We start from the raw sequence: 57,671 nt of genomic DNA, 5'->3' as shown, positions 1-57,671 counted from the left end.
CGCTCACAAAATATTTCAATAGCAAAGTGAAGAGTGCCTGCGGCGCTTCGCTGTGCATGCAGCGACTATACACCAAGCGTGGAAAGCCGTTGCGGACGGCCCCTGCCAGGGTCCGAACCGGCCGGCATTCTACACCAGCACGCACATTTCCATCCGCGCGCACGCGTGCGGCACAACAATTGGCCCTGAAAGGTATCAATGACGAGGCCGGATGGCCCAAGTCCGATAGACGAGAAACCACTTTAATGTTATTGTTTATCCTCAGGAAAATATTGCCACATTGCCAGAAATGTTGTGCGACGCGCCGCAGCCTGCGGTCCGATAGACTTCCCTTTCCTTCTGAAACCACATGCTCAAGAAAATAGTTGCTGTAGTACTGAGTTCGTTCGCTGTCGCTGCATGCGCAGTACCACTCGGTTCGCAGTCCGTGCTGGTGGTCGAAAACGACACCGGTAAAGTACTGCTCGAAAAAAATGCCAACGTTCAAGTCCCCATTGCCTCGCTGACCAAGCTCATGACGGCAATGGTGGTGCTGGATTCCAAACCTGACATGGACGCCATGATCAGCATCGACAAGACGGACGTCGACACCCTCAAGCACAGCACCTCGCGCGTGCCGGTCGGTGCCGAGATCGCCCGCCGCGACGTGTTGCAACTGGCCCTGATGTCGTCCGACAACCGTGCCGCCGCCTCGCTGGCCCGCACCTACCCGGGCGGCCCGACCGCGTTCGCCGCCGCCGTCAAGGCCAAGATCCGTGCGCTGGGCATGACCCAGACCGTGATCGAGGAACCGACCGGCCTGTCGCCCAACAACCGTTCGACGGCAGCCGACCTGGTCAAGATGGCCTCGGCCGCCGCCAACTACCCGGAAATCCGCCGCATCACCACCGATGCCAAGGACGTCATCAACATCAAGGGCCGCAAGGTCGAGTACCACAACACCAACCGCCTGGTGGGCGCCAAGGGCTGGGATATCGGCATGTCCAAGACCGGCTACACGGAAGAAGCGGGCCGCTGCCTGATCATGCGCATCAAGTCGGCCGGCAAGAACGCCACCTTGGTATTGCTGAACGCCAAGGCCAGTTCCGCCCGCCTGATGGACGCCCTCAACATCCGCCGCTTCATCGCCGGATCGGAAGAAGACGAGCCCAAAGTCATGCGTGTGTCGAGCACCCACCACAAGAAACACGGCCATACCAGTAGCCACCGCCGCCGCGCCTGAAGCACGCGAACCCAACCGCATCTGACCAGAACCGGGCCCCATGGCCCGGTTTTTTATTGCCCGAGCGGCAAGCATGCTCCACCTCCCGCCCCCGGTAGTAAGTTTCTCGCAAACCAACACCGCGCACCACTGCGTACCTGCGGCATCCCAGCTTGCCTACGGCCCCGCACACCCCTCTTATGCCAGAAACTGGTCGCTTTACGCCAATAGTTGGCACGATCCGGCCGCCATGCACGGGGAGACGGCAAAAAAAACCCGCGTCACTTGCCGTGCACGCGGGTGGACCGTGGCCGCCTGTGGCGGGCGGCAAGGTTGGGCTTGCGCGCTCAGTTGTCTAGAAGACCTCGCAACCCGGAAGCGCGCTGGGTGCGCTGGCTGATCGCTTCCTGCAACAGCGCCGGATTCGGCGACACCAGCGTGAAGTAGTTGCGCGCGCGCGTGATGCCGGTGTAGACCAGTTCGCGCGCGAGCGCGCCGCCGCCCTCGCGCGGCAAAGCCAGCACCGTGTGGTTGAATTCGGAACCTTGCGATTTATGTACCGTCATCGCGAACGCCGTTTCCACGTTGCGCAGGCGGGTGGCCAGCACGCTGCGGATGTTCTCGCCTTCCAGGAAGTACACGCGCAAGGCGCCGGGACGGGCGGGGTCCGCCAGCGTCAGGCCGATGTCGCCGTTGAACACGCCGGTGCCGTAATCGTTGCGCGTGACCATGACGGGACGGCCCACATACCATTCGCCGCGACGCCGGATCAAACCGGCCGCTTCCAGCTTGTGCTCGATCACCTCATTCAATCCCGCCACGCCCCACTCCCCTTCGCGCACGGCGCACAGGATGCGGAACGCTTCGAATTCCTTGAGCACGGACACCACCCAGCCATCATGCGCCGCACCTTCGGGCGGGCCGGACCGTATCATCCGCAGATAGCCCTGGTAGCCGCCGCCCACACCGGCCCGGCCCGCCAGCGCAAGGTGCACCACGTCCGACTGCTGGGCCGGCGCAATCCACGCCACCGTACCGTCCGTCGTGCCACGCAGCACTTCCTGCGCCTTGACGCTGTCGCCCGCGTTGACGGCGAGCGCCAGCGCACCGATGGGGCCGCCGAAACGCCGGCTCTGCCGTAACATCACAGTTTGTTGTGCGATCGGGCCACCGTGGCCATGGTAGGCGGCGGGCAGCTCCTGCCCGGTGGCGGCCGCCACATAGGCCAGCGTGGCCGCGTCGTAGGCGCCCGCCTCGGCCTGGTGGCACAAGTCGCCCAGCACGGCGCCCGCTTCGACCGAGGCCAGCTGGTCCTTGTCGCCGAGCAGGATCAGGCGCGCGTGGGGCGGCAAGGCGGCCAGCAGCGAGGCCATCATTTCCAGGTGGATCATCGACGCTTCGTCCACGATCAGCACATCCACTTCCAGCGGATTGCCCGCATGATGCTGGAACGCGCGCGTGTCGGGCCGCGCGCCGAGCAGGCTGTGCAGGGTGCGTGCGGCCCCCATCCGGGCCGCCAGCTCGTGCAGCGGCAGGGCCGGACCGACCTTGGCGGCCAGCACGTCCAGCGCCTGGTCGATCGATTGCTTGAGGCGGGCCGCCGCCTTGCCGGTGGGCGCGGCCATGGCGATGCGCATGCCGGCCTGGCGCTGGCCTTCGGTGGCGAACAGCAGCGCCAGCAGACGCGCCACCGTGTAGGTCTTGCCCGTGCCGGGGCCGCCCGTGATGATGCCGAGCTGGCCACGCAAGGCGACGGCACAGGCGATCTTCTGCCAGTCCGCCCCGCCCTCGCGTGGCGCGTGGTCGAACAGCACATCCAGCCAGCGCCGCACGTTGGCCACATCGGCAACGTCAGGCGCACGGACGGCCAGCGCGCGGCTGCGCACGGCGTGGGCGACCTGGGTTTCGTCGCGCCAATAGCGGCGCAGGTAGAGCCGTTCGCCGTCGAGCACCAGCGGCTGCCCGGCATCGGCATCGCCTACCGACCATACCTGCGCGGCACCGGCCAGCAACGCACGCCAGCCCGCCGCTCTCGCCGGCCAGTCGCCCACGGCTTCCCGCATGGGCTGCCACTGCTCGTCCGTCCAGCCCATCAGGGTAGCCGGCGCGGCGGCCAGATCGGCCAGCAGCAGACAACTGTGGCCGCGCCCCTCCAGTTCCGACAACAAGGCGCAAGCGGCCATCAACTGCGGCGTATTGCCGCCAACGGAGCCGATAAAGCGCGCAAAAGCGCCGCTCAGGCGCCGCAGTTGGCCCGCTTCCGTCAGCCCGTCGAGTGCGGCGAACAACGCCGGTTCATGCATCATGGTCATATTCCAGCTCATTCGTTTCGTTCAGCAACTGATCCAGTCCATCGAGCAAGGCCAGATCCGGCGCCAGTACATGGCAGCCGTGGGTTTGCGGATGCGCAATACCGCGCAGGAACAGGAAGATGGCCCCGCCCAGATGTTGCGCCGGATCGTAGGCCGCGCCCAGGCGGCTGCGCAACAGCCGGTGCAGGGCCAGCATGTAGATCGCGCCCTGGATGTCGTAGCGGTGTTCCGCCATGCCGGCCGCCAATGCTGGGCGATGGTAGGCCGCGTCGCCGACGCCCAACGCATTGGACTTGTAGTCCATCACCCAGTAGCGGTTTTCATGCTCAAACACCAGATCGGTAAAACCTTTCAACATGCCGTGCAACTGGCGCTCGGGCAAGGCCGGGCGCGGCATACCGTCCAGCAGATGCGCGCGGCACAGCCGGTCCAGCGCGCCGGAACTGAGGCGCTCGCTGGGGAACCAGAACTCCATTTCCGGCAACGCCGTGGCGATGCGGCACAGCGGTGCGTCCAGCACCGGCAAGGGCGTGCCGGCGATGGCGCGCAGCCATGCATTGGTATCGTCGAGCCGGTGACTCCAGCCGGCCCGCTCGACGCGCCGCGCCAGCGCCGTGTCGAAATAGTCGCGCTCAACCACGTCGAAGCCCTCCTGCCCCATCCACTCGAGCTGTTCGTGCAGGAAGTTGCCGGGGACGGAGCCGCGCGGGAAACGGTGCCACGGCGCATCCTCGGTGCGCACCAGGATGGCACTGTCCTCCGACTCCAGCAGCTTTTCCTGCAAGGCGTGGCGCGGCACGGGCGCGCCGGCGGGTCCGGTGCGCCGGGCCAGCGAACTGAAACTGCCGACCGACCAGTCGCGCTCGAAACGGCCCGTGTAGGGCGCCGTTTCCAGCAACGGCGGCCGCACTTCAACCCGGTTCAGCGCCGTGAACTGTCGCTCTGGCCCTAACGTGCGCACGGCGATGGCAGCACAGTCGCCGGCCAAATGCCGCCACCGGTCCAGCAACAGCTCGGCCGCCAGGCTCTCGCCGCCCGTCAGCAGGTAACCGAGCGCCGATTCATGCAAGGTGTTCTCGCCCGCCTTGCGGCCGGCCAGCGCGGCCACGCCCAACCACAACGCGTGGCGGGCGCGCGTGAGCGCCACATACAGCAAGCGCAAATCCTCCTCGATACGGGCCCGCTCCACCGCTTCCAGCGCGTCGTCCGTCAGCGCCAGGTCGATCTGGCGCACGCCCGCGTCGTCCGTGTATTCAAAGAAGCTGCGGTTGCGCCGCTCGACCTTGCGCGCCGTGACGGCGAACGGCAGGTACACGAGCGGATATTCCAGGCCCTTGGACTTGTGGACCGTGACCACCTTGACCAGCTCCGCATCGCTTTCCAGCCGCAGCACGCGTTCGTCGCCGCCGTCCGTGCCGCCGTCGATCTGTTCGGCCAGCCAGCGGATCAGCGCCTGTTCGCCATCGAGCTGGCGGCTGGCTGCTTGCAGCAGTTCGGCCAGGTGCAGCAGGTTGGTCAGGCGCCGCTCGCCGCCGGCCTGCGCCAGCAACGCGGCCGGCAGCCCCAGCTCATGGATGAAGCGGCGCAGCATGGCCAGCACACCCTGGCGCTGCCAGACGATGTGCAGTGCCTTGAGCTGCTCCACCCGCTCCTCCCACGCCAGTTCGTCCGACGTGAGCCGCGCCAGTTCGGCCAGCGGCAGCCCGGCCGTGCGGGTGGCAAAGGCGGCGCGGGCCAGCGCACCGTCGAGCGGATTGGCCAGTGCCGACAGCCAGCGCAGCACGTCGGCCGCTTCGTCGCTGTCGATCACGGAATCCTTGTCGGACAGGTAGACGCTGGCCACGTTACGCCGCTGCAGCGCGCGCCGGATGGCCGCCGCCTCCTTGCGGTCGCGCACCAGCACGGCGATGTCGGCCGGCTGCAGGCGCGTGAAGCCATCCGGCCCCTCGAAGCCGGCCCGCTCGTCGTTCAACTGGGCGACGATATGCTCGGCGCAGTGATGGGCGAAGAAATCGAGGTAGCCTTCCTTGCGCATGTCCGGCGCCGCCGTGCAGCACACGGCCATGGCCGCAACCTCGCCTTCCATGTTGAGCAGCCGTTCCGCGCGCCCGCGCGCGCCCACGGCGTCGAACGGCAGCGGATTGACGCCGTCCTTGCGGAAGCGGAACGCGCCGCGCGGGAAACCAGGCGACGCGCCATCGCCTTCCGCGTGCAGGAACAGGCGGTTGACGGCGTCGACCACGCCGGCCGTGGAACGGAAGTTGGTGCCCAGCTGGTAGTGGCGCCCCGTCGTGGCCAGCCGCGCGGACAGATAGCTGTGGATGTCGGCGCCACGGAAGCCATAGATCGACTGCTTTGGGTCACCGATCAGGAACAGGCCGAGGTGGCGGTCATTGTCGGCCACGCGGTACAGCAGGTTGAAAATGGCGTACTGGTTGGGCGCCGTGTCCTGGAACTCATCGACCATCGCCACCGGATACTGTTCGGTGATGCGCTTGCGCAGCGCTTCCGCGTTCTCGCCTTGCAGGGCCGCGTTCAGCCGGTCCAGCATGTCGGCGAAACCGAACTGGCGGTTGCGGCGTTTGAGTTCCGCCATGCGCCGCGCCACGCTGGCCGCCGCGTGGCGGTACAGCGCGTGCGACAGCGGCACGAACGCGGCCAGCGCCTGTTGCAGCGGTGCGAGGGCGTCGAAATCGTCGGGAATGTCAGCGACAAAATCCTTGGAGAAGGCATCGGCGATGCCGTCGGACGTGAGCCGCTTCCAGCCCGCCTCCGACAGCTCGGGCATGAGCTGCAACGGCGACAGGGCCCAGACGCGCAGTGCGTCGAACCAGGCCACCAGCGAATTGACCCGCATCTTGTTGCCGTTGAAGCACTTGGGGCTGGCCTCGCGCTGGGCCGCGATCCATTGCTCCATGCGGTTGGCGCGCGCGTGCCAGTCCTGCTTGAGCGCCGCCAGCGCCGCCTGCTGCTCGCGCAGCCCGCGCGCGATCAGCGTGGCCAATGCTTCCCGGCCCTCGTCGCCGTCGATATCGGCGCGCCGGGCCAGTTCGCGCACCGACTTCTTGAGCGCCTCCACGTCGCCCCAGCAATCCAGCAGCGCTTCCAGCGCCTGCGCGTCGAGCGGATAGACTTGCTGGCGCCAGTAGTCGTGGGCCGCGTCGTCGAACAGGGTCTGCTCGTCGCTCACCAGCTCCTCGTCGAACAGGCTGCCGCTGTCGAACGCGTGCTCGCGCAGCATGCGCTGGCACCACGCGTCGATGGTGAAGATGGCCGCTTCGTCCATCGTTTCAGCCGCCAGCATCAGGCGGTGCGCGGCTTGCTGGCGCGCCATGTGGTCGGGGTAGGAAGCCAGCAGCGCGTCGAGGTAATCATCGCGCTGGACCGACTGGCCACGGAAATACGCGGCCGCCTCCACCAGCCGTTCGCGCACACGGTTCGACAGCTCGCGCGTGGCCGCGCGCGTGAAGGTCATCACCAGGATATCGGCCGGCAGCAGCGGCCGCACAAAGCCGTCGTCGCCGCCATGGCCCAGCACCAGCCGCAGATACAGGGCGGCGATGGTCCAGGTCTTGCCGGTGCCGGCGCTGGCCTCGATCAGGCGCGAGCCGTGCAGGGGGAAAGTCAAAGGTGCCAGCAATTGCGTCATGCGTGTTCCCCGTCGGGCGTAATCGGTTCAACCGTAATGTGATCCCTGAGCCATGCGGCCAGCGGGCCATACAGGGCCTGGGCGCAGTCGGCCCACAACTCCTCGGCCGACAGCGCGGCGAAGTCCGGCCACAGGCGCGCCAGGCACAGGTCCGCGTTCTCGCCGTCGACATCGAAGCCGCCGTCGTACACGGGGCGCGGATCGCTGCCCTGCATCAGCGTCAGCGCCGTCTTGCAGGCCGTGGGCAGCGGACGGTGCATGCCGTCGCGCCAGATGCTGACCAGGTCACTGAGCGTTTGCAAGGCCTCGCCCTGCGCCAGCGGCGCCATGATCACGATGGCGTCACGCGCCACCAGATAACCGGTGACAGGCATGCCGGCCGCCGCCGCCGCCAACTGCCGCAGCCACATGGGAATCAGCTTGTCGCCGCGGGGCTGGCCGCCCTTGTCCGTCACCTTGGACGACATCTGGGTGAGCCAGACAGTATCGCTGCCGTTGCTGCGCAAGTGGTCAAGCCAATCCTCCAACGGCACGCCGGACAGGGCCAGGCTCAGGGCCAGCTTGGGCGCGGCTTGCGGATAGTGCTGGCGCAGCGTGAGCCACGCGCAGCGCACCGGCACCAGCGCGTCGACCAGCTGGCGCTGCCACTGCTGGCCGATCAGGCCGATCGGCAGCACGCCTTCGCGCGCCAGCCGTTCGACGCGCACCGTCAGATGCGCGCGCACCTGGTCCAGCTGTTCCGCTTCGGCGCCGTCATCGTCGAGCATCACGTCTTCGAGCAGATAACGTTCCAACGCGTTGAGCGAGAACGGTTCCTCGTCCTCGCCCACCAGCGCCGTGTCGCCGAAGATCACGCCCAGCCGCTGGCGGAAGAAGTAGCGCACCGGCTGGCGCATGAAATTGGCCAGCGCGGACAACTTGAGCCGGTACTTGTCGTCGATCTCGAACGGCGGCAGTTCAGCGGCCTCCTGCTGCGCATCGCCGTCCGCATGGGCGGCGCGCCACTCGCCAGCGTAGGTGAGCAAACCACCGGCTTCGAAATAACGGCGGCTGAACGGCTGCAACGCGTGCTCGGTGGTGCGCGCATGCAGATCCAGCCCCCAGCCGTTGACGAGGTAATCGCGCAATTGCGACACCAGCACCGACGGTGGCTGCTCGCTGTTGTCACGCACATTGCGGCCCACCCAGCTCACATACAGCTTGTCGCGCGCGGCCAGCAAGGCTTCCAGCATCAGGTAGCGGTCGTCGTCGCGGCGCGAACGGTCGCCGGGACGGGCCATGCCCGGCTGCGCCAGCAGATCGAAATCGGCCTTGGGCGCGCGGCGCGGGAAATCGCCATCGTTCATGCCCAGCAGGCAAACGACACGGAACGGCACGGCGCGCATCGGCATCAGCGTGCAGAAGGTCACGCCGCCGGAGACGAACTGGTGGTCCAGCGTCGGTTCATCGAGCGCGCCCAGCCACGCTTCGCGCAGCACGGCCAGCGGCACGGCCTCGTCGAAACCGGCCGCCTCGCAGGTGCCGAGCCAGTGGTTGAGCGTGTCGCTGAGCTGGGCCAGCGTGAGGCGGTCGTTCTCCTCGGCGCCGTCGAAGAACGCGGCCAGCAGCGCGCGCGCCTGCACGCCCCAGTCGGCCGGGGAGCGCGACTGGGCCAGCAGCGCGCGCCAGTGCAGCAGCGCTTCCACCAGCTGGGCCAGCGAGCCGGCCAGCGCGGCATCGAGGCCGCCCACCTCCGCATACGGTTCGATGCCGGCGAAACTGGCGCCGTCGCCGCTCGCATAACCGAGCAGCATGCGGCGCACGCCGAAGATCCAGGCATTCTGTTCGCCGGCCGAGCCCAGTCCCAGGCCGTCGCGGTGCGCCTGGTCCAGCCCCCAGCGCACGCCGGCGCCTTCGATCCACTGGCCCAGCGTGGGTAAATCCTCGGCGTCCAGGCCGAAGCGTTTGGCCAGCGCCGGCACGTCCAGCAGGTCGCGTACCTCGCTCTGGCGGCAGCGCTGCTGCGGCAGGCGCAGCAGCCATTCCAGCGCCACCAGCAGCGGATTGACGCTGCGGTCCTTGACGTCGGCGATCTCGAACGGGATGTAGCGCGGGTCGCTACGCTTGTGCTGCGCGAACACGGCGTGGATGGCGGCCGAACAGGTGTCGATGTCGGGCACCATCACCACCACGTCGCGCGGGCGCAGCGGCGTATCGCCACCGGCCGCGAACATGGCCAGCAACTGGTCGTGCAGCACTTCCACCTCGCGCTGCACGCTGTGGGCGATGTGGAATTCGATCGAGCGGTCCGCATCCGGCGGCGGCTGGTGCGGATGCTCGGACAGCGGCAGCAGGTCGCGCACGGCCGCCTGCACCTGGCCCAACAGAGTGTGGGCGTCGCACTCGCTGAACAGGTCGACCCGCAGCGGTGCGCTGCCCTCCTCGCCCTGCGCTTCGGCGGCGGCCGCCGCTTCGGCGTCGAATTCATCGAGCATGCGGATAAAATCGCGCCCCTGGCGCCCCCAGCTGGCCAGCAGCGGATGGCTGTGCGCGTGCAGTTCTTCGAGCGGGATCTGGCCCAGGTCCTGGCCGTTGCGCAGTTGCTGGCGGCGGTGGGCGGCGCGCAGCAGGTCGCGTCCTTCGATGATGTCGCCCCAATAGAACTGGCAGGGATTGGGCACGGCCAGCAGCACCTGCGTGTGGCGCGCCAGCGAAGCCAGCGCCTGCAAGCTCTGGTACGGCAGCGCCGAGACGCCGAACAGCACGATGCGGCGCGGCAGGCGGCCGGCCGGCGTGGCACCGGCAGCCGTGGCACGCACGAACTCGGTGTGCACGGTGGCGCGGCCCAAGCCCCGTTCTTCGGGCGCCACGTCGGCCATCACGGCGCGCCACAACTGGCCTTGCCAGCATTGGTCGGGCGGCAGCGGCGCGATCTCGCCGCGCGCGCTGCGCAACTGGTCGCGGCCGGCGGCCCAGTCCTCCAGCCAGTCGGCGCGGTACACCTGGTACTGGTCGAACAGGTCGGCCAGCCGTTCGGCCAGTTGCAGGCGGCGCTCGGCCTCGCCGTCGGCCAGGAAGTGGCGCAGCGGCGTGAAGACGGGCTGGTTCAGCAAGGTGGGCAGCAGCCGCATCAGGCGCCAGGTGAGCGGGCCCTTGTCGAAGGCCGACAGGGCCGGCACGCGCTCGCGCCCCAGCATGCCACGGTAGGTGTCCCACAGGAAGCGGGCCGGCAGCGCCACGCGGGTGGCCGCGCACACGCCCAACTCCTCGGCCAGCGCGATCTTGAGCCACTCGGCCACGCCGTTCGACTGGACCAGGAAGATGTCCTGTTCCAGCGCCCCCAGCGGATGGTTGCGCAGCCACTGGAACACGGCCGCGCGCAGTTGTTCCATCTGGTTGCCGTGCAGGATAAGCAGGCCGGGGGTGATGCTCGATTGCATGGGGCTCCGTATCATGACGCGCCGGACTGGCGCCATGCGCATTATCGCCGCTGGCGCGTCCTTGCGCAGCATTTTGCGCTGACACCAACGCGGAACATCAACCGCCGGATAATCCCAGGCTGTTCATCACGCGCACGGCATTGTCTTTGCAATCAATGTCCTGAGGTTTCGAATCTATCACTTGAATTAATGAACGCAGATGCGCTTTGTTCTGCGCCAGCCTCACTTCCAATGACTCGATATCGGCAATTTTCTTATGCAGTGCCGCCATCAGCTCATCATGCTTCCATGACGAAATATCTCCCGGCAAGACTTGTCCAATTTCCTCAAGCGTAAAGCCGGCTTTTTGCGCACCATTAATAATTGCAAGCAGCGCAACAGCTTCGAGCGGATAGTCCCGATAGCCGTTGGATTGGCGGTCGACAATCTTCAGCAGGCCTTTTGACTCATAGAAACGGATGGCGGAAGCCGAGATGCCGCTCCTTTTGGCGAGTTCACCAATCTTCATTGCGCTCTCCTATCTGAGTCTGTGTGCCTTGAAATTGAGGGCGCACTCTAAAAATGTTCATTGCAAGGCTTGACCTTCAACTTAACTTCAAGCTTATCGTGGTGCCATTGTAACTCGGGAGACCGCAATGCATCCTTTCAGTGAGCTTGTCTTGCCTAACGGCGCCATCGTCCCCAACCGCCTTGCCAAAGCCGCGATGGAAGAAAACATGGCCGACGACAATCACGCGCCGTCGGATGACCTGATCCGTTTGTACAAGTCGTGGGCAGACGGTGGCGTGGGCCTGATCATCACCGGCAACGTGATGATCGACCGCCGCGCCATGACGGGGCCGGGCGGCGTGGTGCTGGAATCGGAAACCGCAGCGCCGCGTTTCAGGGAATGGGCAAAAACGGCCCGCTCTGGTGGCGCGCAGATCTGGATGCAGATTAATCATCCGGGACGCCAGATGCCCGCCGCCATGGGACAGGAAGCGATCGCGCCATCGGCCATCGCCATGGAGCTTGGCGATTTCTCCAGCCAGTTCGCCACGCCGCGCGAGATGAGCGAAGACGACATTGCCGACGTCAGGCGACGGTTCGTCAAATCCGCACAGTTGGCGGAGCAGTTCGGCTTCAATGGCGTGGAAGTGCATGCGGCCCATGGTTATCTCATCAGCCAGTTCCTGTCGCCGATCACCAACAAGCGCACCGACCAGTGGGGCGGCCCAATCGCCAATCGCGCGCGCTTGCTGGTCGAGGTGGTCAAGGAGATACGCCAGACTGTGGGCAAGGACTTCGCGGTCGCCGTCAAACTCAATTCGGCCGACTTTCAGCGCGGCGGCTTCAGCACCGACGACGCGAAGACGGTAATCGCCATGCTCAATCCATTGGGCGTGGACATGATTGAACTCTCGGGCGGCAGCTACGAAGCGCCGGCGATGATGGGCCACGCACGCGATGACAAGACGCTGGCCCGCGAGGCCTACTTCGTCGAGTTCGCCAAGGACATCGCCACCGTGGCGGACATGCCGGTCATGGTCACCGGCGGCATACGCCGCTACCCGGTTGTGAAGGAAGTGCTGGACAGCGGCATCGACATGGTTGGCATGGGAACCGCACTCGCGATCAATCCCCATCTGCCGAAGGCATGGCGTTCGGATCAAACGACGACGGCAATGCTGCGCGCCGTCACCTGGAAAAACAAGGTAATGGCCTCCGCCGCCGTGATGGCGATGGTGAAGTACCAGTTACAACGGGTCAGCAAGGGCAAGCCCGCCAATCCGAATGTGCGCCCCCTGTTTGCGCTGCTTGGACAACAGTTGCAAGCCAAGAAGCAAAATAAACGTTATCGCCGTTGGATGAGCAAGGCCATGCCACACGCGCAGGCGGCTTGACGGCGGCATCGCCGCGTCGGCGACGCATCACCATCGGAAATACCCACGTCACCCGCGCCGCAGCACAACGTGGGTGGCCTTCTCCGTTCCCACGAACTCGACGCACTCGTAACCCAGCGTGCGCAGGTCCAGTCCCTCGAACAAGGGCTCGCCCCGGCCCAGCAGGATGGGCGAGATGGCGAAATGCAGCTCGTCAATCAGCCCCGCTTGCAGATATTGCCGGATCACGTTAGCGCCCCCGCCTATGCGCACGTCCATGCCGTTGGCGGCCTCGCGGGCCCGCTCAAGCGCTTCGTGGATGCCGCCGGTGACGAAGTGGAACGTCGTGCCGCCTTCCATCTTCAAGGTTGGGCGCGCATGATGGGTCAACACGAAGACGGGCACGTGATAGGGCGGATTGTCGCCCCACCAGCCTTGCCAGTTCAGGTCGGGCCAGGGGCCGCGCACCGGTCCGAACATGTTCCGGCCCAGTATCCACGCGCCGACGTTCCTGATTCCCCGTGCGGCAAAATCGTCGTCGACGCTGGTCGTGCCTTCTCCGGCAAAGTGCATGCGCTGGAATGTTTGCGTCGGGATCAGCCACTGGTGCAAGTCCCGACCACCCACGCCAAGCGGATTGTCGAGATCCTGGTCCGGCCCCGCGCCATAACCATCGATGGAAATCGTGAAGCTTTCAACTCGAACGCGTGTCATGCTGACTCCTTCATTTGAATTGATGCAACAGATAGCGGGCGCCGGAACCCACCCCTTGTCCTTACCCGCGCGCGAGTTCGACCAGTTTGGTGGTGGTATTCCAGTTGCGTGTGGTGGCGCGCAACTTCAACACCCGTTCAAAATAGCTGTTATTCAGTTTGGTCTTGCCGTAACCGCCAGGGCAATGCACGTACACCACTTTTTCACCGATGGCGTATGCGTCGGGAAGGAAGTTGTCCCCCTCCACCTTAGCGTGGCTAGCCGCTTTGAGGAAGGTGAAATACAGACTTGCCGTGTCGGCGCCCTTCCAGGCTGGCGGCACCGCGTTGATCGCCGCCAGGAGTTCAGGCGCCGTGCGCACCAGCACGTCAACGTCGGGATAGCCGAATTCGCTGCAAATGGCGCGCTCCAATATTGTTTCCAACTCGGCCGCCTCCATCTCGCTGCTCAGGACGATATTGCCGCTCTGAAGGTAGCTCTCAACATCGGTGCAAGCGAGCGACTGGCAGACGCCGACCAGTTCCTTCATCGCGATCTTGCGCTGACCACTGACGTTAATTCCCCGCAACATGCACGCGTAACGCGTCATACCCGTTTTCCATAGCAAATAGAACAACAGATTATAGGCGACGACGACGAAACTTGCAGGGCGATTCGCTGGCGAACGGCGACGGGAACGATGCAATATTTGGAGAGAATTCCATGTGGCAAGATGAAGTACCATCTACGGCATCACGTTTCCGGAGTGCCGCATGTCGATACGCCCCGCAGGATTTTGCCTCGTTTGTGCGCTGGGATGGGCGGCGGCCGCCGTCCAGGCCCGTGGCATCGAGGACATGCCACCACCCCACTTCTCCATCTCGATCCAGGGCACCGGCATCGCCGGCAAGACGCTGGAACTGGATGCCCCGCCCTACAGCAAGACGGTGGTCGAGTCGCTGGGCGACCTGACGGTGGAACTGACACCGCGCCAGGACACCGACCCGAACGGCCGGGCCGTCGTGCGCTTGCTGCGCAATTACGAGGGCGCCCGCGTGCTGCTGCACACGGCCAAGGTGGCTGGCAATAATCAGGGGAAATGGCAACTGGCTTACCTGATCTGCAATGATGCGGTGACTTTCATGTCGCCAGCGCCACAAATCCTGCCTGGCTGCCGTCCTTAACAGGTGAACGCCGCGCCGCAATCCGCACAGCGTGGCATGCCCTGCCTCATTCCTCGGCCAGCGCGACCAATTCTTGCGCCACCAATTCATTGAGGTGCATCAGCATCTCGTGCATCTGCCCCACCAGCTGGCGCGCGCGCGCGGCGTCGGGCTCCTTGCGCATCTGCTCCAGCGCGAGGCACAGGTTACCAAAGCGCATGGCCCCCACTGCCCGCGCCGATGACTTGATGCGGTGACCCAGTTCCGATAATTGCACCAGATCGCCATGCGCCAGCGCCGCATCCACTTCCACCATGCCATCGCGCGCGGAATCCAGGAACAGCTTCGCATACTTGCGCATCTTGTCCGGCTTGTTACCGAAGGTCTGGCCCAGGGCGGCCAGATCGAACATCTCGGCCTCGTCAGCATCCGGCATTGCTGCGGGCTGGGCAGTTGGCTGTCCTGCCGCCGCGTTGACAACATCAGCCGGGACCGGCGCGGCGGGTTCGACGGGTGGCGCAGCCGCCGGGGACGCATCGGCACTGGCGACCTGCGCGGCGGCATCTACGGTGTGGCTGGCATGCGTGGCGCCCGGGTCGGCGCTCGCCACAGGCCGGTTGGCGGTAGTCTCAACCGGAGTGACAGCCGCAGTGGTGATGGCCGGGGCTGTCACATCCGAGGTAGTCTCGGCCGAGGCAGTCACGGGCGAGGTTGTACCGGCCGGGGTAGCCATGGCCGGTCCCGCCAGGGCCGACGTGCTGGCGGTTAGTGGAACGGCGGGCACGGCGGGCACGGCGGGCACGGCGCCCACCCCGGCTGCAACCCCGGCCGTGGCCGGCGGCGACGCCAGCGACGCCTTGGTGGCGGCGCCGGCGGCCGTGTTGGCCGTTGCACTGGTGGCCGGCACAGGCAAGGCCAGGTCCGGGACCAGCCCGGCTGCCGGCGCCTCGACCGAAGCAAGCGGGCCGGCCGCGCGCGCGCGCCGGTTCATCCATTTCGACAATACATTGAACAGCAACTGCGGTGCGATCGGCTTGGTGACGAACTCATCCATGCCCGCTTCGATACAGCGGCGCTGGTCGTCGCGGCCGGCGTTGGCCGTCATGGCGATCACCAGCGTCGACTGCAGACGGGAATCGGAACGGATCAGGCGTGTGGCCTCGAAACCATCCATCACCGGCATCTGCACGTCCATCAGCACGCAGTCAAAACGCTGGCGCAACAGCATATCGATGGCTTCCTTGCCGTTGTTGGCCACCGTCACGACGGCGCCCGCATCTTCCAGCAATTCCTGGCCAACCTGCTGGCTGAAGACGTTATCCTCCACCAGCAGGATGGACGCGCCGCGTATGCTGTCGAGCACGTCCGGCTGCACGGCCGCATCATTGGGTTCGAGGAAGCTGGTGCCTTTGGCCAGCCGGGCCGTGAACCAGAAGGTGCTGCCCTCGCCCAGCCGGCTTTCCACGCCCACCGTGCCGCCCATCAGTTCCGCCAGTTGCTTGCTGATCACCAGGCCCAGGCCCGTGCCACCGTACTTGCGGGTGGTAGAGGTGTCAGCCTGATGGAAGGACTGGAACAGGTTGCCCATCTGGCTCAGTGTCATGCCTATGCCCTCGTCCTGCACTTCGAAGCGCACCAGCGTGGTGTTGTCGCGGTCTTCCACGGGGCGGGCGCGGATGTGGATCTTGCCGTTTTCGGAGAACTTGATGGCGTTATTGGTGAAGTTGAGCAGCACTTGCTCCAGCCGCAACGGGTCCCCGCGCAACTGGTGCGACAGGCCCGGCCAGACTTCGTACACCAGCTCCAGCCCCTTGCGGGCGGCGCTCTCGCCAAGCTGGCTGGATATATTGCTGAGCAGTGTGTCGAGCGCGAAATCGGCCACTTCCAGCTCCATCTTGCCGGCCTCGATCTTGGAGAAGTCAAGGATGTCGTTGATGATGCCCAGCAGATGCTGGCTGGAGTGGAATATCTTGCTCAGGTAATCGCGCTGCTTGGGGTCGCTGACGGCTTTCAAGGCCAGGTGCGCCATCCCGATGATGCTATTCATCGGCGTGCGGATCTCGTGGCTCATATTGGACAGGAAATCGCTCTTGGCCTGGTTGGCCGCGTCGGCCTGTTCCTTCAGGTTGTGCAGCTCCGTCACATCGGTCGACAGCGCGATGACGGCCGTCTCGGCCCGGTCGATCTCCACCGGAACCTTCACGGTCCACAGGTGGTGCACATTGCCCTCGCTGTCCGTGTACTTCTCCTCGCCGGCGCGCTTGACGTTGTCGGCAATCACGGAACGGTCGTCGGCCCAGGCCGCGTCGGCCGCCGCCGCCGGCATCAGTTCGCGGTCTTCCTTGCCGATGATGTCTTGCGCAGGCAAGCCCATCACTTGCGCCACCTTGGCGTTGGCATAGATGTAGCGCCGGTCCTGGTTCTTCATGTAGACGCGCGCGTCCACATTGTTGAGCACGGTATCGAGTAGCAGCCGCTGCTTGATGGCGCTGCGGCGCGACGAATACAACATGAAGAAGTAGCCGTAGATCAGCATCGTGCCCACAAAGCCCGTGGCCAGCGCGATCAGGGGGAAATAGTTGTCGAATACGGTCAGCAGTTCGGCCTTGCGCACCACGAAATTCGCCTTCCACAGGCTGCCGTTGAAGTCGATCGGCAGCACCGACTGAAAATAATCGGCCTCGTGGCCGGCCGGCACCGGGCTGGGCTGCATGGAACCGTTGTCGTTGAACAGCAACCGGTCCGTCTTCTCGATCACCAGGCGGCGCTGCTCGACATCGGTGCTGCCGTCCGCGTACAGGGTCAGGTGCACCTGGCGCACGGCCATCTCGTCGATGGCGCCCTGTACCAGCTTGGGTACGCTGAAACCGATACCGACCGTGCCGAGATAGGCGGCACGCCGGCTGACCACATCGGTCAGTTCCATCCCGCGCCGGTACACGGGCAGGCGCATGCCCAGCCCGATGTGGGGCATGGGCTGGTTGACGACGATGGGCTGGCCCGACGCGCCCACCTGGCCGTTGTCACGCGACAGTTCCATGGCGCGGTCGATGGCGGGATTGGCGGCAATATCCACGCCCATCTTTTCCTGCGCCAGGGCAGTCGGTTCCAGATACGTCAGCACGGCATAGTGGGTACGGCGGCCCGGCGGCCGGATGTCGAACTGGGGATAGCCTTGCGGCTCCAGGCTGCGGTCGGCACGCACGGCGGCCACAAACGCGTCGCGCTGGGCGTCCGTCACCAGCGGCGCCCAGGTCAGCGCCTCGATGGCCGGGAAATGCTGCGGCAAGTCCAGGCTGGCCACATATTGGTGAAATTGCAGGCGGCTCAGGTTGTCCGTGGTCTGGAACAAGGCCACCAGCCCGCGCACCAGGTCGGAATACGATTTGACACGGGCCGAGATGCTGTACTGGGTGCTGCGGGTCAGATTCTGAAAACGCTGCTCGGCATCATCCTCCACCGTCTTCAGGGCAGCCGCGTACAGCGTCATGCCGATCGCCAGCGCCAGCGACAAGCCCACGCCCCAGATCAGCGCGCGCGTGCTCGTCAAAGCCTTACCCAGCTTAACCAATGTTCGCATCGTCCATCACTTTATATCTGAATAAAAGCAGGCCATGACAGCCTTGCCAGGACGCCCGATCGAAAGAAATTTGCATCACAGCAGCATACTATTAATGACGCCGGGTAACCACGTTTACCTGCGAAAGTCCGGCCCGGTTTCCCGCCTTGCGACATAGATCAACAACCATGCCGCTTATTTTCCGCCTTGCGCGGAACCGATGGCGGCACCTTGCACTCTAACTCTGCAGTTGCAAGGAGAAAGTCGTGAACGCGACCGTCAAGCGGGGGGAAGCCGCTATATTAACGGGAAGCGCGCCAGCGCGCAGCGCCGCACAGGCGGCCCGCGCGGCGCACGGCTGCGCAGGTTTGCTCGCAGCCAGCATGGCGTGGGCCAGTGCGGCGCAAGCGCCGCCTCATATGCCGACGCACACACCACCTCACACGCCGACGCACACGCGACCTCGCACGCCCCCTGATGCGCCCCCTGATGCGCCGCCATCCGCGCCGACGCAGGCACCGTGGCAAGCCCATGCGCAACCCGACCACCGCGAATTCGACGCCACACTCGACGTTCCGTACCGCGCCAGCCCCGGCGCGCGGCGCACCATCTCCATCTACCTGAGCTACCCGGACCAGGGCCGGCGCCACCGCGCCAGCTGGCAACTGGAACTGCGCACGCGCAAGGGCGCGGTGTTGCGACGCTGGCACGGCGCGGTCACGCTCGGCGCGCGCCCGTTTACCCTGCAACGCGATTGGGATGGCCGCGCCGCCGGCGCGGCGCCTCTCACTGCGAGCGGCACCTACCGCTTGCGCTTGCAGGCCCGCACCGGCAACACCGTCATCACGCAGGAGTGGCCGATTGCGCTTGGCATCCCGCCGCGGCTGGCCATGCCCGCGTTCCGGCCACTGGCCACAGGCGCGACGCATCATGTGGCCACCATGACGCCTATTCCAACGGGAACCATCCTGCCGTCCTACACCGTGTATTACGGCAACCTGCACAGCCAGACCAACCACAGCGACGGCGGCGGCGACCTGGCCCATTGCACCGGCGCCCAAGACCCGCAAAGCGCCGCGCTGGGCCCGCCCGATGCCTACGCCTACGCCCAGGCCCACGGCCTCGATTTCCTGATGACGTCGGAACACAACCACATGTACGACGGCTCGGACGGCACCAATCCCAACGCTGATCCCCGCCAGGCGACAGCCCTGTACCGGCAAGGCTTGCAGGACGCCATCGACTACAACGCCGCCCACGCCGGCTTTCTCGCCATCTACGGCCAGGAATGGGGCGTGATCGCCAATGGTGGCCACCTGAACGTGTTCAACAGCCCGGAATTACTGGGCTGGGAGCGCAACGCCAGCGGCCAGTTGCTAGCCGACACCGAAACACCGAGGAGCGATTACGCCAGCCTGTACAGCCTGATGCGCGCACGCGGCTGGCTGGGCCAGTTCAACCATCCGGCCCCGGACCAGTTCAAGGTCGGCGCCACCCCGCTGGCCTACACGGCCGACGGCGACGAGGTCATGGTGCTGTGCGAGGTGATGAACAGCAGCGCCTTTTCCCACAGCGCGGACGAAAGCGAAAGCCACCGCAGCAACTACGAGGCCGTGTGCGACCAGTTGCTGGAGGCGGGCTACCACCTGGCCTTCAGTTCCGACCAGGACAACCATTGCGCCAACTGGGGCGCCTCGTACAGCAACCGCAGCGCCGTGCTGGTGCCCGGCGACGCGCCGCTCGACAACACCAGCCTGCTGGCGGCCCTGCGCGCGCGGCGCGTGTTCGCCACCATGGACAAGCAGGCCCAAATCCTGTTGACAGCCAATGGCCACCTGATGGGCGAGCGCTTCGCCAACTGCGGCCCGCTTGCGCTGAGCGTGCGCTACGCGGGCGCGCCGGGCCGCACGGCGGCCGACCTGACTATCATCGAAGGAGTTCCCGGGCGCAACGGCGCCGTCAGCGAACTGGCCCACACGGCCGACATCACGTTTACACCCGCCCCCGGCGAGCACTTCTATTACGCCAGGCTGACCCAGGACGACGGCAAGCTGCTGTGGACAGCACCTGTGTGGATTAGCCAACAGTCCCCCTCCCTATTGTGCGCTGCAACCAATTAATTTCCATTAAGATTTTTCGCTCAGGAAATCCACGGGCGGTAATTGCTTCGCAGACATATTGCGGGCGCCGCTTTTTGCTTGACTCACAAGCGCACCGGCGTATCTTCTAGTTCAGAAGAACACGCGCCGACCTTACCCCAATGAAGCCCCACCGTGCCTATTCCGAAAGTCCTCATCGTCAACGACGACCCCGCCAGCCTGTACGCGCTGGAGAACTTGCTGGCCGACTCGGCGCAGCAACGCGGCTACCATCTGCACACGGCCGGGTCCGGCAAGGAAGCGCTGCGCCAGGTGCTGCGCCATGACTACGCCGTCATCCTGCTCGACGTGAGCATGCCCGACATGGATGGTTTCGAGACGGCCGAGGCGATCCACTCCCATCCACGTTCGGCCGGCGTGCCCATCATCTTCATCACGGCGCACTATGCCGACGAGATGAACCGCCTGAAGGCTTACCAGAAAGGCGCCGTCGATTACCTGTTCACGCCCGTGATCCCGCAGATCTTGCAGACCAAGGTGGAAGTGTTCGTCGAGATGACCAAGCAAACCATCCAGCTGCGCAAGAAGTCCGACGAACTGGCGCGCCTGAACGAGGACTTGCGCGTACAGCGCATGCAGGAGCTGGAGCGCATCAACCAGGAGCTGGAAGCGGAGATCACGGAACGCAAGCACGCCGAGCAGCGCGCCCATGAACTGTCCACGCGCGATGCGCTCACCAACCTCGTCAACCGCCGCTCGCTGATCCAGCAACTGGAACACGCGGTGGCCTCGGCCGACCGCAACCGCACCCAGTTCGCGCTGCTGTTCCTGGACCTGGACAAGTTCAAGGAAGTCAACGATCACTACGGCCACGAAGTGGGCGACGAGCTGCTGCGCCAGGTGGCGGCGCGGCTCACGGCGGCGGTGCGCGTGTCGGACGTGGTGGCGCGCCTCGGTGGCGACGAATTCGTCGTGCTGATCGAAGGCGAACGGGCCGCCGCCAACGCGGCCCGCGTGGCGCGCAAGATCGAACAGGCCGGCGCCCGCCCTTACCGGATCGGCAGCCACCGCATCCGCAGCACGCCCAGCGTGGGCATCGCGCTCTACCCGCAGGACAGCGACTGCGCGCGCACCCTGATGCGCAACGCCGACCTGGCCATGTACCAGGCCAAGCAGGACAAGGGCTGCAGCATCCGCTTCTTCCACGAGGAGCTCAACGCGCGCGAGCGGGAGCGCGAACGCTGGTCCCGCGAACTGCGGCAAGCGCTCGATGGCGACCAGCTGGAACTGCGCTACCAGCCGCAGGTGGCGCTGGAGACGGGGCAGGTGCACTGCGCGGAAGCGCTGCTGTATTGGCGCCACCCGCGCCTGGGCCTGATCCCGGGTCCCCAGTTCCTGCCCTGCGTGCCCGACCGCGCCCTGCTCGACCGGCTCGATGCCTGGGTCATCGCCAGCGCCTGCGCCCAGGCGGCATTATGGCGGCAGGCGTCGCCGCCCACCCGGCTGGGCGTGGCCTTCAACCTGGCCGCCCCGCAACTGGAGGCGGAACTGGCGCAGCAGCTATTGCCCTTGCTGCGCCGGCACCGCCTGGTCGCGGGCAGCGTCACGCTGGAACTGAACGAAACGCTGCTGCTGGACGCCAGCGACGACGCCCCGCCCCTGCTGCGCCAGCTGCATGAAGCAGGCGTGCGGCTGGCACTCGACCACTTCGGCAGCGCACACTCATCACTGGCCACCTGCAAGCAGCTGCAATTCGACGCGCTCAAGATCGACCGCGCGTTCGTGCACGCCATCGGTCGCGAGGATGGCGGCAGCGACATCGTGGCCGCCATGATCCACCTGGCGCGCGCGCTGGCCATGCAGGTTGTCGCACTGGGCGTGAACCACGAACAGCAGCTGGAACAACTGCGCGCCCAGGGCTGCGACTACTATCAGGGTGAACTCTATTGCCAGCCTATGGCGCCGGCCGACCTGATTGACCATCTCCACCGCACGGGCGCCGCCAGCCAGGCATGCGCACCGGATTCCACCAACCCTCCCAAACAAAGAGGACAGCGTCCATGAACGACATGACCGACATGCGCGAAGAGCTCGACGTGAAACTGCTGCTGGCCACCTTGATGGCGCTCAAAAAAGGCGACTTCACGGCCCGCATGCCCTCCGACTGGACCGGCATCTCCGGCAAGATCGCCGACACGCTCAATGACCTGATCGAGACCAAGGAGAAGATGGTCAAAGCCGTCACGGAGGTGAGCCGGGTGGTGGGCCGCGAAGGACGCCTGACCCAGCGCGCCGCCGTGCCCAACGTGGTCGGCGGCTGGGCCACCATCATCAGCTCCGTCAACACGCTGATCGACGACCTGGTGCGCCCCACCACGGAAATGGCGCGCGTGATCGGCGCCGTGGCCAAGGGCGATTTGTCGCAGACCATGGCGTTGGAAGTGGACGGCCACCCGCTCAAGGGCCAGTACCTGCGGGCCGCCACCACGGCCAACACCATGGTCGAACAGTTGTCGTCATTCTCGTCCGAGGTCACGCGCGTGGCGCGCGAGGTGGGCACGGAGGGCAAGCTCGGTGGCCAGGCCCAGGTGAAAGGCGTGGCCGGCACGTGGAAGGACCTGACCGACTCGGTGAACTCCATGGCCGGCAACCTGACCTCGCAGGTGCGCAACATCGCGGAAGTGACGACGGCCGTGGCCAACGGCGACCTGTCGAAGAAGATCACGGTGGACGTGCGCGGCGAAATCCTGCAGCTCAAGGACACCATCAACGTGATGGTGGACCAGCTGCGCTCCTTCGCCTCGGAAGTGACGCGCGTGGCGCGCGAGGTCGGCACGGAAGGCAAGCTCGGTGGCCAGGCCTACGTGCCCGGCGTGGGCGGCACCTGGAAGGACTTGACCGACAACGTCAACTTCATGGCCTCCAACCTCACGGGCCAGGTGCGCAACATCGCCGCCGTGACCACGGCCGTGGCCAACGGCGACCTGTCCAAGAAGATCACGGTGGACGTGAAAGGCGAAATCCTGGAACTAAAGAACACCATCAACGTGATGGTGGACCAGTTGTCCTCGTTCGCGTCGGAGGTGACGCGGGTGGCGCGCGAAGTGGGCACGGAGGGTAAGCTCGGCGGACAGGCCCAGGTGAAGGGCGTGGCCGGCACCTGGAAGGACCTGACCGACTCGGTGAACTCCATGGCCGGCAACCTGACCGGCCAGGTGCGCAACATCGCCGACGTGACCACGGCCGTGGCCAATGGCGACCTGTCGAAAAAGATCACGGTGGACGTCAAGGGTGAGATCCTGGAACTGAAGAACACCATCAACGTGATGGTGGACCAGCTGAACTCCTTCGCCTCGGAGGTGACGCGGGTGGCGCGCGAGGTCGGCACGGAGGGCAAGCTCGGTGGCCAGGCCAACGTGCCCGGCGTGGCCGGCACGTGGAAAGACTTGACGGACGGCGTGAACTCCATGGCCGGTAACCTGACGGGCCAGGTGCGCAACATCGCCGACGTGACTACGGCCGTGGCCAACGGCGACCTGTCGAAGAAGATCACGGTGGACGTGAAGGGCGAGATCCTGGAACTGAAAAACACCATCAACGTGATGGTGGACCAGCTGTCCTCGTTCGCCTCGGAAGTGACGCGGGTGGCGCGCGAGGTGGGCACGGAGGGCAAGCTCGGTGGCCAGGCCTACGTGCCCGGCGTGGGCGGCACGTGGAAGGACTTGACCGACAACGTGAACTTCATGGCCTCCAACCTCACGGGCCAGGTGCGCAACATCGCCGCCGTGACGACGGCCGTGGCGCGCGGCGACCTGTCCAAGAAGATCACGGTGGACGTCAAGGGCGAGATCCTGGAACTGAAGGACACCATCAACGTGATGGTGGACCAGTTGTCGTCCTTCGCCTCGGAGGTGACGCGGGTGGCGCGCGAGGTGGGCACGGAGGGCAAGCTCGGTGGCCAGGCCAATGTGTCGGGGGTGGCCGGCACGTGGAAGGATTTGACGGAGAACGTGAACCAGCTGGCGGCCAACCTGACCAACCAGGTGCGCGCCATCGCCGAGGTGGCGACGGCCGTCACGCGCGGCGACTTGTCGCGTTCGATCCAGGTGGAGGCGCGCGGCGAGGTGTCCTACCTGAAGGACAACATCAACGAGATGATCCGCAACCTGAAGGACACCACGCTCAAGAACGCCCAGCAGGACTGGCTGAAGACCAACCTGGCCCGCTTCACCCGGCTGCTGCAAGGCCAGCGCGACCTGCAGGCGGTGACCAAGTTGATTCTGTCGGAGCTGGCGCCGCTGGTGTCGGCCCACCACGGCGTGTTCTACATGATGGATTCGCAGGAGGCGGACGCGCGGCTGCGCATGATCGCCAGCTACGGCTACCGCTCCAGCCGCAAGCTGCCCACCTCCTTCCTGCCCGGCGAGGGCCTGGTGGGCCAATGCGCGCTGGAGAAGGCCCGCATCTGGCTGACGGACGTGCCGCGCGACTACATCGTCGTCTCGTCCGGCCTCGGTGCCGCGCCACCCACCAACATCGTGGTGTTGCCTATCCTGTTCGAGCAGCAGGTCAAGGCCGTGATCGAGATCGCCTCCCTGGACCGCTTCACGGAAACCCACTTGTCCTTCCTCGACCAGCTGATGGAATCGATCGGCGTGGTGCTCAACACGATCGAGGCCAACAGCCGCACGGAATCGCTGCTGACGCAGTCGCAATCGCTGGCGCAGGAACTGCAGCAGACCAATCAGGAGCTGGCCGAGAAGGCGCGCCTGCTCTCGGAACAGAACATCGAGGTCGAACGCAAGAACCGCGAAGTGGAACAGGCCAAGCTGGCGCTGGAGGAAAAGGCCACCCAGCTGGCGCTGTCGTCCAAGTACAAGTCCGAATTCCTGGCCAACATGTCGCACGAATTGCGCACCCCGCTCAATTCCCTGCTGATCCTGGCCCAGCAACTGGGCGACAACCCGGAAGGCAACCTGTCGGGCAAGCAGGTGGAATTCGCCAAGACCATCCACGGCTCCGGCTCCGACCTGCTCACGCTGATCAACGACATCCTGGACCTGTCCAAGATCGAATCGGGCACCGTCACGCTGGACGTGTCCGAGTACCGCTTCCAGAACCTGCGCAACTACGTGGACCGCACCTTCCGCCACATGGCCGAGGCCAAGCACCTGTCGTTCAGCGTGGAGCTCGACGAGGCCCTGCCCACGGCCATGATGACAGACACCACGCGCCTGCAGCAAGTGCTCAAGAACCTGCTGTCGAACGCGTTCAAGTTCACCACCCACGGCCAGGTGTCACTCACCATCAGCCTGGTCACGACCGGCTTCACCAGCGACCATCCCAACCTGCTGCACGCGGACGCGGTGCTGGCCTTCGCCGTCAGCGACACCGGCGTGGGTATCGCGGCCGACAAGCTGCAACTGATCTTCGAAGCGTTCCAGCAGGCCGACGGCTCCACCGCCCGCAAGTACGGCGGCACGGGCCTGGGCCTGTCGATCTCGCGCGAGCTGGCGCGCCTGCTGGGCGGCGAAATCCGGGTCGAAAGCGTGGTGGGCGCCGGCTCCACCTTCACCCTGTTCCTGCCCTACAACCGGGCCGGCTTCATCAACTACGACATGGGGCGCCAGCCGCAGGTGCGCCTGCCGTCGCCGCCGCCGCAGGTGGTGGTCGCATCACAGCGCCAGGCCGCACAGGAGGAGACGGAATCGGTCAACGCCGGCCGCGGCGCGGGCCAGCCTGAGGACCACGACCTGGCCGACTACAACGCCACCGGCGATGACCGCAGCCTGATCGCGGCCGGCGACCCGTCCGTGCTGATTGTGGAGGACGACGAGCGCTTCGCCAAGATCGTGCTCGACTTCGCGCGCGAGAAGAACTTCAAGGCCATCGTCACCCACCAGGGCGACTCGGCCCTAAGCCTGGCGCGCGACTACCTGCCCTCGGCCATCCTGCTCGACATCGACCTGCCCGACATCGATGGCTTCACGGTGCTGGACCGCCTCAAGCGCGACCCCGGCACGCGCCACATCCCCGTGCACGTGATGTCCAGCCTGCGCGAGCGGGAACGGGCGCTGCGCCAGGGCGCCATCTCCTACATGAACAAGCCGGTGGGCAAGGAGGCGCTGCAGGAGGAATTCAGCCGCATCCAGAAGTTCCTGTTGGGCGGCAAGCGCAGCCTGCTGGTGGTGGACGACGAACAGCCGCAACGCGACGCCATCGTGGCCCTGATCGGTGACAGCGACCTGCGCATCGTGGCCGTCGACACGGGCCAGGCCGCGCTGGACGCGCTGCGCGAGTCGCACTTCGACTGCATGGTGCTGGACCTGACGCTGCCCGACATCAGCGGCTTCGACCTGCTCGACCGCATCGGCAAGGACCCCGAGCTGCGCGACCTGCCGATCGTGATCAATACGGCCAAGGACCTCAACCGCAAGGAGGTGGCCAAGCTCAAACGTTATGCCAAGACCATCGTCGTCAAGGATGCTCGCTCGCCCGAACGGCTGCTGGACGAGACGGCGCTGTTCCTGCACCGCTCGCAGGCCAGCCTGCCGGAGGCGCAGCGCCGCATGCTGGAGGAAATCCATGCCGCCGAGGGCGGGCTGGCCGGCCGCAAGGTGCTGATCGTGGACGACGACCTGCGCAACATCTTCGCCCTGTCCTCGCTGCTGGAACGCCAGCAGATGCAGGTGTCGTTCGCGGAGAACGGGCGCGACGGCATCGAAGTGCTGGAAAAGGATCCCACCATCGAAATCGTCCTGATGGACATCATGATGCCGGAGATGGACGGCTACGACACCATGCGCGCGATCCGGCGCATCCCCAAGTTCAAGTCGCTGCCCATCATCACGCTCACGGCCAAGGCCATGAAAGGCGACCGCGATAAATGCATCGCCGCCGGCGCCTCGGACTACATCACAAAGCCGGTGGACGTGGCGCAGTTGCTGTCGCTGATGCGGGTCTGGCTGCACTGATGGCGGCCATGATGGAGACCCCGGTCCCACACCAGCCCAGCGCACCGGCCGTGGAGGAACTGGAACTGGGATTGCTGCTCGAAGCGCTGGTGCAGTGTTATGGCTACGATTTTCGCGGCCATGACCGGGCCGCGCTGCGGCACAAGCTGGCCGCCGCGATGGCGCAACTGGGCGCGCGCACCATCTCATTGCTGCAGGACCGCGTGCTGCACGACCCAGGCGCTCTGGCCACCGTGCTGCGGGCGCTGCACGTGCCGCCGGCGGCCTTGTTCGACGACGCGCAGGAAGTGGCGCAACTGCGCGCCATCCTGGGCGCCTGCCTGCACGGCGCGGCCCTGCCAAAAGTGTGGCTGGCCGACTGCGCCGGCGCCATGCAGGCCTGGACCCTGGCCATCCTGCTACACGAACAGCAGCTGGACAACGGCACGGAGATCTTCGCCACCGTCCCCAGCGACGAACAACTGGCCGATGCGCAGGACGCCAGCGTGGCCCTGGCCGACCTGCCCGTCCTGCAGGAAAACTACGCGCGTTGCGGCGGCCAGGGCGCCCTGCTCGACCACTTTGTCGTCCAGGGCGCGCATGCCGTGCTGCTGCCCCAGCTGCGCAGCCGCATCACATGGGCCCAGTACAACCTCGTGACGGATGCCTCGTGCAATGAATTCCAGCTGATCGTGTGCCGCCGCGCCCTGCCCGACTTCGGCCCCGTGTTGCGGCGGCGCGTACTGCAGCTGTTCCATGACAGCCTGGCCCCGTTCGGGGTACTGGGCCTGGACCGCCCGCTCGAAGCGGACGATACGCTGGCCGCCAGCTACCAGCCGCTGTTGCCGCCGCTGCCGTGGTACCGGCGCACGGTGTGAACCAGCTGCCGCAGCGGCTCGCGGCCTCAGAATTTGGCCGCGCTGGGACGCTCCGCAATCCGGTCACGCCACGCCTGCAAGTGCTGCATACCTTCGTCGCCGGGTCGGAACTTCATCAGGCCGCGCGCGAACTCCAGCGCGCAGAAGGCGGTGATGTCGGCGATGGTGAAGCGGGCGCCGGCCACGTAAGGCTGGCCGGCCAGGGTCTGGTCCAGCCAGCGCGCCACATCGCGCATCTTTTCGCCCTGCGAGGCGCCGAATTCGGGGAACTGCGGCTGCTCCAGCTTGGCCAGGCCCGGGTGGGTGTGGCGGATGCAGTTGGCGATGGCGGCGAACAGGCGCAATTCCACGCGCCGGTCGGCCATCTCGATGAAGGCGCGCTCCTCGTAGCCTTCGCCCATCAGGTTGGGTTCGGGCGCATACCCTTCCAGCCAGGTGCAGATGGCGCGCGTCTCGCACAGCATGCGGCCGTCGTCCAGCTCCAGCGCCGGCACCTGCGCCAGCGGATTCCTGGCCAGGAAAGCGGCGCTCTTGTGCTCGGCCGTGGACAGGTCGATCATCACGTCCTCCACGCCCTCGATGCCCTTTTCGGCGATGAACATGGCGACGCGGCGCGGGTTGGGCGCGCGGAATGCGGTGTACAACTTCATCATCAAACTCCTTGTTGGCGGGATTGTCCGGTTTCCAGCATCTTGCGCGCCTCGGCGGCGAATTGCTGGGCTTTCTCGTCGCTGGCCGTGCGGTCCAGCTGCGACGGCGGCAGCAAGATGCCGCGCTTGACGGCCGGGCGCGCGGCCACCGCCGCCAGCCAGCGCGTCAGGTGCGGCAAATCGTCGGTGGGCACGCCGGACCAGTTATGGGTGCGCACCCAGGCCCAGTTGGCGATGTCGGCGATCGAGTAATCGCCGGCCAGGTATTCATGCTCTTTCAAATGGCCGTCCAGCACGCGGAACAGGCGCTTGCTCTCGCCCTGGTAGCGGTCGATGGCCGGCTGGATCTTCTCGGGGAAGTAGCGGAAGAACACATTGGCCTGCCCCATCATGGGGCCAATGCCGCCCATCTGGAACATCAGCCACTGCATCACCAGCGAACGGCCCTTGGGGTCGGCCGGCATCAGCCGCCCCGTCTTTTCGGCCAGGTAGATCAGGATGGCGCCCGATTCGAGCACGGCGAAGTTGTCCGCCGCGCGGTCCACGATGGCGGGAATGCGGCCGTTCGGATTGATGGCCAGGAACCACGGTTCCTTCTGTTCGTTCTTCGACAGCTCCAGCGCATGCAGCGTGTAGGGCAGTTCCAGTTCTTCCAGCGCGATGGAAATCTTGTGGCCGTTCGGCGTGGCGGCCGTGTACAGGTCGATCATGGCGGCGTCTTTCCTCCTCAATGAGCAGTCAGGATCATAGCGCCATTTGGCCGCCGTCGCATATGGATGCTTGCGGATGCCTGTGGTCGCATTGACAAGCTTGCGCTTTGTCCGTAGATTGCCGCTACACTCATTCCCATTTCCCGACTCCACAAGATAAAGGGCACAGCATGCAGCGCAGCTTGATTTCACTGGCGATCCTCACCCTGATCGCCACGCACCAGATTTCCGCCCCGGCGGCCGAGGCCACGCAGGCTAAAGCCGGCGCCAAAGCCGACGCCACGGCGACCCAGGCCACCACCCAGCTGCCGCGCAATGCCAGCCCCACCCACTACGCCCTGTCCATCACGCCGGACGCGCAGCACAGTACCTTCAGCGCCAGCGTCACCATCGCGCTCGACATCCGGGAGCCCAGCACCAGCCTGACGCTCAATGCCGCCGACCTTGAATTCGCCAGCGCCGCCATCAGCGCCGGTCCGGGCCAGGCGCCGTGGGCCGCCAGCGCCATCACCACCAACGCGGAACAGCAAACCGTCACGCTCACCTTCGGACGCGAACTGGCGCCGGGCAGCTACCAGCTGCAACTGGCCTATCGGGGCAAGATCAGCACCCAGCCGGCCGGCCTGTTCCAGCTCGATTACCAGAACGGCGGCGCCAACAAGCGCGCGCTGTACACCCAGTTTGAAAACTCGGACGCGCGCCGCGTGCTGCCGTGCTGGGATGAGCCGAACTACAAGGCCACCTTCGCGCTGGAGCTGACGGCGCCGGCCGACCAGACCGCCATCTCCAACATGCCGCTGGCCTCGTCGACCACCCTGCCCGATGGCCGCCAGCAGCTGCGTTTCGCCACCACGCCGCGCATGTCCACTTATCTGCTGTTCTTCAGCCTGGGCGAATTCGACCGCGCCACCACGCGCGAGGGCGCGACGGAACTGGGCGTCGTCACGCAGAAAGGCAAGGTGGAACAGGCCCGCTTCGTGCTCGACGCCAGCGCCGCCGTGCTGCGCGAGTACAACGACTACTTCGGCCTGCCCTATCCGCTGCCCAAGCTCGACAATGTTGCCGCGCCGGGCCGCAGCCCGTTCTTCGGCGCGATGGAGAACTGGGGCGCCATCTTCTCGTTCGAGAACGCCATGCTGCTCGACCCGGCCATCTCGACCCAGGCCGACAAGGAGGAAGTGTTCCTGGTGGCGGCGCACGAGATCGCCCACCAATGGTTCGGCGACCTGGTCACCATGCGCTGGTGGGACGACCTGTGGCTGAACGAAGGCTTCGCCAGCTGGATGGAAAGCCGCACCACGATGCGCCTGCATCCGGAATGGCAAACCAGTTTCAATGCCGTCGAAACGCGCGAACACGCGATGGCGCAGGACGCGCTGTCCACCACCCACCCCATCGTGACCCACATCGAGACGGTGGAACAAGCCAGCCAGGCGTTCGACGGCATCACCTACCAGAAAGGTGAATCCGTGATCCGCATGCTGGAGAACTATGTGGGCGAGGAGGCCTGGCGGGCCGGTGTACGCAACTACATGCGCCGCCATGCGCACGGCAACACGGTGTCGGACGACCTGTGGCGCGAGATCGAAAGCGCGGCCCACAAGCCGGTGCGCGCCATCGCCCACGACTTCACGCTGCAACCGGGCGTGCCGCTGATCCGCGTGCAGGACGCCGTGTGCCGCAACGGCAGCACCACCGTCACGCTGTCCCAGGGCGAATTCTCCAAGGATCGCCTGGACAAGGCGCCCCTGACGTGGCAAGTGCCCGTCATCGCCCAGACCGCAGGCCACGCCAGCGCGCGCGCCGTCGTCAGCGGCAAGCGCGCCAGCATGACGGTGCCCGGCTGCGGCCCGGTGCTGGTCAACGCCGGCCAGGCCGGCTACTACCGCACACTGTACGCGCCCAACGTCTTCGACCAGCTGGCCGGCCAGTTCGCCACGCTGGCACCGATCGACCAACTGGGCTTGCTGACGGACAGCTGGTCGCTGGGCATGGCGGGCCTGTATCCGGCCACCCGCTTCCTCGACCTGGCCAGCCGCGCGCCGGTCGACGCGGCGCCCCAGGTCTGGGGCATCATCGCCCAGATCTACGCCGACATCGACGAACACTACGCCAGCACCCCGCAGCGCCGCAGCGTCTTCGACCAGTACGCGCGCGCGCGCCTGGCGCCCGTGCTGGCACGCACCGGCTGGGACGCGGCGCCCGGCGAGGCCACTTCCGTGACCAACCTGCGCACCGAACTGATCGCCGCCCTCAGCGCCCTGGGCGACGCCGGCACCATCGCCGAGGCGCGCCGCCGCTTCGACGCCGGCACGCCGCAAGCCATGCCGGCCGCCATCAAGCGCACCATCCTGGGCGTGGTGGCGCGCCACGCGGACGCAGCCACCTGGGAGCGCCTGCACCAGATGGCCAAGACGGAGACCTCGGCCCTGCTGCGCACCGAGCTGTACGTGATGCTGGGCGCCTCGGAAGACGCGGCGCTGGGCCAGCGCGCGCTGGACCTGGCGCTCTCCGGCGAGCCTGGCGCCACCGACAGCGCCGCCATGATTTCGCGCGTGGCCGTGCGCCATCCGGAACTGGCGTTCGACTACGCCACGGCCCACCGCGAGCAAGTGGAGGGCAAGATCGACGTCGCCTCGCGCAGCCGCTACTTCCCGCACCTGGCCACGCGGTCAGCCGATCCGGCCATGATGGACAAGCTGACCGCCTTCGCCAAGGAGCACCTGCCGGCCGGCGCCCAGGGCGACACCACGGCCACGGTGGCTGCCATCGCCTACCGCATCAAGGTGCGCCAGCAGCGGCTGCCGCAGATCGACGCGTGGCTGGCGCGCAAGGCGCCCTAGCAGGAAGCGGCCGCAACATGACCGTGGCGCGCCCCGCAAGGGCGCCACGGGCTTGCGTGAGCGGCCGCTGGAAAAAAAGAGGCCGGCAGCATCGTCGGATGGGCCGGCCTGAAACGCTGATTAAAGCGTAGGGATTTTCGGAGCCGGCGGCCCTGGGGCCGCCTGGGGAAATCTGTGCCGGAGACAAGAGTCCGGCAACTCTGCGCCTGGCTGATACCGTGCGCTACAGGTGTTACTTTGCCACCGATCGGAAAGCGCAGGCTTAGGACTTCATTAAGGCAGTTGAATAATCGTCCCGTGCGGGACATGATGGGGCACGGCGGATGGACACGGCGCGGCAATTGCGCGCTGGAGGGGAATTCTGGTGCCGGTGTTCGAGGCCACCGGCTAACCTGCTGAGTCGTGCTCTGTGAAATCCCGTGCCGGCTCGGACACGGTGACCAGCTCAAGCACGCTGGGGCCAGCGGAAGGCATCATATAGCACCATTATGACGGCGGAATGACGGGCGGATATCCAATTGATGACATTCACAACAACATTACTTCGTTGCCGTCCGGCGCGGCTGACCGCCCCGCTGCTGGCCTGCGCGCTGGCCAGCCTGCTGGCCGCCTGCGCGCCGGCCGGCTTGCAAGCAACGCGCCCGGCCAGCACCGCCCCGACCGTAGCCGCACCGGCAGCGGACTGGCGCGCGCCCTACTTGCAATGGCAGGCGGCCGGCCAGACCGTGCTGCGCATCGACGCGCAGCACTCGCTGATCACCGTGCTGGTGCGGCGCGGGGGGCCGCTGGCCCGCTTCGGCCACGACCACGTGGTGGCCATCCGCCAGTTCGACGGCTACGTGGCCCCCGGCCACAACGGCGCCGACTTCCAGTTCCGGCTCGACCAGATGACGGTGGATGAAGCCGACTTGCGCACACAAGCGGGCCTGGCGCCGCAGCCGACGGCCGACGCCATCGCCGGCACCCGCCACAACATGCTGGCCCGCGTGCTGGACGCCGAGCATTTCCCATTGGTACATGTGCACGCGGCGCACGGCGACAATGATCAGCTACAAGTCAACATCACCCTGCATGGCGTCACGCGCGCACTGCCGGTGCAGGCACAGCGCGAAACGGACGCCGACGGTCTGCGCGTGCGCGGCAAACTCAAACTCAAGCAAACTGATTTCGGCCTGGTTCCATTCTCCGTGATGGGCGGCGCCATGGCCGTGCAGGACGAACTGGAACTGCGCTTCGACTTGCGCGCCCGCTGAGTGTGTGCGCAATGGCTGCGATGGCCGCCATGGTGTCACGTCCCCACTGGCAAAAAAAAAGCCCGCTCCCTTCATCCAAAGGGGGCGGGCGAAAGTTTTCAAATCGGGAGAGACTTGAAAGAGCAAGGCCATTGTGGCAGTGCAGCATGACGTCTTGATGACATCACGTGGTTTTTACGACAAGTCCCCCGTGCGCTCAGCGCGCCACGATCAGGCGTACGCCGAGGCCGACGAAAATGGTGCCGGCCACCCGGTCCAGCCACAACCCGGCGCGCGGCCGGCGATTGAGCCACGCACCGACGGCGCCCGAAAAATAGCCCAACAGACCAAACAGCAGACAGGCCTGGGCCGTAAAAATCAGCCCCAATTGCGCCGTCTGCCAGCTGGCCCCGCCCCGCTCGGCCACGACGAATTGCGGCAGGAACGACAGGAAGAACAGCACCACCTTGGGATTGATGCTGTTGGCAAACAAACCCTTGGCGAACAGCTTGCCCAGCGATTCATCGGGCAAGGCGCTGCCATCCACCCGGGCGCCGCCGCGGCTGCGCAAGGCGCCTATGCCCAGCCACACCAGATACAGGCCACCGGCCAGCTTGAGCCCGCCAAACGCCAGCGGCGACGCCTTGATCAGCGCGCTCACGCCCAGCGCGGCCAGCACCGTGTGGCTCAGGCAGCCCAGGGCGCAGCCCAGGCCAAACGCCATGCCCTGGCGGCGTCCGCGCGACATGCCCACACCGAGCACCATCAAGTTATCGGGCCCCGGCGACACGGTGATCAGCAGCGCGGCCGCGAGAAAGGCAAAGAATTGTTCTGGAGCTATCAACACGCGCACCTCGGCAAAAAGATGAAAAGCGCCATGATACCTTCCGGCCATCAATTCCCGTCCAAAAAAACCGCACACCGCAGCATACGAGCGCTGGTCGAATCGACAATGGCTCGTTTAGAATGGGACACCGTATGCTTGCCAAACTACAAACACCGCGCCACCGCGCCCGACGCGCGCAAGGATAGCCATGAGCGACACCCCGTTTATTGTTCCCATGCTCAAGCAGCTGGCCAAACCCGATGGAACCGCCACCCTGGCCGACCTGGCGCCGGCCGACACGCCCGTGGTGCGGCCGCTGGCGGCCGACGTGGTGGTCATGTATGCGATCGACCGTCCCAACCGCCTCGAATACATCACCAACAAGATGTTCGACGCCATGGGCATGGACCTGGAGGCGCTGCACCAGCTCGCCGTGCGCAACCTGCCGCGCTGCCTGGAGCGTATCCAGCTGCACGATTGCGGCGACGGCGTGATCGGCATCTCCGCCGGCGGCACCTTCGAGGCCACCTTGCTGTTGCTGGACGACCTGTGGCCGCGCCTGGCGCCCCACCTGCCCGGCCAGCCGCTGGCGGCCATTCCGTCGCGCGACCTGATCTTCACCATCGGATCGGCGCAACCGCGCGCATTCGAGCTGATCGCGGCCCGGGCCCGCACCCCGCTGGCCGACCGCCACCACGAACTGTCCACATCCGTCTTCATCCGCCAGGATCAGGGCTGGAGTGCGTACAACAACTGACGGCCCCCGCCCTGCCCACCGCTGTCGATCCCAAGGAGAACCCGTATGTCCAACCGTACGCTAAAGCTTGACGACACGCTGTACCAATACGTGCTCGACCACTCCATCCGCGAGCATCCGGCCCAGAGCGCATTGCGGCAAGCCACCGCCAGCCACCCGCTGGCCGGGATGCAGATTTCGCCCGAGCAAGGGCAATTCATGGCCCTGCTCATCAAGCTGATGGGCGCCCGGCGCACCCTGGAAATTGGCGTTTTCACGGGTTACAGCGCGCTGTCGGTGGCGCTGGCCCTGCCTGATGACGGCCATGTACTGGCCTGCGACGTGAACGGGGAATATCCGCGCATCGGCCAGCCCTACTGGGAACAGGCCGGCGTGGCGCACAAGATCGAACTGTGCCTGGGCCCGGCGCTGGCCACGCTCGACCAGCGGCTCGCCGCCGGCGAAACGGGACTATACGATTTTGCCTTCATCGACGCCGATAAGGTCAGCTACGACGGCTATTATGAGCGTTGCCTGCGCCTGGCGCGCAGCGGCGGCCTGATCGCGATCGACAACACGCTGTGGAGCGGCCAGGTCGCCGCGCCCGCCACCACGCCCGACACCGCTTCCTTACAGGCGCTCAACGTCAAACTGCACGCGGACGAGCGCATCGACCTGTCCCTGCTGCCGCTGAGCGACGGCCTGACGCTGGCCCGCAAGCGCTGACGGGACCGATACTGCCGAAAAGCAACAAACGCCGCGACGCCCATTCCACGCCCTGCCCGGCCCCGGTGTACGATGGTGGCGTGCCGCGACGCGGAATGAAAAAGGATGGACAGATGGGCCGCGAAAACCGCGCCTGGGTACGCATGCCATCGGGCAAGCGCCTTGATTTGCTGGACCCCACGCCCCTGGACTGGGACGATACCGACCTCGCGCTGGGCCTGGCCCGCACCTATCGCTGGGGCGGCCATTCGCGCTGGGATCTGCCGCTGTCGGTGGCCCAGCACTCGATCACGGTAATGCTGCTGCGGCGGGCCATGTCGCCCACGCCGCTGGCGCCGGAAATCGAACTGCGCGAACTGATCCACGACGGCGACGAAGGCTTGATCGGTTTCGATTGCCTGAGCCCGCTCAAACCCTTCCTGGGCGAGCGCTTCCAGCAACTGAGCCAGCGGCTGCAGGATGCCGTATTCCAGCGCTATGGGCTGCAAAGGTGGTCGGCCCAGGAATTCATCGCGCACAAACGGGCCGACCGGGTAGCGGCGGCCAGCGAGGCCGTGCATGTGGTGGGCTGGTCGGAGGAGGAAGTCCGGCGCACGCTCAGGATCACCGAGCGGCCGCTGGCGGACGATCCCCTGCTGGCCCGGTATGGCGGCGTGGCCTGGGAACCCTGGCCACCGCTGCTGGCCCAGCAGCGTTTCCTGGAAGAACTGCAACGACTGCTGGCCGCTTGCGGGTGACGGGAATACCACAGGACGCACCTGAATTCTCAACTTTGGCGGCTAAGCGGGTGTTTACCAAGCGTTTTTCGCAGATATCCACATCAACTGTGGATAACGTTGTGGGTAACCGCCACTTGACAGCCCGCAAGGCCAGTATTGGCGCGGGTTTCAATAAAATGCCCATTCCGCAGGCAGAAAAAATAACCAATAAAATCAAATGCTTATGCATTGTTAAATTGAGGCTCACGGGCAGTTTTCAAGCCCCTCGAAAATATTTTTAATGCCGCTCGGAAAACTTTCGCGCCGTGGCCGGGAATCCTTTGACAAAACGCCGGGGCAGGAATAGTGTCACTCTAACTGCCGCAATGCACAGGCGTTGCAGTACACTACGCGCCCCTCCTAGACTTGCCGTGAGAAATTGCATGGACGTGAATAACGACGACTCGACGAACTGGATGATCGAGGATGAGGTGGCGCCGGCCAAACCGGCCGCCACCCAGGCGCCGTCGCCGTGGCGCGTACTGATCGTGGACGACGACGTCGATGTGCATGTGGTCACCAAATTTTCGCTCAGCAACGCCTGCTTCATGGGCCGGCGGATCAGCTTCCTGCATGCCTACAGCGGCGAGGAAGCACTGAGCACCCTGCGCGCCAATCCGGACGTGGCGCTGGTGCTGCTCGACGTCATCATGGAAACGAGCGACGCCGGCCTGCGCGTGGCGCGCCAGATCCGCGACGCGCTGGGCAACCACCTGGTGCGCATCGTGCTGCGCACGGGCCAGCCGGGCCAGGCACTCGAACACAGCATCATCCTCGATTACGACATCAACGATTTCTGGTGCAAGACCGACCTCACCACGCGCAAACTGTTTACCACCGTGATCTCGTCACTGCGCGCCTACGCGGGGCTGGAAGCGGCCGAACAACGCAACCGCGCGCTGCAGTCGGAACTGAGCCAGGCGCGCCGCCTGCTGGCCGCCGTGGACCAGCATGCGCTGATCATGACCGTCAACGCGGCCGGCAAGATCGCCGACGTCAACGACAAACTGTGCGCCGTGCTGCACTTCGCGCCGGAACAATTGCTGGGCCAGTCGCCGCGCATCCTGCATGCCGCCCCCTTCCCCGAGGACCAGCTGGCCGACGCGCTGCAAGCGCTCAAGGATGGCGAAGCCTGGAGCGACGTGGTGACGGCCTACACCAGCGAAGGCCAGCCATTGCGCCTGCGCACCACCATCATGCCGGCCCTCGACGCCGCAGGCCAGGCGGAAGCCTACGTGGCCGTCGCCAGCCTGATCTGAGGAAGCCGCCTGGGCAGCAAACACTGTTCAGGCATACAGTAGTGAACTGCTTTCATTTTCGTTCAATTTTGCCTGTACTTGCCCGCATCTTGCCGGCATTGTGACAGCGCCCCATGCTAAGTCGCGGATTGTTAAGCACTTTTTCGGATATCCACAATGACTGTGGATATCTTTGTGGACAAGCCCCTCTTGACAACCCAAAAAGCCTGTACTGACGGGCCTTTTAACAAACTGCCTATCCAGAAGGCAAAAAATTACATCCATAAAATCAATGACTTAGAATATCACCGATTGTCACCATGAAAGTTACCGCAAAAAATCTTTCGGGGTCGTTTTGTGTATAACTGAAAGCGTGTGCGGTGGCTGGCAACGGCCAGCGATGCGGGAAGGGAAGCAGCGCGTCCAGCCCGGCGGAAAGTTCGGTTGCCGGGCTGGAATTTATGCGGGATAGAAAATCAATGAGGCGATTTTCGGCGCTGTTCGGGATGCAATAGCACCCGTTCGATGATGTGGGGCTGGATATTGTTGGACTTCAGGTACTCGATCGCGCACATGGTGTTGAAACTGGCTTGCACCAGGATGCCGCGGTCGACCACCGCGCGGCAATGCTCGTCGGTTCTGGCTTGATACAGGTCAGCAGGCATGGGTGGTTCTGTGGGTTGCATGCTTAGAACGTTCATCGCAATCCTCTACGCATTTGTTGGAAGGCGGCCAGCTCCTCATCTGGCCGGGCGCCTGGCCGGCTGCCTGAGACGAGTATTGGTCATGGCGCGCCAAAGTCAATGTCAGCTTCCCATCGTCATCAAATAAAATGTTTTTCCCACACCACGCGCCGGCCGGGCCGTTTTGTGCTAAATCAAACGGACGCTTCGCGCCAGCGGCCTGCCGTATTTTGCTTGTGCCACACGGCAAGCTAACAGCCATGCCATAATGGCGCCATGAGCGCTCCACCTGTGCCGGAACGGCCACGCCCCACTTCCCTGACCGATCTGTTTGTGTCGTTTACCGTGCTGGCCCTGCAAGGCTTTGGCGGCGTGCTGGCCGTCGTGCAGCGCGAACTGGTCGAACGCAAGCGCTGGCTGAGCCAGGAAGAATTCATCGAAGAATGGGCCGTCGCCCAGATCATGCCCGGCCCCAATGTGGTCAACCTGTCCATGATGATAGGCGGGCGCTATTTTGGCTTGCCCGGCGCCATGGCGGCGCTGGCCGGGATGCTGACGGTGCCGCTGCTGCTGGTCCTGCTGCTGGCCCTGCTCCACTCCCATTTCGCCAACCACCCGGGCGTGGCCGGCGCCCTGCGCGGGATGGCCGCCGTGTCGGCCGGACTGATCGCCGCTACCGGCCTGAAACTGACGTCGGCGCTGCGGCGCCACCCACTGCCGCTGCTATGGTCGCTGCCTATCGCCGCGCTGGGCGTGGTATGCGTGGTGCTGCTGCACTGGCCGCTGATCTATACGCTGGCCCTGCTGGGCGGCCTGGGCTGCTGGCTCACCTACCGGAACCTGCGGCCATGAACGCGCCCCTGCACCTGACGCTGGACTGGGCCGACTGGCTCAACCTGTTCGGCCACTACCTGATGCTGTCGCTGATGTCGATCGGCGGCGCCATTTCCACCACGGCGGAAATGCACCGCTTCCTGGTGGAGGAACACCACTGGCTGACCCAATCGCAATTCAATGACTCGATCGCCATCGCCCAGGCGGCGCCGGGGCCGAACGTGCTGTTCGTGGCCTTGATGGGATGGAATGTCGGCATGAACGCCGGCAGCTACCTGGCCGCCCTGGCCGGCGTGGCGATCACGATGACGGGCATCATGGTGCCCAGCACCACCATCACCTACCTGGCGGCGCGCTGGGGCCACCAGAACCGCGAATTACTGGGCGTGCGCGCCTTCAAGCAAGGCATGGCGCCGGTCGTGGTGGGGTTGATGGTGTCGGTGGGCATCATCCTGGGCAGCGCCCACGGGGATATCGCACTGGACTGGTCGCTGTGGCTGCTGTCTGTGGTGGCCGGATTACTGATCTGGCGCACCAAGATCCACTTGCTGTGGCTGCTTGCGGCGGGTGCCGTGCTGGGCTGGTTCCAGCTGGTGTAAGGCCACAAATGACAAGGGCGCCTCGCGGGCGCCCTCGATCCTGCAGTCCTGGCCGCTTATTCCTTGACGGCTTCGACGGCAAACGTCAGCGTCACATCATCACCGACGTAAGGCGCATATTTGCCGGCGTTGAACTCGGTACGCTTGATCTTGGCGACGGCATTGGCGCCGCACGCTTCCTTCTTCATCATCGGGTGCGGCATGCACATGAACGACGTCACCGTCAGCGTGACGGGCTTGGTCACGCCCTTGATGGTCAGGTTGCCGTCGACGGAAGCCAGCTTGTCGCCGTCAAAATTGAACTTGGTGGACTTGTAGGTGATGACGGGGTACTTGGCCGTATCCAGGAAATCTTCGCCCTGCAGGTGGCCGTTGAAGGTCGGATAGCCGGTGTTGACGGACTTGGCGTCGATGGTCACGTCCACCGAACCCGTCTTGGCCGCGCGGTCCAGCACAATCTTGCCCGTGGTGCTGTCAAAACGGCTAGCCTGCGTCGAATAGCCGAAGTGGCTGTATTCGAAACGCGAGAAGGTGTGGGTGCCGTCCATGACGAAGGTTTCCGGGGTGGCCGAGGCGGCCATGGAGAAACCGGCGGCGAACAACAGGGCGACTAACTTTTTCATCTAAAACTCCAGGTTGGGCAAGCGATGGGGGAGCGGCCGTGGCGGCACAACTCATCTGTGACAGAGATTATGCGGTGCCGGAGATTCGATGTAAAACTCAAAATATCCCCGGTTAGTATCGAAAAAATCGATTATCCTGCCGCCACAGCCTGCGCAGCACGGTCGCGGTCGGGCTGGCGTAAAATACCGTTCCAACGAACAAGAAGTACGCCATGCATATCCTGCTCACCTTGCTGCTGGCCGGCCTGACCATGGTCGGACCACTGGCGATCGACACCTATCTTCCGTCTTTCCCTGCCATTACGCGCGATTTCGACACGACGCCGCTTGCCATCCAGCAAACGCTGAGTCTGTTCATGTTTTGCTTTGCGGCCATGATGCTGTTTTACGGCACCCTGTCGGACTCGTTCGGCCGCCGTCCCGTGATCCTGGCCTCGCTGCTGCTGTATATCGCCGCCTCCATCGGCGGCGCGCTGGCGCCCACGCTGGGCGTGCTGCTGGTGTGCCGTGCATTGCAGGGCCTGGCGGCGGGCGCCGGCTCGGTCGTGGGCCGGGCCATCGTACAAGACCGCTTCGAGGGCGCCGAGGCGCAAAAAATCCTGTCGCATGTGATGATGGTGTTCGGGCTGGCGCCCGCCATCGCACCCGTGCTGGGCGGCTGGATGCAGGTGAGCCTGGGCTGGCGCGCCATCTTCTGGTTCCTGGCCGGCTTTGGCGCACTGATGTTCGTGGCCGTGCAGCGGGCGCTGCCGGAAAGCTTGCCGGTACAGTCGCGCCACCCCTTCCATCTGGGCGCGATCGCGGCCAACTACTGGAAAGTGCTGTGCCACCGCCAGTTCCTGCTGCTATCGGTCGCCATCGGCCTCAGTTTCGGCGGCTTCGCGCTGTACATCGGCTCGGCCGCCTATTTCGTCATCGACATCCTGCATTTGCCGGAGACGGCTTTCGCCTGGCTGTTCGTTCCGCTCATCAGCGGCATGGTGGTCGGTTCGGCGCTGGCCGCCAAATTCGCGCACCGCTACGCGCCGCGCACGCTGGTCTGGCTCGGCTACGGGCTGATGGCCTTGTCGGCGGCGGCCAATGTGGGCTACAACTATTGCTACGCGGCCGCCGTGCCCTGGGCCGTGCTGCCGCTGTTCGTCTATTCGTTCGCGCTGGCGCTGGCCATGCCGCCCTTGACCATGATGGCGCTCAACCATTTTCCGGACAACCGCGGCCTGGCCTCGTCCATGCAATCGTTCATCCAGATGCTGCTGTTCGCCCTGGTGTCCGGACTGGTGGCGCCGCTGCTGTTCGACAGCGCGTTCAAGCTCGCCTGCGGCGTGCTGACCGGACTGGTGGCCAGCCTGGCAGCGTGGATGCTGGGCCGGCCGGCCCAGCCTGCACATTGACGGCGCTCAGGGCCACGGCGTCGGCGTCACGTCCTCGTACTGCGGTCCGCCTTCGGATGGCTCCGGCACATGGCGGCCCGGCACCGGATGGCGCGCGTCGGCCAGGGCCAGGATTTCCTTGCGCGCTTCCACGAAATCGGCGCTCGACAAGGGATGCTGGGTGTCGGGCCAGTTGTCGATGGCCCATTGCTGCAACGCCTCGAAGCGGCGCCACAATTCACCGACAAACTGCCGGCGCTGATCACTGTTGTCCATCATTCCTCCGCTTGTGATAACGGTTCAATCTGTGGCAAGCTGCCTGCCATACCGGCGCGCGCACAGGCCGGATGGCGATGCGACCATCATAACGTAATCATGCGCGCGGTCGTACCCGCAATCATGCGCGCCATCATGCGCGGCGACAGCAGCGCTGGGTGTAGTTCCCTTGTGGGCCGGCCAGCAAGTAGAATAGCAATTTGCAAGGGCCGACCTCGTCCGCCCTGCCACCACGGAAACAACGATGCGACTGACTTCCTTCACCGATTACACGCTGCGCACGCTGCTCTACCTGAGCGCCCATCGGGATCGCCTGGTCACCATCCAGGACATCGCCGACGTGCATGCGATTTCCAAGAACCACCTGATGAAGGTGGTGTACCAGCTGGGCCAGTCCGGCCTGGTGGAAACGGTGCGCGGGCGCAACGGCGGGCTGCGGCTGGGCCGCGAGCCCAAGGACATCAACATCGGCCAGCTGATCCGGGACACGGAAACGGATTTCTACATGGCCGAATGTTTCGACCGGGACCACAACACCTGCCCGCTGACCGGCGATTGCCGCCTCAAGTCCGCCCTGGGCCAGGCCACCCGCGCCTACCTCGATGTGCTCGACCGCCTGACCTTGCAGGACATGCTGCCCGGCGCCGCGCCGCCGGCCGAAGGCGTTCCCGTCATCCTGCAACGCCGCCCCTGATCGCGTACGCTCGTGGGGCGCGGCCCGCCGCCGCCGGTTTCACGAGGCCGGCACGCCGACTGCCGCCCGCAGCCGCACGGTTCACGAGGCTGGGACAGCGGCGGCAGCCCGCCGGTCCGGCCCGGCCATGCGGGGCGCGGGCGCCAATCCTTCCAGCACCGCCTTCAGGCGCCGCAGCGCTTCGGCCGATTCGGCCGTCACCTGGCGCCGCACCCGCAACTGGTCGGCCAGCAGGAACAGCAGGTTGGGCCGCGCATAATCGAATTCACGCTCGAACAGCGTGCCGCCGTCGACCGCCGTAAGCCGGTAGCTGACCTTGCCGCTGCCGCCATCCTCGATCTTGCCCGCGATGGCCCAGCGCTCGGGCACCTGCCGCTGCACCACCGTCCAGCGCACCCGCCCCTGGTAACCGGCCACGATGAAGTCCTCATCCACCACCTCGCCCACCCGCAAGGAATGATCGGTCGCCCCGGCCACGGCCAGCGACGACGGATGCCAGCGCGGCCAGTTGCCCGGCGTGGTCACGTAGTCGAACACGGCGCCGGGGCTGCGGGCGATCGCGACGCTGGTGCGCACGGAGGCAGGCGGCAGCGGCAACGGCGCCAGCAGCACGGCGCCCACCGCGACCAGCAGGACCACACCGAACATGGGAACGCGGCTCATTTTGCCTCCTCTGCACCGGATGGCGCCGGCGTGCGCGACGGCCGCCGGCAGCACCGGCAGCGTCGCTGGTATTATAGCCATGCTTATATCCTCGCTGATCGCCAGGCTTATGGCCACGCTGATAGCCACGCTGTTTGCCACGTTTATCGTCACCATGTACCGACCGCCCATCGCGCCTTCGCTCCCCATCCACCGCGCCAACCACCCACGCCTGGCGGCGCTTGTCCTGCCGGAAGCGGCGCCATGAGCAGCTATCTGGCAGCGACCGTGCATGAACGCCTGCGTGGCGTGTTCGACCCGGACAGTTTCGAAGCATTCGATACGCCGGGAACGCCCACGACCAGCCCGCACCTGGCCCGCTTCAACCTCCCGGCCGCAGCCGGTGACGGCGTGGCCATCGGCCGCGCGACGCTGAACGGGGAGACCGTCTACACGGCCGCCCAGGATGGAAACTTCCTGGGCGGCGCCGTGGGCGAGGTACATGGCGCCCGGCTGACCGGTCTGCTGCGCCGCGCAGCCCGCGACCGGGTGGCGGCCGTGGTGCTGCTGATCGAGTCGGGTGGCGTGCGCCTGCAGGAAGCGAACGCCGGGCTGATCGCCGTGTCCGAAGTGATGCGCGCCCTGCTCGACGCGCGCGCCGCCGGCGTGCCCGTGGTGGCGCTGGTCGGTGGCGCCAACGGCGCCTTCGGCGGCATGGGCATCATCGCCTGCTGCGCCAACGTGGTGGTGATGTCGGCCGAGGCGCGGCTGGCCATGTCGGGACCGGAGGTGATCGCCAGCAGCAACGGACGCGCGGAATTCGACCCGCGCGACCGCGACCTGGTGTGGCGCACCACGGGCGGCAAACACCGCTATCTGCTCGGCGACTGCCAGGTGCTGGTGGCCGACGATCTGGCCGCATTCCGCCTGGCGGCGCTGGAGGCGCTGGCCATCTGCACCGGCGCGCCCGTAGCGCTCACGCTCGACGCGCTGGAACACGAGCAGCAGTTGCTGGCCAGCCGGATCGAACGCTTTGGCACACTGCGCGACCCGCTCGACATCTGGCAGGCGCTCGGCATACCGGACGCGCACCACCTGCCGTCGCTGGCCGCGCCCGCCTTCGTCGACGCCACTGTGCCATACCGGCTGGGAACGCCATGATGACGTGGACCGCACTGGCTGCGACCCTGTTCCCGCAAGGGCACGCGATCACGGAACATGACGATTTCCTGAGCGGTACGGCGCAAGTGGATGGCCGGACGGTGGCCGTGGTCGGCACCGCGCACCACGCGGCGATCGGGGTCGAGCTCGCGCTGGCGCAAGCGCAAGCCGTGCTGCGCACGGTACGCGAGGCGCCGGGCCGCCCCATTGTGCTGCTGGTGGACACCATGGGCCAGCGCCTGCGCCATCGCGACGAAATGCTGGGCATCCAGCGCTACATGGCGCATCTGGGAAAATGCCTGGAACTGGCGCGCCAGCGCGGCCATCGCATCATCGCGCTGGTGTATGACCAGGCGCTGTCGGGCGGTTTTGTCAGCAGTGGCCTGATGGCCGATGCCTGCTATGCCCTGCCCGACGCTACCATCCGCGTGATGGGCCTGTCCGCCATGGCGCGCATTGCCAAAGTGCCGGAAGCGACGTTGGCGGAACTGGCGCTCAGCAATCCCGTATTTGCGCCGGGGCCGGAAAACTACCTGCGCATGGGTGGCCTGAAGGCAATCTGGCATGGCGACCCGGCCATGGCGCTGGGGGAGGCACTGGCCAATGAACTGGCCAATGAACTGGCCAATGAACTGACGACGGAACTCGCCACGGAGTTAGCCACGAAGTTAGCCACTGCACCGACAGCGGCGCCGGCTACCGATGAGCGCGCCGCGCTCGGCCTGGCGCGTGGCGGCAGACTGTACGCTTATCCGGTCATGGCGGCTGTGGTGGGCGACGATTGCACCGGACCGGCCTGAACATTTACTGACCCGCCCTCGATCGCGGCGTCGGCGGTCCCCGTGGCCGCGCTCGTGTTAGCGGCGTTGATGCTGGGTCGCCCAGCTCACGATGTTGGCCGCGTCCATTGCGCCGGGCTGGCGCGCCACCTCCCGCCCTTGTTGAAACAGCGCCAGCGTGGGGATGCTGCGGATCGCATAGCGCGCCGCCAGTTCCTGCGCCTCCTCCGTGTTGAGCTTGACGACGCGAAAAGCCGGTTCCAGCCGCTGCGTCGCCTGCGCGAAGTGCGGCGCCATGGACCGGCACGGCCCGCACCACGGCGCCCAGAAATCGACCAGCACGGGTATGTCGCTGCGCTCGATATGCTTGAGGAAACGGGCCGCTGGGAGCTCCAGCGGCTGGCCGCTGAACAGGGCCGCCTGACACTTGCCGCACACGGGCTGCTGGCGCAGGCGCGCGGCCGGCACGCGGTTGACGGCGTCGCAATGCGGACAAACGATGTGCAGGGATGGGCTCGATTCAGCAGTCATGGCAAGTGCCTTGTGAATTGACAGGGAATAGCTGCAAGCGTAGCAGAAATCGGCGTGCGCCGCCGCCAGCGGCTATGAAGCAAACGCAAGTATCGGTATGATCGCTATGATATGGCGGCAATGGGGCAGCAATAGGCGGCGATGAGGCGGCAATGAATAAGCGGCCCGTGCCCGGCATCCAGCAGCCACGGCCTGTCCCCTTGAGCGGAGAACGCGATGGAATTCATCAACACGGAACGACTGCGGATCGGCTACCGCGAGCATGGCATGCCGGACGGCGAGCCCCTGATGCTGCTGCACGGCTGGCCCGACGATATCCACACCTGGGACCCGTTGATTCCTGCGCTGGCCAGCGTCGGCTATCGCATCGTGGTGCCCTTCCTGCGCGGCACCGGCGAGACCCGCTTCCTCGATCCGCACACGCCCCGCAGCGGTCAGCTCAGCGCGCTGGCCCAGGATGCATTGGACCTGGCCGACGCCCTGCGCCTGCCGCCGTTCACCATCATCGGCCACGACTGGGGCGCGCGCGCCGCCTACAACGCGGCCCTGCTGGCGCCGCAACGGGTGAAGCGCTGCATCGCGCTGTCCGTGGGCTGGGGCACCAACGACGCCAGCCAGGCGCTGAGCCTGGAGCAGGCGCGCAACTACTGGTATCACTGGTACATGGCCACGGAACGGGGCGCGGACGCCGTGCGCAAGGAGCGGCGCGAACTGGCCTGCCTGCTGTGGCAGACGTGGGCGCCGGACTGGCAATTCACCCAGGCCGAATTCCGCAGCACGGCGCACTCATTCGACAACCCGGACTGGCCCGCCGTGACCGTGCATTCCTACCGTCACCGCTGGGGCTTCGCGGCCGGCGATCCCTACTACGCGCCACAGGAAGCGGCGCTGCGCAACAGCAGCGTCATCACCGTGCCCACGCTGCTGCTCCATGGCGAACAGGATGGCGCCAACGGCATCGCCACCTCGGCGCACAAGGAACACCTGTTTTCCGCACCGTACCAGCGCATCGTGCTGGCCGGCGCCGGTCACTTCCCCCAGCGCGAACAACCGGAGACAGTGGCACGCCACATCATGGACTGGCTGCGCGAGACGCCCTGAGCCGCCTCATGGGGCGGCCGCGTGCTGCCGCGCACAGCCAGGCCAGGCCCGTGCCATCCGGGCCACGGGCCTGACCAAAGGGCCGGGAACTTAGGTTTCCTTGCGTGCGCCCGGTTTGCCGGCGGTGGTGGACGGTGCGCCCTGATGCATGCCAGGCGTGGACGTGCCGCCCTGATGCATGCCGGCGCCCGTCGTGCCGCCGCCCTGCATGCCCGCTTGCGACTCGCGCCCTTCCATGCCATCGCCATGGGCGCTCTGCAGCGTGGACGAGCCGCGCATTTCATTGCCGCGCGCAGCCTGGCGCATGCCCTGGTCGGCCAGCCGTTCGAACGGATCGGTGAACTTGCGCATCGCGTCCTGCTGGTTGCGCATGGTCTTCTCCGTTTCCTCGGTGGCCACCCGGGCCACCTCGTCGGCCAGGGCCTTGGCCGTGCGGCTGGTTTCCGCCACGTGTTCCTCGGCCACCTTGGCCAGGTCCACGTGGGTGTCGGCGGCGATGCGCGACACATGCTGCTGGTAGGCGCGCAGCTTCTCGGCGGCCGGCTGGGCGTGGGCGGCCGCGGCGGCCAGCACTTCGGCTGGACGATTGGCCGTCAACATCTGCTGGCCTGCGACGCTGCCTTCCTCAAGCATGGTCTGGGCCAGTTGCAGGTTCAGGTCGCTGTATTGCTGCATGGTGCGGAACAGGGATTTGGAAAAGTCGTTGAAGTACGACAGTTGTGCCTCCAGGTGCGTTTTGGCGGCGGGGGTGACGGTTTGCTGAAATGGATACATGAATGCCTCGAATGGTGTCAGTGCTGCGTGGGTTGGAATGGCGGAATGCCCCGTTGCGGCGGGGTAATCGCAGTCGAACGCGCGGTCGAACAGACTTGCAGTTCGCGTTTGGAGCGCGAGTCACAAGGCTACGTTAGCAGCACCATCGAAGCATGATCTGGATCAAACGTGCGGGCCTTTGGACGCCGCCCATGGGCGCCCGCCCGGCACAGGATTCACAGTGGCAAGCACAATTGCAGCGCACCGTCTGGCGCCGCGTCCGGCACCGCTGCTGGTGACGCCGACGGCACCGCCGGCACTGTCGCGAGGGCTGGTTCGATCGCGGCCCTGGCGTGCGCCGATGGCCTTGCCGGCGCCAGCGTCGCCGGTTCCCACGCGAAGCAATCGGGGCCCAACGCCAGCGCGCGGGCCAGCCCGACGGCCTGCTCGGGCGACAGGTCCGGGTCCAGCCAGCTGGCCGCGTCGGCCGCCTCCAGCACCAGCGGGCTGCGGTCGTGCACGTCGACCATGCCGCCTTGCGAATCCGTGGTCAGCAGCACAAAGCCGCCCTCGGCCGGATGCTCGCGCGCAGGCGCGAAGCAGGCCAGCGCCAGCATGTACAGCGGCGCACGGTCCTTGCGGTGGATGTGCCAGGCCTGGCGCTTGCCCTTCTCGCCCGTCCATTCATACCAGCCGTGGGCTGGCACCACGGCGCGCCCCGACTGCAGCAGCCGGCGCCAGTAATTGCCGTGGACTTTCTCCAGCCGCGCCTGGTAGGCGACGGGCAGCTTGCCCACCGCCCAGGACGGGCGGTAGCCCCAGTACACATCCTCGGCCACGGGCGCGCCGCCGTGCTGGTGGAACAGCAGCCGCGCCGTGCCGGGCGTGGCGTTGACGGTCGGGTCGGCCTGGCCCCGGTAAGCCGCGTCAGCCCAGCCAAAGGCGGCCACATAACGCCGCGCAATATCGTTCTGATCGAATCGTCCGCACATGGTGGGCCGCCGTATAGTCGATGACGCAACTATTCTAGCGCCGAACGGGCGCTGGTGTACTCAGCGGTTCGGCGCGTCGTCCGGCACGAACCACAGCTCGCGCCGGCCCAGCGGCGTCTCGGGCGGCAGCAGCGGATTGGGCAGCTCGATCACGCGCCGGCCCGCCAGCGCGGCACGCCGGATCAGCGCCCCGTAATGCTGGTAGAACAGGCGGTCGAAGGAACCGTCTGCCAGTGCCGCCTCCACCCCTTGCCGCACGGCCTCGGCCAGGCCGGTGTTACCGCGCCGGACAAAAAAATAATCGGCCGCCGGGTAGTGCAGCGCCAGCGCCGGCTCCACCGCCAGACCCGGGTGGCGCGCGGCGTCGGCCCATACTTCGTTGACGGAGCGGGGCATCCAGTCCACCTGCCCCACGCCTAGCATGTTGAACAGTTCGCGGTAGCTCGCGGCCGTGACCACGGTCAGGCCGCTGTTGCGCAGGATCGCCGTGTCGGGCCAGTCGGCGCCCTGGGCCGCGCTGAACGCACGCAATCCGGCCAGGTCGCGCACCTTGCGCAGCCGCTCCTGCTCGCCAGTGCGCAACAGGCCGATGCGCCAGCCGACCAGCCCCTTGGTGAGCGGGATGCGCACCGGCAGCAGGCGCTGCTCGCGCTCGGCCGACGTGACGGTCGCAAGGATATCGACGCGGCCACTGCCCTGCTCCAGTTCCAGCATGGCGCGGTTCTGTTGCATGGGCAATGGACTCAGGGACACCTGATACTGGCCGCCCGCCTTCTCCAGGGCCAGCCGCAGCAGGGCCACGGCGTAATCGCCTTCGGGCTCGTCCAGCGTTTCGACGCGGGGAAAAATGACCGTGGTGGCGCCCCAGGCGCAGCCGCAAGCCCACAACGCCCACGCGCCCAGCCAGCGGCGCAAGGCGCGCTTCGACGACACAAGGGAAGGCAGCGCAGCCATGACAGGCCCCCGCGGACAGGTTGGCCGGACCGCGCATCATGCGCTCCGGCATGACTTATGGTCGCCCACCGGCCTGCCAGTGTCAAGCAAGCCAGGAGCGCGATCTGCTCAAACTTTCAGCAAAAAATGCGCGCAGCTTGAGATTGCGGTGTACACTATGGTTTCTTGCCGAAGGGAAATAACATGAGTATCGCCGCCCTCAGCGCCGGCCTGTCCGGTCTGAACGCTAGCCAGCGCGCGCTGGACACCACCGCACACAACGTCGCCAACGCCAGCACCCAGGGCTTCCAGCCGCGCCAGGCGCAATTCCAGGAAGCCAGTCCGGCCGGCAGCGGCGTGACGTTATCGCAACAGGCGCGGGCGCAGGCTGCTGCCACGCCGGCGGCCACCTCGGGCGCCCTGAAAGGCGACAGCGGCACTGATCTGGCCAAGGAAGCCACCAACGCGCTGGTCTACAAGGCCCAGTTCGACCTGTCGGCCAAAGTCATCAAAACCACCGACCAGACGCTGGGCTCGCTCATCAATATCAAGGCCTGAATCGGGCCCCCGGCACCCGCCGGCAGCGCCTTTCGCGCACGGCAAGCTTTCATAAAAAACATTGACAGCGGCGCCCCCGCAGGGGCACACTGCGCCGGACTGGCGTGGCGCAGCCGCCGTTCCCAGGCCCGGCGCCGCACGGCGTAGCCATGCGCCCGGCCGGGCACTCCCACCTCCACCACGACCAGGGCCAGCACGCGCCCGGCACCCGCGCGCGCATGGCAGCCATGCCGGTGACACCGCCAACACGGCCATCCAGCCACGGGCCACGCCAATGAAAGGACGCCCTTGATACGCGACCAGGAAACGCTACAGCTGCTGCTCGACAGTGTGCGCCGCTTCGTGCGCGACGTGCTGCTGCCCCATGAACGGGAAGTGGCCGACACCGACCAGATCCCGCCGGCCATCGTGGCGCAGATGCGGGAACTGGGCCTGTTCGGTCTGTCGTTGCCGGAGCAGTACGGCGGCCTGGCCCTGACCATGGAGGAGGAAGTGCAGGTGGCGTTCGCGCTGGCGCACGCCTCGCCCGCCTTCCGTTCGCTGATCGGCACCAACAACGGCATCGGCGCCATGGGCATCGTGCTCGATGGCAGCGACGAACAGCGCCAGCGCTACCTGCCGCGCATGGCCAGCGGCGAACTGATAGGCTCGTTCGCCCTGACCGAACCGGAAGCCGGCTCCGACGCCGCCGCGCTGCGCACCAGCGCCGTGCGCGGCCACGACGCCGATGGCGACCATTATCTGATCAACGGCACCAAGCGCTACATCACCAACGCGCCCGAGGCCGGCCTGTTCACCGTGATGGCCCGCACCGACCCGGCCACGCCCGGCGCGGCCGGCGTGTCGGCCTTCCTGGTCGAGCGCGGCACGCCCGGCCTCGCGCTCGGCCCCATCGACCGCAAGATGGGCCAGCGCGGCGCCCACACCTGCGACGTCATCTTCCAGAACTGCCGGGTGCCGGCCGCCAACCTGATCGGCCGCGAAGGGACCGGCTTCAAGACCGCCATGAAGGTGCTCGACAAGGGCCGCCTGCACATCGCCGCCGTATGCGTGGGCGCGGCCGAACGAATGCTCGACGACGCGCTGCGCTACGCCATCGAGCGCCGCCAGTTCGGCCAGCCCATCGCCGAATTCCAGCTGGTGCAAGCCATGCTGGCCGACAGCCAGACGGAGATCTACGCCGCCCGCAGCATGGTGCTGGACGCGGCCCGGCGCCGCGACGATGGCCACAACATCGCCACCGAGGCCGCCTGCTGCAAGCTGTTCGCCTCGGAGATGTGCGGCCGCGTGGCCGACCGCGCGGTGCAGATCCTGGGCGGCGCCGGCTACATGGCCGACTACGCAGCCGAACGCTTCTACCGCGACGTGCGCCTGTTCCGCATTTTCGAAGGCACCTCGCAGGTGCAGCAGCTGGTCATCGCCCGCAACATGATCAAGGCCGCCCATGCGTGATACCGACACCACGTCCCTGCTGGACGCCCTGCCCGCACGCCTGTCCGACATCGTGCGCGCCGGCGCCGCGCGCGCGCCGCACGATCCGGCGCTGCACGATGGCCAGCGCCACTGGAGCTACGCCGAACTGGCGCGCGCGGTGGACGACACGGCCGCCCTGCTGCGCAAGCTGAAGGTGCGCGGCGGCGACCGCGTGATGGTGGTGGCGGAAAACTGCGTGGCGCAGGTGGTGCTGACCTTCGCCTGCGCGGCCGTCGATGCCTGGGTGGTGCATGTGAACGGCCGACTGTCGGCGCGCGAAGTAGACCTGATCCGCGACCACAGCGGCGCACGCCGCGTGTTCTACACGGCATCCTGTTCGCCGGAAGCGGCGGCCCACGGCCGGCGCCACCGCGCGCGCGTGGCCGACACCGCGTTCGGGCAGTGGATGATCGGCGAGCTCAATGCCCGCTGCCTGCCCGAACCGGTGCAGGCCGACGGCGCCGCCCAAGCGGCCGCCCTCCTCTACACCACGGGCACCACGGGCCAGCCCAAGGGCGTGATGCTGAGCCACCGCAGCCTGCTGTTCATCGCCGCCGTCTCTAGCCGGCTGCGCGGCCTGCAGCCGGGCGACCGGGCCTGGGGCGTGCTGCCCATCTCGCATGTGTACGGCCTCGCGTCGGTCATGCTGGGCACCCTGCACGCGGGCGCCTGCCTGTACCTGTGCCCACGCTTCCAGCCCGCGCTGCTGCTGCAGGCGCTCGAACGCGACCGCCTCACCATCCTGCAGGGCGTGCCCGGCATGTACGCGCGCCTGCTCGAAACCCTGGCCACGCCGGGCCAGCGGCTGGCGACGCAACTGCGCTTCATCTACGCCGGCGGCTCGCCGCTCACGCCAAGCCTGAAGGCGGACGTGGAGCAGTTGTTCGGCCTGCCCCTGCACAACGGCTACGGCCTGACGGAATCGTCGCCCACCGTCAGCCAGACCCGCCTGGACCAGCCGCGCACCGACACTTCGGTCGGCATGGTGATCCCCGGCGTGGAGGCGCGCATCGTCGATGCCGACGGCGCGGACGTGGCGACCGGCACACCGGGCGAACTCTGGGTACGCGGCCCCAACGTGATGCTCGGCTACTACCGCGAGCCGGGCCTGAGCGCGGCCGCCATGCGCGACGGCGGCTGGCTCAATACGGGCGACATCGCCCGCCGCGAGGCCGATGGCGCGCTGTTCATCGCCGGCCGCACCAAGGAATTGATCATCCGTTCCGGCTTCAACGTCTATCCGCTGGAAGTGGAGACGGTGCTCAACGCCCATCCCGGCGTGACCCAATCGGCCGTGGTGGGACGCAACGCGGCCGACGGCAACGAGGAAGTGGTAGCCTATGTGGAACTGGACCCGCGCCGCGACGTAGCGCTGGACGAACTGCACCACCATCTGGCCGGCGCGCTGGCGCCGTACAAGCGCCCGGCCGAAATCATCGCCATGGCGGCGCTGCCGGCGGCGGCCAGCGGCAAAATCCTGAAGAACCAGCTGCGCCAGATGGCACAGGGCGCGGCGCCCCATAAAACAGAACATAACAAGCACGGGAGAGAGTGAACAAATGCGAACAACAATCAAGCGCGCCACCCTGGCCGCACTGGTGATGACCGCCTGCGCCACCGGCGCGGCGCAGGCCGAGGAATTCCTGGTCGGCGTGGAACTACCGCTGACGGGCAGCCTGGCCCGCGTGGGCAACGGCATGCAGGAGGGTGTGGCCGTGGCGGCCGAAGTGTTCAACAAGACCAACGGCAAGCACAAGATCAAGCTGACCACGGTGGACGACGAATCGGCGCCGGCCAAGGCCATCGCGGCGGTGGAAAAGCTGGCCAGCCAGGGCGTGGTGGCCATCACGGGCGGCTATGGCTCGAACAATATCGCGCCAGCGTCGGACGCGGCCAACAAGCTCAATCTGGTCTACATGACCTCGGGCGGCGTGGACGACAGTCTAGTCAACAGCGGCCGCAAGAATTTTTTCCGCATCAATAACACGGCCGGCTACGAGCGCGCCGTGCTAGGCCTGCTGAGCGACCTGGGCGCCAAGTCCGTCTCCATCATCTATTCGACCAAGGAAGCCACTTCCGACCTGAGCGCGGCCGTCACCAAGGCGCTGGGCGCGCGCGGCGTCAAGGTCAACAGCCACTCCTTCGATCCGGCCATCACCGACTTCAAGCCCATCGTCAACAAGATCAAGCTGCAGGACAAGTCCGACGTGATCCTGATGGTGGGCTACGAGAACGATTACGTGGGCATCCTGCGTGCGGCGCGCGTGCTCAAGCCCGGCGTCAAGGCCATGGTGGGCGTGTGGTCGCTGGCCACGCCCAAGATGGCGGCCGAATTCCCGGACCTGATGCCCAATGTCTACGGCACGGCCCTGCTGCCCTTCCCCGCCACGTTCGAGACGGCGGACGGCAAGGCCTTCGCCGACGGCTACCGCCAGTTGTACAAGAAGGAGCCCGACTACCTGGGCCAGTTCGGCTACGTGCAGGCCTCGCTGCTGTTCGAAGCTATCGCGCGCGCGGCCGACAAGGGCACGATCAAGAAAGGCGGTATCGCGGAGGAACTGCGCAAGACCGACCGCGACACGCTGATCGGCCGCGTGCAGTTCAACGCCAACGGCGACAACCCCAACTTCGTGCACCGCATGGGCCAGCACCAGGACAAGAAGATCGTCATCGTCTGGCCGAAGGAACATGCCACGGGCAAGCCGGTCTATCCCGGCCTGCCGTGGTAAGGCGGGCATGACGGAACTGCTGCTCCAGGCCCTGTATTCGGGCCTGCTGCAAGGCTGCTCGTATGCGCTGGTCGCGCTCGGCCTGGCGCTGGTGTTCGGCAGCACCCGGGTGATCAACCTGGCGCACGGCGAACTGGTGCTGCTGGCGGCCTATGTGGCCTACACGCTGGAATCGTGCTTCGGACTGGGGCCCGTGGCCGCCATTCCCGCCGCGCTGGCCGTCACCTGCGCGGCATCGGCCAGCGTGTACGGCGTGGTGCGGCGCATCCGTCACGACCGCGAAATCAATTCCCTCATCCTCACCTTCGGCATCGGCGTGATCCTCACCAATACCATGCTGCTGGTGTGGAAGGCCGACGTGCGCTCCACCAGTTCGACCTGGCTGCAGGACGCCGTGGTGCTGGGACCGTTCTACAGCATGCACAGTGAATTGCTGTTCGCCGGACTGGCCGTGGTGCTGCTGGCCGCCCTGTGGTGGTGGCTGGCGCGCAGCTGGCATGGCCGCGCGCTGCGCGCCGTGGCCAGCAACCGCGACGCGGCGGCGCTGATGGGCATCCGGCCAGGCCGCGTGGAACTGTTGTCCTTCCTCGTCTCCGGTGCGCTGGCGGCGTTCGCCGGCGTGGCCCTGTACTGCTATGGCGTGATCCAGCCGGCCTACGGCGGCGCGCTCACCATCAAGGCCTTCGTCATCACCGTGCTGGCCGGCGTCGGCTCGATTCCCGGCGTGCTGCTGGGCGCTGTCCTGCTGGGCGTGTGCGAAGCGCTGACCGTCACCCTGGCCAGCTCCGCGCTGCAGGAACTGGCCGGCATGGCGCTGTTCCTGCTGGTGCTGTTCGTGCTGCCCAACGGCCTGCTTGGCACGGCCCGGAGGCGCGGATGACGGCCAACCATCACGAACATCAAACCGCTCGCGCACCCCATGCACGCGCGCGCAGGGCCGGCGCGGCCGCACCGCGTGCGCTGGCGTGGGCCGCCGGGCTGGCCGCCGCCTACCTCGGCGTGCCGCTGCTGCTGGGCGCCAACCTCTACGTCATGAGCCTGGTGGTGGCGGCGCTGGTGATTGCCTGCGTTGCGCTGTCGTGGGCCTTGCTCGGCAACCTGGGCGGCATGGTCAGCTTCGGCCACAGCGCGTTCTTCGGCGTCGGCGCCTACGTCTCGGCACTGTTGACGACCAAGGCGGGATTGCCCGTGCCGCTGGGGATGGCGCTGGGCGGCGCCGGCGCCATGCTGGCCGCCGTCATCATGCTGCCCGTGCTGCGCTTGCGCGGCCCCTACTTCGCGCTGGCCATCCTCGCCTGCGCCCATATCCTGCGCATCGTGGCAACGGAATGGAGCGGCATGACGGGCGGCGCGGCCGGCATCGCCAACATCCCCGTGTTGCCCTCCGTATTCGGACTGGCGGCCGGGGACAAGACGGGCGCCTACCTGATCATGCTCTCCATCGTGCTGCTGTTCGCGTGGATATACCAGCGCGTGCGCGCCAGCCACTACGGCCTGGCCCTGCGCGCCATGCACGACAGCGAGGACGCCACCCGCGTGGTGGGCGTCAACAGTACCCTGCTCAAGGGCGCCATGCTGTTGCTGTCGGCCTTCATGGCCGGCGTGGCGGGCGCCTTCAACGCCCACTACATCAATTTCCTGGAACCGGATTACGCGTTCAACAGCGTATGGATCACGGTGCCCATCGTGGCGGCCATCTTCGGCGGCTACCGCACCATCGCCGGGCCGGTGATCGGCGCGCTGGTGGTGTACCTGCTCGACCAGCTGGTGTTCAAGTCGTGGATGCCGACCGGGCACCAGCTGGTACTGGGCGCGCTGCTGGTCGCCATGATGGTGGCCAGTCCATCGGGTCTGCTGCCGCTGCTGCGCCGCCGGGGAGCGCACCATGCTTGAACTGGACAATCTCAGCGTGCGCTTCGGCGGGCTGGCGGCCGTGGACGGCGTTTCGCTGCGCGTGGACAGCCACGAAGTGCTGGGCCTCGTGGGTCCCAACGGCGCCGGCAAGACCACGCTGTTCAACGCCATTTCCGGCCTCGCGCGTCCGGCCGGCGGCACGATCCGCTTCAATGGCGCCAACATCGTGCGCACGGCCCTGTTCCGCCGCTCCCGGCTGGGCATAGGCCGCACCTTCCAGATTCCGCAACCGATGCATACATTGACGGTACGTGAGAACCTGATCGTCGCGCAGCGCTTCGGCACCGGCCGCGTGGACGACGGCCGCATCGACGAGATCCTCGATTTCACGAGCCTGGCCGGCAAGGCCGGCAGCGACGCCGCCACCGGCCTCGCGCTGACGGAATTGAAAGCGCTGGAAGTGGCCAAGGCGCTGGCCACCAATCCGCGCCTGCTGCTGCTGGACGAAGTGCTGGCCGGGCTGGAGACGGTGGGCAAGCGGCGCTTCATGACCATGCTGCGCGAGCTGCACGCGCGCTTCGGCGTGGCCATGATCGTCATCGAGCACGACATCGAAACCATCAGCACTTTGTGCCAGCGCGTGGCGGTGCTCGACTTCGGCCGCCTGATCGCGGACGGCACGCCGGAGGCTGTGTTCCGCGATCCGGCCGTGATGCGCAGTTATACCGGAACGTCTGCCGGAACGTCGGCCGAAACGTCTGCGGGAACGTCCACGGGAGGCTCCCATGCTTGAATTGACCGGCGTGCGCGCCGGCTATGGCGCCATCAACGTGCTGTGGGATGTATCGCTGACGGCGGCCGCCGGCCAGCTGACGGCCATCATCGGCCCCAATGGCGCGGGCAAGACCACGCTGCTGCGCGCCATCATGGGCCTGCTGCCGCTGGACGCGGGCCAGGTGGCATTGGACGGCCAGCCCCTGCGCGGCGCGCCGGCATGGCGCATGGCCGAACTGGGCGTGGCCATGGTGCCCGAGGGCCGCATGGTGTTCCGCGACATGAGCGTGGAGGAGAACCTCATCATGGGCGCCTTCCTGCCCGCGCACCGGCCGCACGTGAAAGCGCGGCTGGAACAGGCTTACGCCACCTTCCCACGCCTGCGCGAACGGCGCAGGCAGGCGGCTGGTGCGCTGTCCGGCGGCGAGGCGCAGATGCTGGCACTGGCGCGTGGCCTGATGTCCGAACCACGGCTGCTGATCGTGGATGAACCGTCGCTGGGACTGGCGCCGCTGGTGGTGAATGAGTTGTTCGACATCCTGGCCAGCCTGAAGGCGGCGGGCCGCACCATCATCCTCGTCGAACAGAACACGGAACGGGCACTGGCCATCGCCGACCACGTGTACCTGATGCAAAGCGGGAAAGTGGCGCTGTCCCGGCCCGCCCGCGAGGTGGACCTGGAACGCCTGCACGACCTGTACTTCGCCCGTTAGCACCACCTGCACTTCGCCCTGCAATTCCTGCCGCTGCTTTCGCGCGCAAACACGTCCCAGTCGCGCGCCGCCCCGGTCCAGGCTGTGGCAAA

Annotated in this window: 46 protein-coding genes; 28 read left to right on the top strand and 18 right to left on the bottom strand. The window is 66.3% G+C overall.

From position 1 onward, the window contains the following. Positions 1 to 349: 349 nt before the first annotated feature. On the top strand, positions 350 to 1,222 hold the full coding sequence (locus tag H3H37_RS13080; RefSeq protein ID WP_182163087.1) for a serine hydrolase: 873 nt from the start codon (positions 350 to 352) through the stop codon (positions 1,220 to 1,222). Between the two features lie 326 nt (positions 1,223 to 1,548). Here H3H37_RS13080 and recD read toward each other — a convergent pair whose 3' ends face one another. The 4 genes from recD to H3H37_RS13060 form a co-directional block, all read right to left on the bottom strand. Then, positions 1,549 to 3,513 (bottom strand): exodeoxyribonuclease V subunit alpha, encoded by a 1,965-nt coding sequence (gene recD, locus H3H37_RS13075; protein WP_182163085.1) that lies wholly within the window; start codon positions 3,511 to 3,513, stop codon positions 1,549 to 1,551. After that, positions 3,497 to 7,162, bottom strand: coding sequence for an exodeoxyribonuclease V subunit beta (gene recB / locus H3H37_RS13070; RefSeq protein ID WP_182163083.1), 3,666 nt, complete (start codon positions 7,160 to 7,162; stop codon positions 3,497 to 3,499). The genes recD and recB overlap by 17 nt, the downstream gene beginning before the upstream one ends. After that, positions 7,159 to 10,581, bottom strand: a complete 3,423-nt coding sequence (gene recC / locus H3H37_RS13065; protein WP_182163081.1) for an exodeoxyribonuclease V subunit gamma — start codon at positions 10,579 to 10,581, stop codon at positions 7,159 to 7,161. The genes recB and recC overlap by 4 nt, the downstream gene beginning before the upstream one ends. A gap of 97 nt (positions 10,582 to 10,678) precedes the next feature. Then, entirely contained in the window at positions 10,679 to 11,089 is a 411-nt protein-coding gene (locus tag H3H37_RS13060) for a MerR family transcriptional regulator (protein ID WP_182163079.1), read from the bottom strand. 127 nt (positions 11,090 to 11,216) lie between these two features. On the opposite strand from H3H37_RS13060, the gene H3H37_RS13055 reads away from it, so the two are divergent. Then, entirely contained in the window at positions 11,217 to 12,464 is a 1,248-nt protein-coding gene (locus tag H3H37_RS13055; RefSeq protein WP_182163077.1) for an NADH:flavin oxidoreductase/NADH oxidase family protein, read from the top strand. A gap of 48 nt (positions 12,465 to 12,512) precedes the next feature. On the opposite strand, the gene H3H37_RS13050 is transcribed toward H3H37_RS13055, so the two are convergent. Together H3H37_RS13050 and H3H37_RS13045 are read right to left on the bottom strand one after the other, a co-directional pair. Continuing rightward, positions 12,513 to 13,157: a dihydrofolate reductase family protein gene (locus tag H3H37_RS13050; RefSeq protein ID WP_182163075.1), complete on the bottom strand. Its 645-nt coding sequence runs from the start codon at positions 13,155 to 13,157 to the stop codon at positions 12,513 to 12,515. 61 nt (positions 13,158 to 13,218) lie between these two features. After that, positions 13,219 to 13,746 carry a DUF1697 domain-containing protein gene (locus H3H37_RS13045; RefSeq protein WP_182163073.1) on the bottom strand — a complete coding sequence of 176 codons (528 nt, stop codon included), beginning with the start codon at positions 13,744 to 13,746 and terminating at the stop codon, positions 13,219 to 13,221. 163 nt (positions 13,747 to 13,909) lie between these two features. Here H3H37_RS13045 and H3H37_RS13040 point away from each other — a divergent pair, with 163 nt between their 5' ends. Further along, positions 13,910 to 14,320 carry a hypothetical protein gene (locus H3H37_RS13040; RefSeq protein WP_182163071.1) on the top strand — a complete coding sequence of 137 codons (411 nt, stop codon included), beginning with the start codon at positions 13,910 to 13,912 and terminating at the stop codon, positions 14,318 to 14,320. Between the two features lie 46 nt (positions 14,321 to 14,366). Here the strand turns inward: H3H37_RS13040 and H3H37_RS13030 are convergent, their stop codons facing one another. Then, positions 14,367 to 17,879, bottom strand: coding sequence for a CHASE domain-containing protein (locus H3H37_RS13030; protein ID WP_229218806.1), 3,513 nt, complete (start codon positions 17,877 to 17,879; stop codon positions 14,367 to 14,369). Between the two features lie 398 nt (positions 17,880 to 18,277). Between H3H37_RS13030 and H3H37_RS13025 the strand changes: the two genes are divergently transcribed. The 4 genes from H3H37_RS13025 (at position 18,278) to H3H37_RS13010 (ending at position 27,788) form a co-directional block, all read left to right on the top strand. Continuing rightward, positions 18,278 to 19,978 (top strand): CehA/McbA family metallohydrolase, encoded by a 1,701-nt coding sequence (locus H3H37_RS13025; protein ID WP_182163069.1) that lies wholly within the window; start codon positions 18,278 to 18,280, stop codon positions 19,976 to 19,978. A 153-nt stretch (positions 19,979 to 20,131) separates the two neighbouring features. Then, complete coding sequence (locus H3H37_RS13020) at positions 20,132 to 22,021, top strand: putative bifunctional diguanylate cyclase/phosphodiesterase (RefSeq protein ID WP_182163067.1); 1,890 nt, start codon at positions 20,132 to 20,134, stop codon at positions 22,019 to 22,021. Beyond that, positions 22,018 to 26,931, top strand: coding sequence for a HAMP domain-containing protein (locus tag H3H37_RS13015; RefSeq protein WP_182163065.1), 4,914 nt, complete (start codon positions 22,018 to 22,020; stop codon positions 26,929 to 26,931). Before H3H37_RS13020 ends, H3H37_RS13015 begins: the two co-directional genes overlap by 4 nt. A gap of 8 nt (positions 26,932 to 26,939) precedes the next feature. Next, the gene (locus H3H37_RS13010; protein ID WP_182163063.1) at positions 26,940 to 27,788 is read left to right on the top strand and encodes a CheR family methyltransferase; all 849 of its coding nucleotides are present in this window, start codon (positions 26,940 to 26,942) and stop codon (positions 27,786 to 27,788) included. A gap of 26 nt (positions 27,789 to 27,814) precedes the next feature. Here the strand turns inward: H3H37_RS13010 and H3H37_RS13005 are convergent, their stop codons facing one another. Beyond that, on the bottom strand, positions 27,815 to 28,438 hold the full coding sequence (locus H3H37_RS13005; protein ID WP_182163173.1) for a glutathione S-transferase family protein: 624 nt from the start codon (positions 28,436 to 28,438) through the stop codon (positions 27,815 to 27,817). Positions 28,439 to 28,440: 2 nt separating this feature from the next. Continuing rightward, on the bottom strand, positions 28,441 to 29,148 hold the full coding sequence (locus H3H37_RS13000) for a glutathione S-transferase family protein (RefSeq protein ID WP_182163061.1): 708 nt from the start codon (positions 29,146 to 29,148) through the stop codon (positions 28,441 to 28,443). 170 nt (positions 29,149 to 29,318) lie between these two features. Here H3H37_RS13000 and H3H37_RS12995 point away from each other — a divergent pair, with 170 nt between their 5' ends. Further along, a complete protein-coding gene (locus H3H37_RS12995; RefSeq protein WP_182163059.1) occupies positions 29,319 to 31,991 on the top strand; it encodes a M1 family metallopeptidase in 2,673 nt (890 codons plus the stop codon). A gap of 521 nt (positions 31,992 to 32,512) precedes the next feature. Next, a complete protein-coding gene (locus H3H37_RS12990) occupies positions 32,513 to 33,244 on the top strand; it encodes a YceI family protein (protein WP_182163057.1) in 732 nt (243 codons plus the stop codon). A gap of 196 nt (positions 33,245 to 33,440) precedes the next feature. Here H3H37_RS12990 and H3H37_RS12985 read toward each other — a convergent pair whose 3' ends face one another. Next, the gene (locus tag H3H37_RS12985) at positions 33,441 to 34,070 is read right to left on the bottom strand and encodes a LysE family translocator (RefSeq protein WP_311197484.1); all 630 of its coding nucleotides are present in this window, start codon (positions 34,068 to 34,070) and stop codon (positions 33,441 to 33,443) included. A gap of 187 nt (positions 34,071 to 34,257) precedes the next feature. Between H3H37_RS12985 and H3H37_RS12980 the strand changes: the two genes are divergently transcribed. The 4 genes from H3H37_RS12980 to H3H37_RS12965 all read left to right on the top strand — a co-directional run bounded on the left by H3H37_RS12980 (position 34,258) and on the right by H3H37_RS12965 (position 37,528). Further along, on the top strand, positions 34,258 to 34,806 hold the full coding sequence (locus tag H3H37_RS12980; RefSeq protein WP_182163053.1) for a DUF1444 domain-containing protein: 549 nt from the start codon (positions 34,258 to 34,260) through the stop codon (positions 34,804 to 34,806). Positions 34,807 to 34,851: 45 nt separating this feature from the next. Further along, positions 34,852 to 35,511, top strand: a complete 660-nt coding sequence (locus H3H37_RS12975) for a class I SAM-dependent methyltransferase (RefSeq protein ID WP_182163051.1) — start codon at positions 34,852 to 34,854, stop codon at positions 35,509 to 35,511. 113 nt (positions 35,512 to 35,624) lie between these two features. Further along, positions 35,625 to 36,248 carry a phosphohydrolase gene (locus H3H37_RS12970; protein ID WP_182163049.1) on the top strand — a complete coding sequence of 208 codons (624 nt, stop codon included), beginning with the start codon at positions 35,625 to 35,627 and terminating at the stop codon, positions 36,246 to 36,248. Positions 36,249 to 36,652: 404 nt separating this feature from the next. Next, positions 36,653 to 37,528 carry a PAS domain-containing protein gene (locus tag H3H37_RS12965; protein WP_229218805.1) on the top strand — a complete coding sequence of 292 codons (876 nt, stop codon included), beginning with the start codon at positions 36,653 to 36,655 and terminating at the stop codon, positions 37,526 to 37,528. 455 nt (positions 37,529 to 37,983) lie between these two features. Here the strand turns inward: H3H37_RS12965 and H3H37_RS12960 are convergent, their stop codons facing one another. Further along, positions 37,984 to 38,172 (bottom strand): hypothetical protein, encoded by a 189-nt coding sequence (locus H3H37_RS12960; protein WP_182163047.1) that lies wholly within the window; start codon positions 38,170 to 38,172, stop codon positions 37,984 to 37,986. Positions 38,173 to 38,466: 294 nt separating this feature from the next. Between H3H37_RS12960 and H3H37_RS12955 the strand changes: the two genes are divergently transcribed. Then, positions 38,467 to 39,042 (top strand): chromate transporter, encoded by a 576-nt coding sequence (locus tag H3H37_RS12955; protein WP_182163045.1) that lies wholly within the window; start codon positions 38,467 to 38,469, stop codon positions 39,040 to 39,042. Beyond that, positions 39,039 to 39,623, top strand: coding sequence for a chromate transporter (locus tag H3H37_RS12950; RefSeq protein ID WP_182163043.1), 585 nt, complete (start codon positions 39,039 to 39,041; stop codon positions 39,621 to 39,623). Before H3H37_RS12955 ends, H3H37_RS12950 begins: the two co-directional genes overlap by 4 nt. Positions 39,624 to 39,679: 56 nt before the next feature. Here H3H37_RS12950 and H3H37_RS12945 read toward each other — a convergent pair whose 3' ends face one another. Continuing rightward, a complete protein-coding gene (locus H3H37_RS12945) occupies positions 39,680 to 40,246 on the bottom strand; it encodes a YceI family protein (protein ID WP_182163041.1) in 567 nt (188 codons plus the stop codon). A 212-nt stretch (positions 40,247 to 40,458) separates the two neighbouring features. On the opposite strand from H3H37_RS12945, the gene H3H37_RS12940 reads away from it, so the two are divergent. Beyond that, a complete protein-coding gene (locus H3H37_RS12940; RefSeq protein ID WP_182163039.1) occupies positions 40,459 to 41,637 on the top strand; it encodes a multidrug effflux MFS transporter in 1,179 nt (392 codons plus the stop codon). A gap of 6 nt (positions 41,638 to 41,643) precedes the next feature. Here H3H37_RS12940 and H3H37_RS12935 read toward each other — a convergent pair whose 3' ends face one another. Further along, complete coding sequence (locus H3H37_RS12935; protein WP_182163037.1) at positions 41,644 to 41,895, bottom strand: hypothetical protein; 252 nt, start codon at positions 41,893 to 41,895, stop codon at positions 41,644 to 41,646. Between the two features lie 241 nt (positions 41,896 to 42,136). Here H3H37_RS12935 and H3H37_RS12930 point away from each other — a divergent pair, with 241 nt between their 5' ends. Then, on the top strand, positions 42,137 to 42,586 hold the full coding sequence (locus H3H37_RS12930) for an RrF2 family transcriptional regulator (protein WP_182163035.1): 450 nt from the start codon (positions 42,137 to 42,139) through the stop codon (positions 42,584 to 42,586). Positions 42,587 to 42,667: 81 nt separating this feature from the next. On the opposite strand, the gene H3H37_RS12925 is transcribed toward H3H37_RS12930, so the two are convergent. Beyond that, positions 42,668 to 43,249, bottom strand: a complete 582-nt coding sequence (locus H3H37_RS12925; protein ID WP_229218804.1) for an SRPBCC family protein — start codon at positions 43,247 to 43,249, stop codon at positions 42,668 to 42,670. Positions 43,250 to 43,492: 243 nt separating this feature from the next. Between H3H37_RS12925 and H3H37_RS12920 the strand changes: the two genes are divergently transcribed. Together H3H37_RS12920 and H3H37_RS12915 are read left to right on the top strand one after the other, a co-directional pair. Then, complete coding sequence (locus H3H37_RS12920) at positions 43,493 to 44,389, top strand: biotin-independent malonate decarboxylase subunit beta (protein ID WP_182163033.1); 897 nt, start codon at positions 43,493 to 43,495, stop codon at positions 44,387 to 44,389. Beyond that, positions 44,389 to 45,189: a biotin-independent malonate decarboxylase subunit gamma gene (locus tag H3H37_RS12915; protein ID WP_182163167.1), complete on the top strand. Its 801-nt coding sequence runs from the start codon at positions 44,389 to 44,391 to the stop codon at positions 45,187 to 45,189. The genes H3H37_RS12920 and H3H37_RS12915 overlap by 1 nt, the downstream gene beginning before the upstream one ends. Positions 45,190 to 45,246: 57 nt before the next feature. Here the strand turns inward: H3H37_RS12915 and trxC are convergent, their stop codons facing one another. Further along, complete coding sequence (gene trxC / locus H3H37_RS12910) at positions 45,247 to 45,699, bottom strand: thioredoxin TrxC (RefSeq protein WP_182163031.1); 453 nt, start codon at positions 45,697 to 45,699, stop codon at positions 45,247 to 45,249. 216 nt (positions 45,700 to 45,915) lie between these two features. Here trxC and H3H37_RS12905 point away from each other — a divergent pair, with 216 nt between their 5' ends. Continuing rightward, complete coding sequence (locus H3H37_RS12905; RefSeq protein ID WP_182163029.1) at positions 45,916 to 46,800, top strand: alpha/beta fold hydrolase; 885 nt, start codon at positions 45,916 to 45,918, stop codon at positions 46,798 to 46,800. Positions 46,801 to 46,890: 90 nt separating this feature from the next. On the opposite strand, the gene H3H37_RS12900 is transcribed toward H3H37_RS12905, so the two are convergent. The 3 genes from H3H37_RS12900 to H3H37_RS12890 form a co-directional block, all read right to left on the bottom strand. Beyond that, positions 46,891 to 47,574: a phasin family protein gene (locus H3H37_RS12900; protein WP_182163027.1), complete on the bottom strand. Its 684-nt coding sequence runs from the start codon at positions 47,572 to 47,574 to the stop codon at positions 46,891 to 46,893. 215 nt (positions 47,575 to 47,789) lie between these two features. Then, positions 47,790 to 48,545: an SOS response-associated peptidase gene (locus H3H37_RS12895; RefSeq protein ID WP_182163025.1), complete on the bottom strand. Its 756-nt coding sequence runs from the start codon at positions 48,543 to 48,545 to the stop codon at positions 47,790 to 47,792. A gap of 60 nt (positions 48,546 to 48,605) precedes the next feature. Then, positions 48,606 to 49,499, bottom strand: coding sequence for a substrate-binding periplasmic protein (locus H3H37_RS12890; RefSeq protein ID WP_182163023.1), 894 nt, complete (start codon positions 49,497 to 49,499; stop codon positions 48,606 to 48,608). Positions 49,500 to 49,682: 183 nt separating this feature from the next. On the opposite strand from H3H37_RS12890, the gene H3H37_RS12885 reads away from it, so the two are divergent. The 8 genes from H3H37_RS12885 (at position 49,683) to H3H37_RS12850 (ending at position 57,579) form a co-directional block, all read left to right on the top strand. Further along, positions 49,683 to 50,036, top strand: coding sequence for a flagellar basal body protein (locus tag H3H37_RS12885; protein ID WP_182163021.1), 354 nt, complete (start codon positions 49,683 to 49,685; stop codon positions 50,034 to 50,036). A 288-nt stretch (positions 50,037 to 50,324) separates the two neighbouring features. Then, complete coding sequence (locus tag H3H37_RS12880; RefSeq protein ID WP_182163019.1) at positions 50,325 to 51,488, top strand: acyl-CoA dehydrogenase family protein; 1,164 nt, start codon at positions 50,325 to 50,327, stop codon at positions 51,486 to 51,488. After that, positions 51,481 to 53,064, top strand: coding sequence for a class I adenylate-forming enzyme family protein (locus tag H3H37_RS12875; protein ID WP_182163018.1), 1,584 nt, complete (start codon positions 51,481 to 51,483; stop codon positions 53,062 to 53,064). Before H3H37_RS12880 ends, H3H37_RS12875 begins: the two co-directional genes overlap by 8 nt. Before the next feature lie 4 nt (positions 53,065 to 53,068). Beyond that, on the top strand, positions 53,069 to 54,238 hold the full coding sequence (locus H3H37_RS12870; protein WP_182163016.1) for an ABC transporter substrate-binding protein: 1,170 nt from the start codon (positions 53,069 to 53,071) through the stop codon (positions 54,236 to 54,238). Positions 54,239 to 54,245: 7 nt separating this feature from the next. After that, a complete protein-coding gene (locus H3H37_RS12865) occupies positions 54,246 to 55,118 on the top strand; it encodes a branched-chain amino acid ABC transporter permease (RefSeq protein ID WP_182163014.1) in 873 nt (290 codons plus the stop codon). Beyond that, a complete protein-coding gene (locus tag H3H37_RS12860; RefSeq protein WP_182163012.1) occupies positions 55,115 to 56,131 on the top strand; it encodes a branched-chain amino acid ABC transporter permease in 1,017 nt (338 codons plus the stop codon). The genes H3H37_RS12865 and H3H37_RS12860 overlap by 4 nt, the downstream gene beginning before the upstream one ends. Then, positions 56,124 to 56,885, top strand: a complete 762-nt coding sequence (locus H3H37_RS12855) for an ABC transporter ATP-binding protein (RefSeq protein WP_182163010.1) — start codon at positions 56,124 to 56,126, stop codon at positions 56,883 to 56,885. Before H3H37_RS12860 ends, H3H37_RS12855 begins: the two co-directional genes overlap by 8 nt. Beyond that, a complete protein-coding gene (locus H3H37_RS12850) occupies positions 56,878 to 57,579 on the top strand; it encodes an ABC transporter ATP-binding protein (protein WP_182163008.1) in 702 nt (233 codons plus the stop codon). The genes H3H37_RS12855 and H3H37_RS12850 overlap by 8 nt, the downstream gene beginning before the upstream one ends. The last annotated feature ends 92 nt before the right edge of the window (positions 57,580 to 57,671 follow it).

The organism is Rugamonas brunnea (assembly GCF_014042345.1).
Lineage (GTDB): Bacteria > Pseudomonadota > Gammaproteobacteria > Burkholderiales > Burkholderiaceae_D > Rugamonas > Rugamonas brunnea.
The sequence above is the reverse complement of the archived record's forward strand: the minus strand, read 5'-3'. Positions and strand labels throughout refer to the sequence as shown.

What these genes read in the sequence shown, in the direction of transcription:
- H3H37_RS12960 (WP_182163047.1), bottom strand. Translation starts at nt 38,172, where the DNA reads ATGCCTGCTGACCTGTATCAAGCCAGAACCGACGAGCATTGCCGCGCG.
- H3H37_RS12940 (WP_182163039.1), top strand. Translation starts at nt 40,459, where the DNA reads ATGCATATCCTGCTCACCTTGCTGCTGGCCGGCCTGACCATGGTCGGA.
- recD (WP_182163085.1), bottom strand. Translation starts at nt 3,513, where the DNA reads ATGACCATGATGCATGAACCGGCGTTGTTCGCCGCACTCGACGGGCTG.
- H3H37_RS12915 (WP_182163167.1), top strand. Translation starts at nt 44,389, where the DNA reads ATGACGTGGACCGCACTGGCTGCGACCCTGTTCCCGCAAGGGCACGCG.
- H3H37_RS12885 (WP_182163021.1), top strand. Translation starts at nt 49,683, where the DNA reads ATGAGTATCGCCGCCCTCAGCGCCGGCCTGTCCGGTCTGAACGCTAGC.
- H3H37_RS13050 (WP_182163075.1), bottom strand. Translation starts at nt 13,157, where the DNA reads ATGACACGCGTTCGAGTTGAAAGCTTCACGATTTCCATCGATGGTTAT.
- H3H37_RS13000 (WP_182163061.1), bottom strand. Translation starts at nt 29,148, where the DNA reads ATGATCGACCTGTACACGGCCGCCACGCCGAACGGCCACAAGATTTCC.
- H3H37_RS12965 (WP_229218805.1), top strand. Translation starts at nt 36,653, where the DNA reads ATGGACGTGAATAACGACGACTCGACGAACTGGATGATCGAGGATGAG.
- H3H37_RS13045 (WP_182163073.1), bottom strand. Translation starts at nt 13,746, where the DNA reads ATGACGCGTTACGCGTGCATGTTGCGGGGAATTAACGTCAGTGGTCAG.
- H3H37_RS12890 (WP_182163023.1), bottom strand. Translation starts at nt 49,499, where the DNA reads ATGGCTGCGCTGCCTTCCCTTGTGTCGTCGAAGCGCGCCTTGCGCCGC.
- H3H37_RS12945 (WP_182163041.1), bottom strand. Translation starts at nt 40,246, where the DNA reads ATGAAAAAGTTAGTCGCCCTGTTGTTCGCCGCCGGTTTCTCCATGGCC.
- H3H37_RS13030 (WP_229218806.1), bottom strand. Translation starts at nt 17,879, where the DNA reads ATGCGAACATTGGTTAAGCTGGGTAAGGCTTTGACGAGCACGCGCGCG.
- recB (WP_182163083.1), bottom strand. Translation starts at nt 7,162, where the DNA reads ATGACGCAATTGCTGGCACCTTTGACTTTCCCCCTGCACGGCTCGCGC.
- H3H37_RS13025 (WP_182163069.1), top strand. Translation starts at nt 18,278, where the DNA reads ATGCCGACGCACACACCACCTCACACGCCGACGCACACGCGACCTCGC.
- H3H37_RS12995 (WP_182163059.1), top strand. Translation starts at nt 29,319, where the DNA reads ATGCAGCGCAGCTTGATTTCACTGGCGATCCTCACCCTGATCGCCACG.
- H3H37_RS12980 (WP_182163053.1), top strand. Translation starts at nt 34,258, where the DNA reads ATGAGCGACACCCCGTTTATTGTTCCCATGCTCAAGCAGCTGGCCAAA.
- H3H37_RS12860 (WP_182163012.1), top strand. Translation starts at nt 55,115, where the DNA reads ATGACGGCCAACCATCACGAACATCAAACCGCTCGCGCACCCCATGCA.
- H3H37_RS12925 (WP_229218804.1), bottom strand. Translation starts at nt 43,249, where the DNA reads ATGAGCCGCGTTCCCATGTTCGGTGTGGTCCTGCTGGTCGCGGTGGGC.
- H3H37_RS12850 (WP_182163008.1), top strand. Translation starts at nt 56,878, where the DNA reads ATGCTTGAATTGACCGGCGTGCGCGCCGGCTATGGCGCCATCAACGTG.
- H3H37_RS13015 (WP_182163065.1), top strand. Translation starts at nt 22,018, where the DNA reads ATGAACGACATGACCGACATGCGCGAAGAGCTCGACGTGAAACTGCTG.
- H3H37_RS13055 (WP_182163077.1), top strand. Translation starts at nt 11,217, where the DNA reads ATGCATCCTTTCAGTGAGCTTGTCTTGCCTAACGGCGCCATCGTCCCC.
- recC (WP_182163081.1), bottom strand. Translation starts at nt 10,581, where the DNA reads ATGCAATCGAGCATCACCCCCGGCCTGCTTATCCTGCACGGCAACCAG.
- H3H37_RS13060 (WP_182163079.1), bottom strand. Translation starts at nt 11,089, where the DNA reads ATGAAGATTGGTGAACTCGCCAAAAGGAGCGGCATCTCGGCTTCCGCC.
- H3H37_RS13010 (WP_182163063.1), top strand. Translation starts at nt 26,940, where the DNA reads ATGATGGAGACCCCGGTCCCACACCAGCCCAGCGCACCGGCCGTGGAG.
- H3H37_RS12875 (WP_182163018.1), top strand. Translation starts at nt 51,481, where the DNA reads ATGCGTGATACCGACACCACGTCCCTGCTGGACGCCCTGCCCGCACGC.
- H3H37_RS12895 (WP_182163025.1), bottom strand. Translation starts at nt 48,545, where the DNA reads ATGTGCGGACGATTCGATCAGAACGATATTGCGCGGCGTTATGTGGCC.
- H3H37_RS12990 (WP_182163057.1), top strand. Translation starts at nt 32,513, where the DNA reads ATGACATTCACAACAACATTACTTCGTTGCCGTCCGGCGCGGCTGACC.
- H3H37_RS12905 (WP_182163029.1), top strand. Translation starts at nt 45,916, where the DNA reads ATGGAATTCATCAACACGGAACGACTGCGGATCGGCTACCGCGAGCAT.
- H3H37_RS13040 (WP_182163071.1), top strand. Translation starts at nt 13,910, where the DNA reads ATGTCGATACGCCCCGCAGGATTTTGCCTCGTTTGTGCGCTGGGATGG.
- H3H37_RS12855 (WP_182163010.1), top strand. Translation starts at nt 56,124, where the DNA reads ATGCTTGAACTGGACAATCTCAGCGTGCGCTTCGGCGGGCTGGCGGCC.
- trxC (WP_182163031.1), bottom strand. Translation starts at nt 45,699, where the DNA reads ATGACTGCTGAATCGAGCCCATCCCTGCACATCGTTTGTCCGCATTGC.
- H3H37_RS12975 (WP_182163051.1), top strand. Translation starts at nt 34,852, where the DNA reads ATGTCCAACCGTACGCTAAAGCTTGACGACACGCTGTACCAATACGTG.
- H3H37_RS12930 (WP_182163035.1), top strand. Translation starts at nt 42,137, where the DNA reads ATGCGACTGACTTCCTTCACCGATTACACGCTGCGCACGCTGCTCTAC.
- H3H37_RS12920 (WP_182163033.1), top strand. Translation starts at nt 43,493, where the DNA reads ATGAGCAGCTATCTGGCAGCGACCGTGCATGAACGCCTGCGTGGCGTG.
- H3H37_RS12970 (WP_182163049.1), top strand. Translation starts at nt 35,625, where the DNA reads ATGGGCCGCGAAAACCGCGCCTGGGTACGCATGCCATCGGGCAAGCGC.
- H3H37_RS12865 (WP_182163014.1), top strand. Translation starts at nt 54,246, where the DNA reads ATGACGGAACTGCTGCTCCAGGCCCTGTATTCGGGCCTGCTGCAAGGC.
- H3H37_RS12870 (WP_182163016.1), top strand. Translation starts at nt 53,069, where the DNA reads ATGCGAACAACAATCAAGCGCGCCACCCTGGCCGCACTGGTGATGACC.
- H3H37_RS13080 (WP_182163087.1), top strand. Translation starts at nt 350, where the DNA reads ATGCTCAAGAAAATAGTTGCTGTAGTACTGAGTTCGTTCGCTGTCGCT.
- H3H37_RS12900 (WP_182163027.1), bottom strand. Translation starts at nt 47,574, where the DNA reads ATGTATCCATTTCAGCAAACCGTCACCCCCGCCGCCAAAACGCACCTG.
- H3H37_RS12950 (WP_182163043.1), top strand. Translation starts at nt 39,039, where the DNA reads ATGAACGCGCCCCTGCACCTGACGCTGGACTGGGCCGACTGGCTCAAC.
- H3H37_RS12935 (WP_182163037.1), bottom strand. Translation starts at nt 41,895, where the DNA reads ATGATGGACAACAGTGATCAGCGCCGGCAGTTTGTCGGTGAATTGTGG.
- H3H37_RS12955 (WP_182163045.1), top strand. Translation starts at nt 38,467, where the DNA reads ATGAGCGCTCCACCTGTGCCGGAACGGCCACGCCCCACTTCCCTGACC.
- H3H37_RS13005 (WP_182163173.1), bottom strand. Translation starts at nt 28,438, where the DNA reads ATGAAGTTGTACACCGCATTCCGCGCGCCCAACCCGCGCCGCGTCGCC.